Annotated in this window: 34 protein-coding genes (2 of these 34 running past the window's edge); 9 read left to right on the forward strand and 25 right to left on the reverse strand. The window is 45.4% G+C overall.

Annotated elements, in window-relative coordinates; genetic code table 11:
- The 4 genes from MHH86_RS22580 to MHH86_RS22595 form a co-directional block, all read right to left on the reverse strand.
- A protein-coding gene (locus MHH86_RS22580; RefSeq protein ID WP_339809577.1) for a family 43 glycosylhydrolase crosses the window boundary here: on the reverse strand, window positions 1-1,050 show its 5' portion. The gene continues 393 nt to the left of window position 1, outside the view; only the first 1,050 of its 1,443 coding nucleotides appear in the window; the start codon lies at window positions 1,048-1,050; its stop codon lies off the left edge, out of view.
- An 86-nt stretch (window positions 1,051-1,136) separates the two neighbouring features.
- Window positions 1,137-2,810: a hypothetical protein gene (locus MHH86_RS22585; RefSeq protein ID WP_076100980.1), complete on the reverse strand. Its 1,674-nt coding sequence runs from the start codon at window positions 2,808-2,810 to the stop codon at window positions 1,137-1,139.
- Between the two features lie 41 nt (window positions 2,811-2,851).
- A complete protein-coding gene (locus MHH86_RS22590; RefSeq protein WP_036683169.1) occupies window positions 2,852-3,727 on the reverse strand; it encodes a carbohydrate ABC transporter permease in 876 nt (291 codons plus the stop codon).
- 36 nt (window positions 3,728-3,763) lie between these two features.
- Complete coding sequence (locus MHH86_RS22595; protein ID WP_081382600.1) at window positions 3,764-4,720, reverse strand: ABC transporter permease subunit; 957 nt, start codon at window positions 4,718-4,720, stop codon at window positions 3,764-3,766.
- A gap of 228 nt (window positions 4,721-4,948) precedes the next feature.
- Here MHH86_RS22595 and MHH86_RS22600 point away from each other — a divergent pair, with 228 nt between their 5' ends.
- The 3 genes from MHH86_RS22600 to MHH86_RS22610 all read left to right on the forward strand — a co-directional run bounded on the left by MHH86_RS22600 (window position 4,949) and on the right by MHH86_RS22610 (window position 8,969).
- The gene (locus MHH86_RS22600; protein WP_076219545.1) at window positions 4,949-6,679 is read left to right on the forward strand and encodes a histidine kinase; all 1,731 of its coding nucleotides are present in this window, start codon (window positions 4,949-4,951) and stop codon (window positions 6,677-6,679) included.
- Window positions 6,660-8,015 (forward strand): response regulator, encoded by a 1,356-nt coding sequence (locus tag MHH86_RS22605; protein ID WP_076147909.1) that lies wholly within the window; start codon window positions 6,660-6,662, stop codon window positions 8,013-8,015. The genes MHH86_RS22600 and MHH86_RS22605 overlap by 20 nt, the downstream gene beginning before the upstream one ends.
- 75 nt (window positions 8,016-8,090) lie before the next feature.
- Complete coding sequence (locus MHH86_RS22610) at window positions 8,091-8,969, forward strand: AraC family transcriptional regulator (RefSeq protein WP_036683178.1); 879 nt, start codon at window positions 8,091-8,093, stop codon at window positions 8,967-8,969.
- Window positions 8,970-9,867: 898 nt separating this feature from the next.
- Here the strand turns inward: MHH86_RS22610 and MHH86_RS22615 are convergent.
- Together MHH86_RS22615 and MHH86_RS22620 are read right to left on the reverse strand one after the other, a co-directional pair.
- Window positions 9,868-12,057, reverse strand: coding sequence for an alpha-galactosidase (locus MHH86_RS22615; RefSeq protein ID WP_076148445.1), 2,190 nt, complete (start codon window positions 12,055-12,057; stop codon window positions 9,868-9,870).
- Window positions 12,058-12,292: 235 nt separating this feature from the next.
- A complete protein-coding gene (locus MHH86_RS22620; RefSeq protein ID WP_076148444.1) occupies window positions 12,293-14,758 on the reverse strand; it encodes a glycoside hydrolase family 2 protein in 2,466 nt (821 codons plus the stop codon).
- Between the two features lie 134 nt (window positions 14,759-14,892).
- Between MHH86_RS22620 and MHH86_RS22625 the strand changes: the two genes are divergently transcribed.
- Window positions 14,893-15,744: a helix-turn-helix domain-containing protein gene (locus tag MHH86_RS22625; RefSeq protein WP_076099824.1), complete on the forward strand. Its 852-nt coding sequence runs from the start codon at window positions 14,893-14,895 to the stop codon at window positions 15,742-15,744.
- A 69-nt stretch (window positions 15,745-15,813) separates the two neighbouring features.
- Here the strand turns inward: MHH86_RS22625 and MHH86_RS22630 are convergent, their stop codons facing one another.
- The 3 genes from MHH86_RS22630 to MHH86_RS22640 all read right to left on the reverse strand — a co-directional run bounded on the left by MHH86_RS22630 (window position 15,814) and on the right by MHH86_RS22640 (window position 19,408).
- Window positions 15,814-17,427: an extracellular solute-binding protein gene (locus MHH86_RS22630; protein ID WP_038574721.1), complete on the reverse strand. Its 1,614-nt coding sequence runs from the start codon at window positions 17,425-17,427 to the stop codon at window positions 15,814-15,816.
- Between the two features lie 107 nt (window positions 17,428-17,534).
- Entirely contained in the window at window positions 17,535-18,425 is an 891-nt protein-coding gene (locus MHH86_RS22635; protein WP_038572696.1) for a carbohydrate ABC transporter permease, read from the reverse strand.
- A 26-nt stretch (window positions 18,426-18,451) separates the two neighbouring features.
- Window positions 18,452-19,408 (reverse strand): ABC transporter permease subunit, encoded by a 957-nt coding sequence (locus MHH86_RS22640; protein WP_051491272.1) that lies wholly within the window; start codon window positions 19,406-19,408, stop codon window positions 18,452-18,454.
- 113 nt (window positions 19,409-19,521) lie between these two features.
- On the opposite strand from MHH86_RS22640, the gene MHH86_RS22645 reads away from it, so the two are divergent.
- Complete coding sequence (locus MHH86_RS22645; RefSeq protein ID WP_051491273.1) at window positions 19,522-21,390, forward strand: sensor histidine kinase; 1,869 nt, start codon at window positions 19,522-19,524, stop codon at window positions 21,388-21,390.
- A 1,296-nt stretch (window positions 21,391-22,686) separates the two neighbouring features.
- Here MHH86_RS22645 and MHH86_RS22650 read toward each other — a convergent pair.
- From MHH86_RS22650 to MHH86_RS22660, 3 genes are all read right to left on the reverse strand, one after another.
- Entirely contained in the window at window positions 22,687-27,681 is a 4,995-nt protein-coding gene (locus MHH86_RS22650; RefSeq protein ID WP_051491279.1) for an S-layer homology domain-containing protein, read from the reverse strand.
- 382 nt (window positions 27,682-28,063) lie between these two features.
- Complete coding sequence (locus MHH86_RS22655; RefSeq protein ID WP_036683251.1) at window positions 28,064-29,605, reverse strand: response regulator; 1,542 nt, start codon at window positions 29,603-29,605, stop codon at window positions 28,064-28,066.
- 242 nt (window positions 29,606-29,847) lie between these two features.
- A complete protein-coding gene (locus tag MHH86_RS22660) occupies window positions 29,848-32,169 on the reverse strand; it encodes a glycoside hydrolase family 95 protein (protein ID WP_036683253.1) in 2,322 nt (773 codons plus the stop codon).
- Between the two features lie 213 nt (window positions 32,170-32,382).
- Between MHH86_RS22660 and MHH86_RS22665 the strand changes: the two genes are divergently transcribed.
- Window positions 32,383-33,252: an AraC family transcriptional regulator gene (locus MHH86_RS22665; RefSeq protein ID WP_342479432.1), complete on the forward strand. Its 870-nt coding sequence runs from the start codon at window positions 32,383-32,385 to the stop codon at window positions 33,250-33,252.
- A 53-nt stretch (window positions 33,253-33,305) separates the two neighbouring features.
- On the opposite strand, the gene MHH86_RS22670 is transcribed toward MHH86_RS22665, so the two are convergent.
- From MHH86_RS22670 to MHH86_RS22715, 10 genes are all read right to left on the reverse strand, one after another.
- Window positions 33,306-35,360 (reverse strand): alpha-galactosidase, encoded by a 2,055-nt coding sequence (locus MHH86_RS22670; RefSeq protein ID WP_341430760.1) that lies wholly within the window; start codon window positions 35,358-35,360, stop codon window positions 33,306-33,308.
- Window positions 35,361-35,609: 249 nt separating this feature from the next.
- Window positions 35,610-37,994 carry a glycoside hydrolase family 95 protein gene (locus tag MHH86_RS22675; RefSeq protein ID WP_342479433.1) on the reverse strand — a complete coding sequence of 795 codons (2,385 nt, stop codon included), beginning with the start codon at window positions 37,992-37,994 and terminating at the stop codon, window positions 35,610-35,612.
- A gap of 11 nt (window positions 37,995-38,005) precedes the next feature.
- Window positions 38,006-38,158: a hypothetical protein gene (locus tag MHH86_RS22680; protein WP_176462660.1), complete on the reverse strand. Its 153-nt coding sequence runs from the start codon at window positions 38,156-38,158 to the stop codon at window positions 38,006-38,008.
- A gap of 8 nt (window positions 38,159-38,166) precedes the next feature.
- Window positions 38,167-38,433 (reverse strand): hypothetical protein, encoded by a 267-nt coding sequence (locus MHH86_RS22685; protein ID WP_036683261.1) that lies wholly within the window; start codon window positions 38,431-38,433, stop codon window positions 38,167-38,169.
- Between the two features lie 66 nt (window positions 38,434-38,499).
- Window positions 38,500-39,633 carry an SGNH/GDSL hydrolase family protein gene (locus MHH86_RS22690; RefSeq protein WP_342479434.1) on the reverse strand — a complete coding sequence of 378 codons (1,134 nt, stop codon included), beginning with the start codon at window positions 39,631-39,633 and terminating at the stop codon, window positions 38,500-38,502.
- A 97-nt stretch (window positions 39,634-39,730) separates the two neighbouring features.
- The gene (locus MHH86_RS22695) at window positions 39,731-41,356 is read right to left on the reverse strand and encodes an extracellular solute-binding protein (protein WP_342479790.1); all 1,626 of its coding nucleotides are present in this window, start codon (window positions 41,354-41,356) and stop codon (window positions 39,731-39,733) included.
- A gap of 137 nt (window positions 41,357-41,493) precedes the next feature.
- Window positions 41,494-42,396: a carbohydrate ABC transporter permease gene (locus MHH86_RS22700; protein ID WP_036683268.1), complete on the reverse strand. Its 903-nt coding sequence runs from the start codon at window positions 42,394-42,396 to the stop codon at window positions 41,494-41,496.
- Window positions 42,397-42,411: 15 nt separating this feature from the next.
- Window positions 42,412-43,344 carry an ABC transporter permease subunit gene (locus tag MHH86_RS22705; protein ID WP_235219490.1) on the reverse strand — a complete coding sequence of 311 codons (933 nt, stop codon included), beginning with the start codon at window positions 43,342-43,344 and terminating at the stop codon, window positions 42,412-42,414.
- A gap of 272 nt (window positions 43,345-43,616) precedes the next feature.
- The gene (locus tag MHH86_RS22710; RefSeq protein ID WP_081383685.1) at window positions 43,617-45,827 is read right to left on the reverse strand and encodes a helix-turn-helix domain-containing protein; all 2,211 of its coding nucleotides are present in this window, start codon (window positions 45,825-45,827) and stop codon (window positions 43,617-43,619) included.
- Between the two features lie 338 nt (window positions 45,828-46,165).
- Window positions 46,166-50,065, reverse strand: a complete 3,900-nt coding sequence (locus MHH86_RS22715; protein WP_342479435.1) for a X2-like carbohydrate binding domain-containing protein — start codon at window positions 50,063-50,065, stop codon at window positions 46,166-46,168.
- Between the two features lie 383 nt (window positions 50,066-50,448).
- Between MHH86_RS22715 and MHH86_RS22720 the strand changes: the two genes are divergently transcribed.
- Together MHH86_RS22720 and MHH86_RS22725 are read left to right on the forward strand one after the other, a co-directional pair.
- Entirely contained in the window at window positions 50,449-51,291 is an 843-nt protein-coding gene (locus MHH86_RS22720; protein WP_051491281.1) for a hypothetical protein, read from the forward strand.
- A 22-nt stretch (window positions 51,292-51,313) separates the two neighbouring features.
- A complete protein-coding gene (locus MHH86_RS22725) occupies window positions 51,314-52,189 on the forward strand; it encodes a hypothetical protein (protein ID WP_341144577.1) in 876 nt (291 codons plus the stop codon).
- 439 nt (window positions 52,190-52,628) lie between these two features.
- Here the strand turns inward: MHH86_RS22725 and MHH86_RS22730 are convergent, their stop codons facing one another.
- Together MHH86_RS22730 and uxuA are read right to left on the reverse strand one after the other, a co-directional pair.
- Window positions 52,629-54,239 (reverse strand): mannitol dehydrogenase family protein, encoded by a 1,611-nt coding sequence (locus MHH86_RS22730; RefSeq protein ID WP_036683277.1) that lies wholly within the window; start codon window positions 54,237-54,239, stop codon window positions 52,629-52,631.
- On the reverse strand, window positions 54,240-55,316 hold the full coding sequence (uxuA, locus tag MHH86_RS22735) for a mannonate dehydratase (protein WP_036683280.1): 1,077 nt from the start codon (window positions 55,314-55,316) through the stop codon (window positions 54,240-54,242).
- A gap of 219 nt (window positions 55,317-55,535) precedes the next feature.
- Between uxuA and MHH86_RS22740 the strand changes: the two genes are divergently transcribed.
- On the forward strand, window positions 55,536-56,189 hold the full coding sequence (locus MHH86_RS22740) for a GntR family transcriptional regulator (RefSeq protein WP_036683283.1): 654 nt from the start codon (window positions 55,536-55,538) through the stop codon (window positions 56,187-56,189).
- A gap of 158 nt (window positions 56,190-56,347) precedes the next feature.
- On the opposite strand, the gene ascB is transcribed toward MHH86_RS22740, so the two are convergent.
- Window positions 56,348-57,671, reverse strand: partial view of a 6-phospho-beta-glucosidase gene (gene ascB, locus MHH86_RS22745; RefSeq protein ID WP_076099841.1) — the 3' portion only. 137 nt of this gene lie beyond the right edge of the window; only the last 1,324 of its 1,461 coding nucleotides appear in the window; the start codon falls outside the window, past its right edge — the gene reads right to left on this strand; it ends in the stop codon at window positions 56,348-56,350.

Below are 57,671 nucleotides of genomic sequence, written 5' to 3' on the forward strand. Positions count from 1 at the left end.
AAGCCCCATTCCTAAGCTTTTCAATCTGAACAGACCACTACCAGAGCCGCATTCCACAGCTACGATTCCCTTCCTAAGGTCAATCACGGTTCGCTCTGCCCAGTCAAGCTTCATTTCCCGGTCAAGCTTCATTTCCCGGTCAGAAGGAAAGCTGAGCGGCAGAAATACATAGGAAGAGGCATAATAATCCGCAGGGTCCCAGCGATCCCCAACATACAGGTAGGAGCACTGGTCATTGTCTGTTCCTACAATAGGAACTATAAAAGCAGGCTGGCTGTCGTATGTAGTGATGTCGCCCAAAGGCAGCAAGGGTGACCAACGACCAAATAATTCCTCGGACCAGGCATAGGTTCCTTGGTTAGGCAACCAGCCCGTACAGGCGGACGAGATGAGGAAATATACACCCTGACGTTTCATTAATGCAGGTGCTTCACGCGCTTGTCCGGGCCACAAGGTCTTGACCTGTTCTTCTATGCTGAGGTAATCAGGTGACAGACGATACATAATAAGATCAGCATTTTCCCTTGCCGCGGAGATAAAATAAGCCGTCCCATCGTCATCCTGGAACAAGGTGCAGTCACGAGACATGTTACCTATCGGATTAAAGCTGCCCCGGTAAACATAATCCCCATCTACCGTCCCGCAATCAGCGATCGCGCAGCGCGCATCAGAGTAGTCGCGTCCATTTTCCCAATGCATCCACATAACAAATCTCCCTGTAAGTTTGTTGTAAAGTACTTTTGGGCGCTCAATTACCGCACCCGTTTGGCGACCCTCCCTGTCCAAGGGTTCAAGCTCTAATGTGGTGCGATGATAAATCGGCTGTACCGGTGAATCGAGTGTGAGCACATCATTGCGCCATTCCCAATTCACTAGATCCACAGATCGGTAGCAGCTTACTCTCCGCCGATCCATCCGGTTCTCACCAAACCAGTAATAATATCCATCCGTATAGAGCATATGTCCACCATGTGCATGTACAGGATTTCCGCTCATATCCAGAAGTGGAGCGCTATTTAGTAGGGTGACTGTATTCGCGTTTCCGTCCATGATTATCCTCCAGAGGATCAGATTTTTATACAAAAAAGCAGGTTCGGCCAAGGATGACCTTAACTGAACCTGCTGTTCTTGCGAACTTATTTCAATCCCATCTGAGACATCACATCCACCTTGCTAGCATTGTTATACCATTCGTTGATTTCTTCGGAAATTTTCGTACCGCCTTTGTCATGCCATTGCTTCACGAAGTCATCGTACGCAGTTAGCGGCTCTTTACTGTAAATAATTTTGGTGAAGGTTTCCTTTTCCATCGTATTCAGTTGTTCCCAGGTTGTCTGCATAGTCTTGGTAGGAGGACCGTTAAATGCATTTGGAAGCAGCGACTCTCTATTCTCATAGGAAATCACATATCCCTCTTTGGCTGTTTCATCATTTGAAGCCGATCTGATCAAGACCCCATTCTCGGCTTTTGCACCTTTGGAAAGATCATAAAAAGATTTACCTGGACCATCAACACTAGGTGTATTTTTGGTAAAAGCCATTTTCCCTACACCTTGAGCGGCATCCAAAGGAGTGTTGAATTTTTTTGAATCGAATACCACTTCATCGCCTACGATGTCATAATCATATCCCTGAGCATAACCATATTTGAAATCTCCGGTACCAAATGCTGCATCGTAAAGCTTGTCATAATACAAGAAGAAAGCTTCCATATTGTTGAAGTCTTTATTAAACATAAAGACACCATCGTTCTGTTGACCGGATTGGTAGGTTCGATCCCCACTTACACCGTTGATTGTTGGGTAAGCTTTGATTTTAGCCCCTTTTACGTTAGTTTCCACATCTTTAACACTGCCGTACAGCCAAGGACGGCCAATAATAATCCCTGCTTTACCTTCAGTGAAATCCGCCAGTGCATCCCATGCACCCTGTGTAGCCAACTCTTTATTTAAATACCCTTTCGAGTACCAATCGCGTAGTTTAGCTAACGCATCTTTTGTCCCATCAGCGACGGAACCGTAAGTGAGTTTACCATTGTCGTTATACCATTGGCCGGGGAGACTCTTCCCTGTATAAGCACTAAAAATCATTACAGAGTCGCTTACCCAGCCCGTGTTGTATGAATCTTTTCCCGAGAAATCAAATCCATAAGTATCATTTTTTCCGTTACCGTCCGGATCATCATTCGTAAAGGCAGCGATAACCTGTTCAAATTCATCTATATTTGTTGGCGCTTTTAAATTTAATTTATCTAACCAATCTTGACGGATAAGCATAACTTCACCTTCAGTAAGATTGGGCGAAATCGCCATCCCATAAACCTTGCCATTCTGGATAACCGGGTTGAACGTTGTTGGATATTGTTTATATATTTCTTTCAGACGCTCAGGCATGTATTTGTTTATGTCTTCCGCAATATCTTTTACAAGTCCTGATTGAATCAAATCATTTTCTAGTGAGGTGTCATACACTGGCAAAACATCTGGGAGCTTCTCGGAACCAGTGAGCGCTAAACGAAGTTTCGTATTATATTGGGAGGCATCACCGCCCAAAAGAGTAGTTTGGATGTTAATCCCTAGATTCTCGACACCCCAGCGGGTCAACACATTATCATTTAAGCTCTCCCCGTTGATATATTTACCGGCATTCTCATCTTGTTGCTTGGCGATGTTGATAGTAATAGGAGGATCGTATTTGCCGTCTTTGAGAACCGCTTCTGCCGCATTAGATTCTTTACCGTTTGAGCCGCAGCCCGCTAGCAATCCTGCCATCAATACTGTAGTCGTTATTAAGGCCCCTGTTTTTTTCATCAATAAGCTCCTTTGAATTTAAGTTTTATATGTTGGTCACGTTATTCTTTTACAGCACCCAGAACGATGCCTTTGACAAAGTACTTCTGTAGAAATGGGTACACAAGGATAATGGGCAGTGTGCTAATAAAAATTTGCGCAGCTTTGATACTCTGTTCTGACAACGCGGCTGCTTCTGATTGACTAAGTGCCATACTCTGCGCTGAACCTTGTACAACTACAGTCTGTAAGAATGAAGCTAACGGATAGTCCGTTGTATTCGACATATACAAAATCCCATCAAACCATGCGTTCCAGCTCCCTACCATGATAAACAATCCGACGGTTGCTAGACCGGGAAGGGAAAGTGGAAGATAGATTTTCCGGAAAATGACGAAGAACGAAGCCCCATCGATAAATGCCGCCTCTTCAAGCGCCTTAGGGATTGTTTTAAAGAAATTCATAATCAGAATCAAATTGTAAGCTCCGAAGGCACCGGGAAGAACGAGCGACCAGATCGTATCCTTGAGCCCAAGTTTCGTAACCAATATATAAGAAGGAATCAATCCACCGGAAAACAACATCGTGAATATAAAAATCCACATTAAAGCATTACGCCCACGGAAATCTTTGGACAAGGCATACCCTGCCGTTGTAATAATAAACATGCTAATTAACGTCCCCAGCACCGTCCGGACCACTGAGATTCTCATGGAGCCTGTAAAATTCGTGTTTTTAAAAGTTTTCACATAGGCTTCGATATTAAAGTCCACCGGCCAAAAGGATACCAAATTCCCATTTACCGCTGTCTTACTGCTAAATGATTGTGCTAGCAAATGAAGCATAGGCAATAAACACGATAAGGCTACTAGAATCAGGAGGATATGATTGAAAATCGAAAATATCCTATATCCCTTGGATTTATAATACACTCCCATTCCTCCTAACTGTTTTGAAAGCTTAACAACTTCGACTTAAAATATTTTGTAGTTAGCTACCTTGTAAGCAATTCGATAGGAAATTACGATTAAAATGAAACTGATGCCAGATTTAAACAACCCAACAGCGGTACCAAAACCGTATTGGCCATTCAATAAGGATGACCGGTAAACATAAGTATCGATGATATCTCCCGTACTATATACGAGTGGATTGTATAAGTTAAAGATTTGGTCAAATCCTGCATCCAAAATATTTCCAAGGCTTAACGTCGCAATTACGATGATCATCGGCATCATACTCGGTAAGGTAACATGTCGTATTTGTTGGCGGCGTGACGCGCCGTCTATCTCGGCGGCCTCATAATAAGAAGGGTCGATCCCTGTGATCACCGCTAAGTAAACAATCATGCCAAATCCGAAGTTTTTCCATAAATCACTGATGATGATCGTCGGTCTGAACAGCGTAGGATCGCCCAAAAAGAAAATGGGTTTTAGTCCGAGGAAATTCGTAAGAAAATGATTTATGCCCCCGTCAAGACCCAGGATATCAATCATGATTCCGGCAACGGTTACCCAAGAGAGGAAATGCGGTAAATAGACCAAGGTTTGAATACTCTTTTTAATCCCCATGTTTCTAATCTCGCTTAGCAGAATCGCCATAAAGATAGGAACGATAATTCCCACTATAATTTTGATTACAGCAATAATGAGGGTGTTGATAATAGATTGTGTCGCCTCTTTATATTGAAAGATTCTTGCGAAGTTATCCCAACCAATCCAAGTTGAACCTGTAATTCCAAGCCAGGGCTTGTAATCCTGAAAGGCCATCACTAATCCGACCATAGGACCGTAGGCAAAAATTAGAACGAATACCAAAGCTGGGATACATAAAACATACAATGGCCAATTTTTTTTGATTTCCTTTTTCCAAGGATTTTTTCTGCTTTTTTTAACGTTGGCTTTCTCACTCCATTTGAGCTGGGTATTCATTATCTGTGCTATTGTGCTTACCCCCTTTTACATTCTTGGCTGCTAATTTCTTTCTGGTTTAATGTTAACAAAAGCGCTTTCATTCGAAAATGTCTCAAATTAAATATCATAACCACTCGCTAAACATCTTTATAAACGCTTTCATTTTGCGAGAGCTCTTCCCTTTTTCTTTTGGAATATATGGCTTATGATGAATTCACACGAGTCCTAGCGACAGGAGTAATGCTTATGATTAAAAAAGTAAATATGAAACGATTCATATATTTTTTCGTTTTTTTCCTTTTACTGACCTTAAGTTTGTTTTTCGTAATGAACTCCCTAGGTTCCAAAACCATTCAAGAGAGCTTGGTTAACTCCTCCAAAAATCAGCTAGCTTATACGGAAAGCATACTGGATGGCATCATCTCTGAGGCAAGTTTGTATGGCATCCAATATACAGCCGACACCTCCGTACGTTTCTATCAAAGCAAAATACAAGAGATGAACAATTACGATGCCCAGATGAAAAAAAACGATATCTATGACCGCATATCAGCACCACTTCTCTCCAGTCAGGCGATTGAATCTATCGGTATCTACTGGAAATCGGACGGCACTTTTATTTTTACGGGTCATGATTCGCTTGCCAAACAGCCCTTTCAGAAGGTCACGCAGCGAGGCTGGCAGATTGTTAATAATAATTTGTATTATTTTTCAATCTACCCTTATATTCATGAGCCTAAGAATCCTGCCAATATTCAATACATTGTGGGCGTTAAGCTGAAAAAGGAGTATTTAACAAGTCTTTTAGAAAAAGCAGTGAGTGGCGGTGAGAGCTCCAATGCCTTTTTGCTTGTAAACAAGAGTTTGATGATTAGCAATAAAGCGGTGGATATTCGAATCGAGGAAAAAGCCAAGGAGACGATAACACCCAATGCACATGAAATTCTAAAGTTTGACTATCATATCAACGATGACGATTATTATGTTTTATCGAAGTATATTGAGCCGATTGATACGTATCTAGTTACCTATACGCGAATGAGTGATTTTTTGAATCCGCTTAACCGGAATAAACAGGTGTTTTTTGTCAGCATCTTAATGATCTTGATCATTGGCCTTATCGTGATTTTTATGTTCTATCGAAACTATTATCGCAATGTATATCTGCTCGACAAGAAATTCTACCAAGTGGAACAAGGGAATTACAGCACCAGAATTAGTGAGAACCCGGACAATCAATTTTATAGTCTATTTAAAAGCTTTAACCACATGGTCGCCAAAATACAGGCTTTATTCGCTTCATTAAAAATAGAAACCGAGCTGCGCAGAAACGCGGAAGTGAAACAGCTGCAGGCTCAGATCAATCCACATTTTCTTTACAATAATCTGTTTTTCATTATGGCTGTGGCAAAAACTTCACCGGAAGCCGTAATGCAAATGAGCAAACATTTAGCAGAGTACTATCGTTATTTAACAAAAATGAATTCAGATAATGTTACGTTGGCTTCTGAATTGCAGCTTGCCGATCATTTTTTATCCATCATGTCACTTTCCAAAAAAATAAATTATGAAATCAACCTGCCCCCTGAACTGGGAGAGCATCTGATTATGCCACTGATTATCCAGCCTATGGTCGAGAACGCGATTCAGCATGGGATTGAAGAACAGCAAGGGGCTTATCGCGTTACTATAGATGTAAAAGAACTTGATACTGGAGCGTTAATTATTGTTGCCGATGACGGTAAGGGGCTTACTGCTGAGGAAATACACCAGCTAATGGCCAGACTTGAGAATGAATCCCCCCCTGAAGGATCAAGAGGAATTGGTCTTTGGAACATTCATCATCGCCTCAAAAATGCTTATGGTGAATTAAGCGGGCTGCGGTTCTTCATCAATGACTGGGGCGGTTTATCCGTGCTGGCATTCATAGATTTCTCGCTGGATGAAGGAGGTCAATATGCGATTATTGATAGTTGATGACGGGCATTACATCGTTGAATATTTAAAACACCTGCTGGATTGGAACAAATTTGGGATTGAGCATATTGAGACGACAACAAATTCGATTGAAGCCAAGGAGCTATTGAATCAGAATCATATAGATATTCTTATTACAGATATTCGTATGCCCGAGGTATCCGGCATTGATTTACTGCATCATGTTCATGAAAAAAAGCTCAAAACCAAGGTGATTTTTCTTTCCGGTTATTCTCAATTTGATTATGCACAGCAAGCCATCCGTCTGGGCGCTTTGGATTATTTACTCAAGCCGGTAGATAAAGAGGATATGGAAAAAGCCATGAGTCAAGTTATTAAGAGTATCGCTGAGAAACCCTCAAAAACCCCAGTGGCAGAGAAAAAGATAGATGGGCTAGGTTACCTGCTTTCTGTTATTAGCGAATTTTCCCCAATACGTAATGATTACAGTACATTCGATTCTACCTTCCGGAATGAGCATTTTTGCTTTTTTCATGTCTCAGGGGCTAGTGGGAAAGATGAAATGATGTTAAAAGATCATAATGGTGAACGAGACTTTATTTGGATCACTCCATCAGCCATTACTGGAATTATTCCAGAATCCAATACCGAAACTGTGGCAAACAGTATCGATTCCATTTCTTTTTCCGAGCCGTTTGAATTTTCTCAGAAGCATGCTGTTCGGCATATTTTTTATCATTTCTTTTTTAATGAAAATGTTGGGACCAATGACTTTACTATGCTGAGTACCTCTAGTGCTCTCCCTAAATTAGAGCTTGGAGAATGGGAACAAACCAGAAAAAACATTTTAAAAAACTTTGCCAAGCTCACTGCAAAAAAACAAAAGCTCCTCTATCTGCTCGAATTCATTAATTTGCTATATTCCACAACCGATAAAATCCAATCAGCTGAGGCCGCAGACTGGATTTTCAATCAATTATCAGAGCCAAATACGGCTCTTCAATCCATCTTGCAAAGCCTCACCCAATTAGATAGAAGCGCTAAATTTTCCAATCAAAATATTGTTCATACCATTCAAGCCTATATCTCCAATCATATTAGTGAATGCTTGAGCCTGGAGGACTTAGGGAAAATTGTTCACCTCCATCCTGTTTACCTGTCCAAATTTTATAAGCAGGAGACGGGCGAAAATTTATCGAGCTACATTTCTTCTAAACGCTTAGAAAAGGCCTCCAAGTTATTGATCGATTCCAACTTACATGTGCTCGATATTTCACATCTAGTCGGCTACAAAAAGCCACAATATTTCATTAAGCTGTTCAAAGATCAGTATGGCATTACGCCTTATCAATATCGAAGACAGCAGATTAAATGAAACAAAAATTGAACAGATCAGCAAAAAAGTTTACACTTTGAATGAAGTAACGAACCATGGAAAGGAAACCTGCTAATGTTGCGCTCCTCCTACACCATTCGCTCGGAAGAACAAGCTTCTATGCTTCTGTTTGATTCAATTGGCTGGGAACAAGCCGAGACTCCGGCATATTCATTTAACGGCCAGAACCGGACGGAGAGAAGTTGTGTTATTTTTCAGTACACCTTATCTGGAGAGGGTAGAATTGAAATAGACGGGGTTGTTCACCCATTAACGAAGGGCAAAGCTTTCCTAGTGACTGTCCCCAGTATACACAGATATTATTATCCGGAGGAAGGTACAGAGCCCTGGGAATTCATTTGGCTGAATGTACGAGGACCTCTAGCTATTTCACTCTGGAACCAACTGATCGCACATGGCGGTCCCATTATAGAACTCCCTCAGGAATCGGTTCCGATGGATTTATTGTGGAGTATGTTCAAGGACATACAGGTTGATGAGGAAAGAGATTTGCATTTTCTAACGGGGAAAACCTTTCAGTGGATATTGTCCATGGAGAAATACCTCAAGAAACCGAATTTGTTAACCACCTATATAAAAAATGACAAACTTCATGCTGCTATACAATTTATGAAAAATGATCTGCACAATAATAACCTTAGCTTAGACGATGTCGCCGCACATGTTGGAATTTCCAAACATCATCTTTGCAGGCTATTTCAAAAAAACATCAATCTTTCGCCTTTTGAGTATTTAAGAAGGAGACGGATCGAGCTGGCAGCATCTATGCTGAAAACAACAGATCAGACGATCTACCAGATCGCCGTGGATACCGGATTTGACAATGCCAGCTATTTCGGCAAAGTCTTTCGTTCCTATTTTGGAGTCAGCCCCTCCACTTACCGCGAGCAGGATCTGGAGTTCCTGTCCAAGCATGTGTTTTTTGAAAATTGATGTTGCTCGGCATAACCGTTCGGCTTCGATAGAGCTGAGTGGCATGCGTGGCGTGCTAATTCGGGGCCGGGGGATGCAAGTAGTAACCATTCAGATTTGGTGGCGCCAACTCAAAACCATCCCCCGCCACTTTCGGACCCCAATGACGCTATTTGCCAAGTTCTCGCCTTTTGAGCACAGTTTCGGACTCCAGTGCAGCTATTCCTTCGAAAGATGTGCATATTTGGTACTTTTCGAGCCAATAGCGACTATGCGGTCCGATAAAACTCCAAATGTGTGAAAAGACTGCGATTAGCGGCATATGAGTCCGATAGCACTGTGTTGGTTGGGTAAGCAACTTGCAAGTCGCACCAGTTCGCGTACGCTAGCCCAGGGCTAGCAAAGCATCTTGCTAAACACCCTAATTCGCGTACAGCAGCACCGACTCACAACCAGCCCCCGCCACTTTCGGACCCCAATGACGCTATTTGCCAATTTCTCGCCTTTTGAGCACAGTTTCGGACTCCAGTGCAGCTATTCCTTCGAAAGATGTGCATATTTGGTACTTTTCGAGCCAATAGCGACTATGCGGTCCGATAAAACTCCAAATGTGTGAAAAACGAGCGGTTAGCGGCATCTGAGTCCGAAAGCACTGTGTTGGATGGGTAAGCAACTTACATGGTGCACCAATTTGAGCCCGCCGGCTTCAGTATAAACAATCAGCTCCAGTGGCGCCAAGCTACTTGCAAGTCGCACTAATTCGCGTCTGGTAGTCCCCGGCCAAGTAAGCATATCTCGCAAAGCGCCCCATCCAATAACAGCTTCGGGCGCGCAGCTAGTCACAAAAGAACTCAAAAAAGGAGAAAAAAAAGGAAGGTGCCCAGCAGCCAATGGCTTTCGGGGCACCCTCCTTTTTTGATTAAACTTCTCTAAGCACGAAAAGTAGGCTTCTGAAATCGCCCTCGAGCTGTGGAATCGTGAGTCCGAAGTGCATCAGCTCATCCCCTCTGTATACTCCGCCGTTAAGCTCAAGCTTATACGATTTTGCAGGGTCGAGTCCTTTCAGACGCAATCTGCGCAACGGTGGATTAGGCCCGGCCAGAACTTGGAAGTAGGTGGCGAAGGCTTCTTTTTTATCAGCGGAAACAAACATCCATGCCGTCTCGTTTCCTTCAAAAGGACTAAGCAGTCGATAGAAATCACCGTACTGAATCAGCATTCTCAGTTCCTTGTACTCCGAAACCTGCTTGCGGATATCCTCGCGTTCAGCTTCAGTAAGCTTGGTCAAATCCAGCTCGTAGCCGAAATTACCCGACATCGCGACATGACCACGTGTCTCCAAAGGAGTAATACGATGCACCTGATGGTTAGGAACAGCCGACACATGGGCACCCATTGAACTCGCTGGATACACAATACTTGTTCCGTATTGGATCTTTAATCTTTCCACTGCATCCGTATCATCGCTAGTCCAGGTCTGTGGCATATAATACAGCATCCCCGGATCAAATCGTCCGCCACCACCAGAGCAGCTTTCGAACAAAATATGAGGGAAACGGGAAACGATACGTTCCAGCACATCATAAAGTCCAAGGATATAACGGTGTGCCGTTTCGCGTTGACGTTCGGCTGGAAGAAGCGCTGATCCAATCTCTGTCATATTCCGGTTCATATCCCATTTCACATAAGTAATCGGAGCAGATGACAATACCGAGCTAACTGACTCGACGATATAATCGCATACATCCTTGCGGGATAAATCCAGCACTAGCTGCTGGCGGGCTAACGAACTTTTATGCCCAGGTACATGGAGACACCAGTCTGGATGTTCACGGTAAAGATCACTTTCTGGCGATACCATTTCTGGCTCGAACCATAATCCGAATTCCATGCCCATTGCCGTGATATCTTCGCCTAGCTTTCCAAGACCTTCAGGAAGCTTGCGACGATCCTCTACCCAGTCTCCCAGGGAGCTGTCGTCGTTATCACGTTTGCCGAACCAGCCGTCATCCAGCACGAACAGCTCCAGGCCTAGCTCTTTGCCTGCTTTAGCAATTTCTTTGATTTTATCCGCATTAAAATTAAAATAAGTCGCTTCCCAGTTGTTGATCAGAATAGGACGCTTGCTATCGCGGAATTCACCTCTGCATAATCGGGTCCGATACAGACGGTGATAGGTTCTCGATAATCCACCAAGCCCTTCACTGGATCTTACCAATACGGCTTCTGGAGCCTGAAAGGATTCGCCCGGTTCAAGCAACCACTGAAAGTTAAAAGGTTGAATACCGATCCCTACTCTGGAAATTCCGTATTGATCCACTTCTGCTTGGGCAAGGAAACTTCCGCTATACACAAGGCTGAACCCGTAAACTTCGCCATGATCCTCTGTTGCATCTTTTGCAAGCAAGGCCATAAAAGGATTCTGCTGATGGCTGCTGGAGCCGCGTTTGCTGTCAATCCGCTGGATGCCAGGAACGAGTGGTCTTTTGTGAATATGGCGTTCTCTAGTCCAAGTACCGGATAATTGCAGCATGTCATAGTCAGAATCATGGAAGTCAACATTCGCGCTTAATACTCTTTTCAGAACCAGATTGTCCTTACCCAGATTCTCAATCCGCACGGAACGTGTTATAACATCCTGATTGTTAAATACGGTATAGCTCAAGGCAGCGATCAATCCTGTTTTATCATCTTGCAGTATAATTTCCAGGGTCTCTGCTTCTTCTTCACTTTCAACATAAGTAGCAGGCAGACCCTTGAGTGCAGGTTTTCCTTTATTAATGGTGTGGCTCTTATAACGGAAATCCGTTACGGTCGTGCCATCTACTAGGTGAACCTCAAGTGCCGGCTCGCGGAAATCACCGTTTCCATAAGAAGGGAATTCGCTTGGCAAGGTGTCGAGGGAGATATTTTTATCCTCCTGCAAATAAGTTGGACTAAAAGAGCAACGTTCCACCAAATTCAACGGAAGTTGAAATTCTCTCCCTGCCAATTTTGGGCCCCAGTAGACATGCGCTGGAATAACACCTTTGATCAATTCAATAATATAGCTGGATTTCTCAGACTGTAAATGAAACACCTTGCGGTTGTCATCATAATAAATACCCATAATATGTTTGCACTCTCCTTAAGGTAGCTCAATAGAACGTTTATAGTTTGTAATTAATGCTTCTTCGAAGTCTATTTTAGAGTGAAATGGAAGGGTATACAATCTTAATATCTATACCTATTATAGTAAAATATTGATCTATCTATACGCAGAGTCTAAACCACTAGAATATATATCATCAAACTGTCATTTGGAGATTGACAGCCTAGGATATAGTAGGAAAATAACCTTTTGCTCAAATATCAAAGACGGAGCGCACAGTAAGCTGGGAACGCAATTCCTCAACCGTAGCTGGTTTGTCGAGATCTTTTTTGGCAATCGTAACGGTTCTTGAAACGCCAGCTGATAGGTCGAAATAGTTATCACTGAAGATCGCATCTCTTTCCTTGAAATCAAGTCCGACGAAACGGGCATATGCTTTTGACTTCACAGTAATAACGAATTGTTCTGCTTCCTCAGTGAGTACGGCTTCAAGCTCAGGATCAACAAAGCTGAAGTGTTTCGGCTTAACGAACAAGACGGTTCCCCCGCTTATCGTTTCCCCCTCTACCTCAAATACATATTCCAGATAGGCTTCACGTTTCTTCTCTTTTGTATCCAAGACATGACCAAAATCAAGCCGATCGAACTCGGCACTGCTTAAAGCCTCAATCTTCACCGACTTCGCACCTTCCATTAGAACCTCTGATGTCGGAGTAAGCAGTCTCCATCTTAATTCACCGCTCACCTTCTCTCTGCTCTCATTAGAGACATGCAGGGAAACTACGGTTCCTTCGTCATGTGCAGAAGCAAGAACTGGAGCAAAAAAACGTCTAGCTGTATAATGCATTGCTTTCCACCGGCCATAATAATCGATGCTAGACCAGGAAGCAACCGGCCAACAATCGTTCAACTGCCAATACAATGCGCCCATGCAGCGCCCTCTATGTCTACGCCAATGCTCTACGCCACAGCGCATGCCTTCGGCTTGGATAAGCTGGGACGCATAGAGAATAGATTCAAAATCCTTCGGATATTTGTAGGTCTCGCCGATATAATAGAGAATTTTCTCATTTCCGGTATTGTTCTTCTGGTGGGACTCCATGACATAGGAGAAAATATTGCGATCCTCCGGCAGCGTAAAGGATTCAATCGTCTTCAAGCTTGGGAAGGATTGCAGGCCAAACTCAGACATATAACGCGGATAGAGCTTCCGATAATCGGTAAAAGGCTCCTTGCCATGCCAAACGCCCCAGTAATGCATGTCTCCATAGTTCTCGTCATTCGGTTTATCAAAGCTTCCTTTAGAGGAAGGAGAGGCACGCCAGTAGAAGGTATTGGGATCAACTTCCTTAGCGATAGCCGGCAGAAGCACTTCATACTGCTTGATATAGTCGGCCTTTAGCTGGAGCGAATAATGATTCTCCCAATCCCAATCGACCCAAGCCATCTCCTGTTCGTTGTTACCGCACCACAAGCCTAACGATGCGTGATGGCGTAAGCGCTTCATGTTGTCCATCGTCTCATGTGTGATATTGTCCTCAAAAGATTCTGTCAGTGCATAGATCCCGCAGGCATACAGATGATCCTGCCAGACGATAAGCCCATATTCATCGCATAGATCATAAAAATAATCGTCAGGATAATAACCGCCACCCCATACACGAATGGTATTAAAGTTAGCAGCCACGCAGCTTTGGAGCAGGCGATCCGTGCGCTCCTTAGTCACGCGAGGTAGAAGATTATCTTCCAGAATATAATCGGCACCTGTAGAAAAGATAAGTACGCCGTTGATTTCAAAAGCGAATGATTGTCCCCACTGGTCTTCTTCCTGCTTCACAGAAATCGTTCTTAATCCAATCCGCAGTTCTCGACGATCCAGCTCCTGTCCCTTCTGCAACAGTACAACCTCGACGTTATACAGGGGTTGTGCACCCAGATTATTCGGCCACCAAAGCTCTGGCTCCATAATTTCCAGTGTAATATGATGATCTTCTCCCGCAGTTTCGGACACACGACGTTCAACGGCCACACCTGCTGGAGTGTGAACGCTGACTACGATTTCCCGTTCAACCTCCTGCCAGCTCTCTGTTCTTACCCGAACATCCAGAGTAACCTTATCCGGCTCGTGAAATTGTGTAATATAAACATCGTCAACACGGGCACTGTCATACCCCTGAATGGAGAGACTTCTCCAGATTCCAAGATCGGGCAGCTTCGGACCCCAGTCCCAGCCGAACATGGAATGTGCTTTGCGCAGATGGGATATTCCCTCCACTGCATCAGCACAACTGCTAAGCGGCAGCTCCGCTTGCTTCCGCAGAGCAAATTCCACTGGGGAACGAAAAATCGCGTGAATGGTGTTATCGCCTTGCTTCAACACTGACTTAATGTCCACTTCATACGTCCGGTGCATATTATCACTGTTCAGAATGTTAGTTCCATTCACAAAAAGCTCGCATAACGTATCCAGCCCCTCACACAGCAGAAATACGCGGTCATGCTGTAACACTTCAGCTTCCACTTGAAAGCAACGCTGATATTCGTAATCGTAATTGGATAATTCCAGAACCTCATATTCCTGCTCACGATAGAACGGATCCGGCATTTCTCCGGCATTCAATAAATCGTGATAGACAGAACCTGGCACACTAGCCTCCAGCCAGCTCGGCTCATGCAGACGTCTCATTTTCCATTTGCCATTTAGATCTACAAGATGCATTTTCTCCCGCCTCCAAAATGTGCTATTTTGCCTTCTTATAGATCAAGTCTATCAATAATATCTTTATATTTCTTGTGTTGTGTTCTCGAGAATCATGTGCTATTTTAACATCATTAATACACTGGAGGACGAACATGCTCAAATACACCGAGGCAAGCCATATGAATCCTGAACTACTAGCAGACCCTTTCTGGGTGGAGTCCTTAAGTCAGGTATCTCCAGAACATACGCATGATTTCTATGAATTTTTCATTCTCACAGAAGGCAGATGTCAGCATATTGTTAACGGGACAGCGCAGCTGCTTCAGACTGGCTGCCTTGTCTTTATTCGGCCCAGTGATACCCACAGATATGAAGCAGATGGTGATAGCGATTGCCGTTTCCTGAACATTCCCTGCCGCAAAAGCCTCATTGAAGCTGCTTTAACTTATCTGAATGAAGAGGAGTTTTTGCACGGATTGCTGAACACGCCTCTCCCCCGAATCGCCATGTTATCTCAGCTGGAAATGGCTAGTTTCGTCCGTTCTATGGAACGCATTCGCATCCTATCAACCCTAGACAAGGTTAAGTCCCGGATTTTTCTAAAAGGCCTGCTCGTCGATACACTCACCCAGCATTTTTTCTCCGCAGAGACAGTCGCTCAACCAGAATTCCCGCTCTGGCTAGAGCATGCCATAACCAAAATGCATTTAAAGGATAATTTGCACCGTGGACTTCATGCCTTGTACGAGCTGTCAGGGAGAAGCGCCGGCCATGTGAACCGCGCCTTCCGGCAATACTTGAACCAGACGCCTACGGAATATATCAACCAGCTAAAGCTCAATGTAGCCCGCAACCTACTGCTCACTACCGAGCTGCGTGTGGTCGATATCGCTTTGGAATCCGGCTTCGAGAATGTCAGTCATTTCTATCATCAATTCAAAAAATTCTATCATCAAGCCCCGCTTGATTTCCGCAGGAATGCACATGTTAATCGGCTGGTTTAGCTTTTTTATACAACAAAAAGCTTCCCTCTGCTGAAATGCAGAGAGGAAGCTTTTACATAGATAATTATATTATTTTGAGTTCCACAATTCCATACGTTCGCTATACTTCTGATTGAAGATTTCTTCTACTTTTTCATCCCCAGCTTTTTTCATATCCGCAAGCATCTTGTCGAATGTAGAATTGGCTTCGGCTTCAGAAGGAGCGATGATTACTCTCGTAATGCTTTGGTCCATAATATCTTTTACTTTTTGCGCTGTCAGCGCTTCAGGCGTTCCGCCGTCAGGGCCTAAGTTATCAAATTCTGCTGTATCCCATACGGAATCTCCAAGGCTCTTAATGGCCATTTCGTCAATTTCACTACGTTGGTATTTAACGGCCATATCGTATGGCTGTTCATTGGCATCCAGACCATTTTTAACAAACCACAACCATTTACGAACCCCGCTCTTCTTCACAGCATCGTCCCAGTTATCCTTGAAGCTTTGCAGGAATGCAGGGTCTGGTTGTCTCTTTCCATCCACCATGGTGTACTGCTCGCCTTCCTTACCCCATAGCAGCAAATGTTGTCCTTCGTCACTCGCTAGGTAGTTGAACAGCTTGATAGTTTCTTCAGGGTGTTTGTTATTTTTCGTAATGGCAATAGCATCCCATCCAAGTGAGCTTCTTGGTCCGAATGTTGTTTGGGAGGTCTCTGTGCCTGGTGCTACAACCTTGTACGGGAAGAACTGATTATCATCTCCGCCATCCTTCTTCAGAGTACCATTTGCATTACCTGGGTCCCAGTATGCGCCTGGTGTGGAGAACACTGCGCCGGTAGCCAGCTTTTGAATCCATGTTTGTGTTTTGCTGATGGCAAACTCTTTTTCGATTAGACCTTCTCTATACAGACTGTTCACATAAAGCAGCATCTCGCGATACTTTGGATCCTTAACATCATATTGTAATGTTCCATTATTATCATAGTAGGTTCTCAGACCCCACATCCCTTTAAATGTACCGAGATTGGCGCCCATATTCTCACCGTTCATCGTCATTGGAACAGTTTCTTTTCCATCAATTGTCTTGTTTTTCTCTTTAAAATTCTTTAAAAGTGCTTCAAACTCATCCGTTGTGAGTGGGGTAGAGCCATCTGCCTTATCTGGAGCTAGGTCCGCAACCAGATTTTTTCTCATCAGCATACCGAAAACAGGATCACTATCCAGGCCATACCAGTTAGCTAGGTAATAGTTTTTCCCATCCTTATAACGTGTTTTGATCAATGTGTCGCCGTACATTTCTTTAATGTCTGGTCCACTTTTCTCAATTAACTCATCGAGCGCTATAAATGCGCCACTTGTAATGTATTTATCGAGAGAAGCATCGCCCCGGCTCATTACAACTACATCTGGATAGTCACCACTGGCAAGCATCAAGCTCAGCTTTTCCGTAGGATTACCCGTTGGCTGCTGGATTGAGATCGAAATGCCTGTTTTTTTGGTGATTTCCTGCGCAATAGCATCAGTGAAAGGTTCTCCCTTGGTATTTGAATCAAACCAGGTCAATGTAATCGGCTCTTGTTTTTTATCGTCTCCGGCCGTTTGGTTTGTATTGTTTTTTCCATCATTTGAAGCACAACCCGCTAATACACCAACGGCTAATGCGGCAGTAATACTCACGTTCAACCATTTGTTTTTCTTTATCATAGACACCCTAATTCCTCCCATTAAGTAAGTTACTTCATAAGTCTATCAAGCAACCAAGCAAGTCTGCCCGTTCACCCCCCTTCAGGGCCGCTATTTATTTAATCATATTAACTCTTAACCGCTCCCAAAGTCATACCCTTAACAAAGTACTTTTGCAGGAATGGGTATACCAGTACGATAGGCAATGTTGCCACCATCGTCGCTGCCATCCGGATAGTATCACTTGAAACCGCATTCCGCTTAGCCGAGTTAGCTAGCATTTGCGATTGCGATACCATGCCTCCGGTCTGGAATTGGCTTAATATTTTCACGAGTACGGCTTGCAAGGTCTTTAAGTCAGAACTATAGGTAAACGCATAGGAGTCAAACCACGAATTCCAATGTGAGATTGCCTGAAAAAGTCCTACAGTCGCAAGCACGGGTGTGGTCAACGGTAGAACAATCCGGAAGAAAATCGTCAGGTCATTCGCCCCGTCTACCTTCGCCGACTCCTCGATCTCACCAGGCAGCCCCTCCATAAAGGTACGGACAATAATCATATAGAAGACATTCATCAGCCCTGGCAAAATAAATACGGAAAACGTGTCAATCATATTCAGCGCTTTAAGCACCATGTAATAAGGAATCAGTCCGCCTCCAAAATACATTGTGAAGACAAAATATAGATTCCATCCTTTACGTCCCATCAAATTCCGGCGGCTTAGCGGATAAGCAAGCATCGTAATGACAAGGACAGATAGCGGCGCGCCAATTACGGTACGTTTGACAGTAACCCATAAGCCATTCAAAATCTCGCTATCTTTTAAGATTTGACTGTAGCTATCAAAGGTGAGGACTCTGGGCCATAAATAGACGCCACCACGTACGGTATCCTCAGCAGCATTTAATGAAAGAACGAGAATATTCCAAAAAGGGAGAAAGGTAACTAGCAACACAAGTATAAGAATGAGATAAACTATAAATTTAAAAATATGATCCCCGTATCTATTCGAAATCATCACAAGCGCTCCTCTCTTTTTCGGGTTTAGAACAACGCTTGGTCGTTCACTTTTCTAGAAATTCGATTCACAATTACAACAAGTATGAAGGCAATCACGGATTTAAATACCCCAACGGCCGCCCCGTAGGAGAACATGCTGTTTTGTAGCCCGTATTTATATGCATAAATATCGATAACCTCTGAATACTCAAGCACGGTATTATTTTGCAGCAGGTATTGTTGTTCAAAGCCCGCATTCAAAATGCCTCCGACGGCAAGAATCCCTAAAATAACAATGGTTGGACGCAAGGCTGGCAACGTAATATGCCACATTTGCCGGAAGCGACTGGCTCCATCCACTCTAGCTGCTTCGTAGAGCTCTGGATTAATAGCGGAAATTGCAGCAAGATACATAATGGCGCTGAAGCCCATTTCCTTCCACATATTGGACAAAGCGATAATCCACCAGAATAGCGGTCCATTTTGTAGAAAAGCAACCGGTTCCTGAACAATGCCCAACGTCACCAATAAATTGTTAAACATCCCATCGGAAGCCAGCAGTGTAATCACGATGTTTGCAGCGATAACCCATGAGATAAAATGCGGCAGATAAGAAACCGTCTGTACAAATCTTTTGAAAAATCCCTGTCTAGCTTCATTCAGTACAAGTGCGAGGATGATCGGTGCTGGAAACCCGAATAACAAGGTCAGCAAGCTTGTAGCGAGCGTATTGCGCATTACACGGTAGAAGTCTCCGGTAGTAAAGAAATACTCAAACCACTTGAATCCTACAAACTCTGCATGGAAAAATTGTTGAAAAAATGTTCCTCCGCCCGGCTGATAATTCGTAAACGCCATATACATCCCAAACATAGGACCATAAGAAAATAGCAATGTCGCAATTAAGGCAGGTAGCATCAGCAAAAATAACCATTTCTGCTCTTTTAATCTGTACCACAGATTATTGCCTCTGACTGTTTTGATAGCGCTTGCTTTATGCATCAAATACCCTCCCTTTTTATTTAGTGCAGCATGTCGAGCCACATCTCGATTCAACTTCTCTCCTATTCATCTTAAGTCCGCAACAGGTGGCTTTCTATACTTCAATCCTCCGAATGATAGCGCTTTTTAAAGGAGTTTCGGCAGATTCGAGCATTGGATTTCGATATTCAGTCTGCTATGATGAACATGGCAAACAGCGAATTTACAGTAAAGAAGGGACTTCTTCTATGCGCCATATATATAGGAAATATATTTATATGCCTTTTATCGATTTGAGCTTTCGCTCCAAGCTGTTCAGCGTATTTGTGCTAGTGACCATTGTTCCGATGATGCTTTTCGCCTACCTTTCCTACGAATTAACAAAATCAAAATTAACGGATCAGATTTACAGCAATATGATGAATTCAACAGCTCAGATTAATAAAAATTTGGAAAACAAGCTGGACAGCTATGAACATATTTCAGCTTCCATCTACCTGGATAACAGACTTGCCAGCTACCTCACGAGTGAATACCAGGATGATCCTTCTTATCTGGATGTCTATCAATACATAGGCAACCGCATGGACACGATAATGACTGCCTATCCTGATTTTGATAGCGTTTTCATTTATTCGGACAATGAATCACTTCCCAAAGATGATTACTATATCAAGCCGGTAACAGCTGAGGTTAAAGAGACCGAGCTGTTCAAGCAGCTTCAGCAGTCACATGGGAATATCATTCATCTATCCTCACCGCAGACCGAAGATAGTCCGGCCATGTTTACCTTAGCAAGATTTTTGAACAATAACCGCAATCAATATCCCTACGGTATTCTGGTCTTCAGAATCTCCGAATCGGTCATCTATTCTTTAATGGAGGAAGAAGCGGGCGGGAAAGATATTTTTATTATTAATGACAAAGGGCTTATTCTCTCAGCAGCTGACAAGCACTTATTAAATACGAGCCTGCCGGAATTGCTTGATCAGAAATTCGATGAGTCACCATCGGGCAGATTTGATACAACTTACAAAGGGGTAAAGGCATTCGCGGTCTACAACACGCTCAAAAATGGATGGAAAACTGTATCTATCTTCCCCTATGACAGCATCATTCAGGACGCTAAATCACTCTCAGATCTGATTATCAAAATCTCACTCGGCTTTATTGGCGTGGCCCTCCTGCTGATTTACATTACGGCGTCGCTGTTCAGCAAGCGTATCCGTACTTTAATCCGGATGATCCGCCGCCTGGAACGGGGGGATTTCAATCATAGTACAGAAGAACATTTGGGGAATGATGAGATTGGCCAGCTGCATTTTGCCTTCAAGCAAATGACCACCCGGCTCAAAAGTCTCATTACTGAGGTGTATCAGAAGGAGCTGCAGAGTAAGGAGGCCGAGCTTGACCTGCTGCAAGCGCAGATCAACCCTCATTTTCTGTACAACACACTGGGCTCCATCTCGTCGCTTGCCCTAAAACATCAAGATACGCGTATACAAGATTTGGTGCTTCATCTAGCCAAGTTTTATCGAATCTCCTTAAATAAAGGGAAAAGTATATTGACCATCCACGAGGAATTAAAGCTGACCCAGAGCTACAACGCCATTCAGCTAATCCGCTTTAAAGGCCAACTGAACATTACCTACACAGTAGATGAAGCGATCCTGCCCTACTCTACTGTCAAGCTTGCCTTACAGCCTTTTGTGGAGAATGCAGTGCTGCATGCCGTGTGGAGCCAAGAAAGTCCGCTGAACATTCATATCAAAGGTGTCATGGAAGCAAACGATATTATCTTGTCGGTAATCGATGATGGCATGGGGATGAGCCGCGAGACGCTCAGTTCTTTGCTTGAGGATAAGCCTGGACGAGGGTATGGAATCACTAACGTTGATCGTCGCATCAAACTGAAATTTGGTGAGCACTACGGCGTTAAAGTGTTTAGCAGACTAGGAATAGGCACCACCGTGCAGATTCGTTTACCGCAAAAAGAGGTGTAGGAGCGGTGACGAGGGGATTCTCCATTGCGAGAATCCTTTGGCTTGCTTCTCCTTGGATTTGATGGGATCGATGGGATCGTTTAGATCGAAGGGATCGTTTGGATCGTTCGGCACTATTTGCTCCCTCCTCATTCGTATCGGACCGAGGAGACCTTATTTCGATGATTCGGGGCATTTTGCTCGACTATCGGACTCAGATGCAGCAATTGACTCGTTTGTACACTAATTCTGGACAATTTTATAGCAATAAGAGCTATACAGTCCGAAATCTTTGTAAAAAGACTCAAATATCCGAAATAGCTGCAATACGGTCCGATGTGTTCTACTTTGCGCGAGAGATTCTACTTTACTGAGATATGTTCTACTTTTGCGCGGGATTCTACTTTGCTGAGGAGTGTTCTACTTTTGCGCGAGATTCTACTTTTCTGAGGTGTGTTCGACTTATATTCCCTCCTCATTCCTATCGGACCGAGGGGACCCTATTTCGATGATTCGGGGCATTTTGCTCGACTATCGGACTCAGATGCAGCTATTGACTCATTTACGTAGTAATTCTGGACAATTTAATAACAATAAGAGCTATACAGTCCGAAATCTTTGTAAAATGACTCAAATTTCCGAAATAGCTGCGATACGGTCCGATGTGTTCTACTTTTGCGCGGGATTCTACATTGCTGGGGTGTGCTAGACTTTTGTGCGGGATTCTACTTTGCCAGAGTGTCTTAGTGTGTTCCAACTTATACTCCTTCCTCCTACGCATCGGACCGAGGGGACCTTATTTCGATGATTCGGGGCATTTTGCTCGACTATCGGACTCAGATGCAGCTAATGACTCGTTTACGCAGTAATTCTGGACAATTTAATAACAATAAGATCTATACAGTCCGAAATCTTTGTAAAATGACTCAAATTTCCGAAATAGCTGCGACACGGTCCGATGTGTTCTAACTATGATCTACTTTGCCGATGTGTGCTCGACTTTTGCGGGGGATTCTACATTGCCGATTTGTGCTCGACTTTTGCGGGGGATTCTACATTGCCGGAGTGTGTTCGACTTTTGCACGGGATTCTACTTTGCTGGGGTGTGCTCGACTTTTGCACGGGATTCTACTTCGCTGGAGTAAGTTCCGATAGATAGTAAAGTGCGGTTTTAGTAACTGCCGAACAGCAATGTACCTAATAGTAATGTAGTACCTATTAGTAAAGTTCGATAAAGTAGCTAATTTCATCAACTGATCTATCAAAAAAGCCGACTCTCCGGTTAATGGAGAGTCGCTCTTTTGTAGTGATTTCAGCTTACTTCAAAATCAAATTATAGATCACTTGAGCCGCTTCTGCGCGCGAAGCGATTCCTTTTGGTGCAAACCGTTCATGACTTTGACCTTGAATCAGTCCTAGACTGGCCGCTTCATTAACAGAAGCAGTGGCCCAAGCAGACACCTGATTTATGTCGGTGAACGCTGCGGCAGTTGCGCCGTTAGTTGTTGCACCGTTGGTTGTTTCACCATTGGTTGTTGCGCCGTTGGTTGTTGCACCATTGGCTGTTACGCCGTTGTTCAGCTCGTAAGCCTTCATTAGCATCACCGTGATTTCTTCACGGGTGATTTGTGCTCCCGGCTCAAACTTGGACGCACTTCTACCACTCACGATTCCCGCCTTGTAAGCGATTGAGATAGGCTCCGCATACCAGGCAGATGGAGCAACATCAGCAAAGCTTTCTTTTCCTGTCGCGGTCAGTCCAAGGGCATGAACAAGCATCGAAGTGAACTCGGCACGTGTAACTGCCCGGCTTGGTTCAAACTTTTCTTTGCTTGTGCCCTGCACATATAGCTTGGACGACAGCTCTTGGATTACTGGGTTAGCCCAGTGATTGGCCGGCACATCGACAAAGATGCGGTTCAACTCCAGCACAGCATATTTGCTGAAGTGGCTGACCTCAGCTTTTAATACACCGTTAGCATAATCAGCTTGAATATATTCCAGCCTGCCATTGTCCGCGATATAATAAACACCGCCTCGTTTAGCATTGAAGCCTTCTGCCACTGGCATGATGAGTGTTATTGGCTTATCAAATGTAGCGAGTGTGTCTGTAATGCCTGACTTGGTGGTAATAGAAAGACTAAATTCATAGATGTCTCCCTTGAGTACAACAGCCGCATTAGTAGAACTAGCCACTGTAGCAACTAACTCATCGGCCTTGCTGCTGAGGTTCACCATCTTCAGGGCAATCGTGCTATCTTCCCGCTGTCCCTCTGGCAGCTTGTTTTGTAGCTGGTGAATTAGCTCCGCTGGTACCTGCAAGGAGAGCTTACCCGCATTCAAAACTAGGGTGTGGTTCGCCAACTGTCGGACTACAGCAGAGGATAACTGAAATTGTTGGATGTCCCCTTTAATCTCAACCACTACCTGGCCAGTAGAACTGTCCAATTCCAGCATATCTGGCATGAGAATCAAAGTGCCCGCAACATTCTCTTGACCCGAAGTACTGCCAGAGGTACTACCAGAGGTACTACCAGAGGTACCGCCATTGTTTCCTGGATTCCCAGGATTACTAGGCTCTCCAGGATTACTCGGTTCTCCCGGACTGCTCGGTTCTCCTGGATTACTAGGCTCTCCCGGATTACTAGGCTCTCCTGGATTTCCTGGCTCTCCCGGATTTCCTGGATTGCTCGGTTCTCCTGTAGAGGCCTCTTTGACCGTGATTTTTGCCGATGCTTTGAACCCACCGTCTACCGTTTCCACAGTAATGGTGGCCTTTCCAGCTTCTACAGCGGTTAATGTTCCGTAGACTACGGTAGCTACAGAGGTATCGCTCGAAGTCCAGAGGACTGCTTTATCCGTCGCATCTTCCGGCGATACCGTAGCCGTCAATTTGCCGGTTTCACCTGCGGTCAACGAAAGCTCTTTCTTATCCAGTGTTATACCGGTTACTTGCTTAGGTGCAGCCGTCAATTTTACCAATTTCGACTCTGTCGGCTGCAAGGACAATTTCATAGTTCCTGTGACAGAGGAAACTTCTCCTGTCCAGAGATCTTGCGTAGTATAAGTCTCTGCAGCATCCAGTCCAGCGCGGCCAAGATCAACTTGCTTATCTGCCGAAGCAGATGCACTGTAATTGAATACGGCCAGATAATAATCATTGCCATCCTTCATAACAAAAGTATCAGCGGCATTGGCGTTTGTATTTCCTTCAAGTGGCTTGAACACTTTTCCTTTTAAAGCTAAATCGAGAACATCCTTGTTGTTGAACAAAGCGGTCATGTACTCCTGTGCTTTTGAGTCGTTAACATTGTCAGAGCCAAGCAGTACTGTTCCAGCGATAACGCCAGAGTTCATACGGCTACGCGCTTCAGTCAAGCTGGTAGCACGGGCCAATGCCAAATGATCAGGATCGGTGTAGGTGTAGATCGTGCCATTTTGCCAAAAGCCATAGGTTAATGAATTCAGCATATATTCGGTTTCATTGATCTTGCCGTATGTGTCGCAGGAAATTCGTCGGCTATGCGCATATTGGCTCGGGAAAATAGGCGCAATTGATGCGCTAATGAACATTTTTCCATCCAGACGTTCTTTCACATAACGCATTCCTTCATTATAAGCTTGGATTCCTGTCGTTATAGTTGGATCGAAATGTTGCCCCTCAAGCGAACCATGCGTTAAAAAATCTAATTTGATGAAGGTGAAGCCCAGACCTTTAAATTTGTCCAAAAAATAGTTCATGCGCAATTGGGCACCAGGATGTGTTACATCCAAAGGAAAAGCCCCGTCCAGAGTTGGCAGCGGTTGACCCGCGGCATCCTTAAGGACAATATCGCCGTAAGTATATTTATTGTCAGTTCCCTCTACAATCTGGTTCATATTGTTGCCCCAGTATACAAACGGTGCCCAATAAATACCCGCATGCTGGCCATTGCCTTTAATTACCGATACGGCGTCAGCCAGCTGCTTATCATTCAGATTATCCCAATAAGAATCCATATTAATAAAAACATTGCCGTTATTATTGAAATTTTGCAGATTCTCTTTATAGTAATTGGAGACATCCACTACATCCTGATAGGAAAGCGTACCCTCGTAAGCTCCCCAGCTATTAAAACCAACCGGTACGCCTTGTGGCAGCTCGGGGTTTAGCTCAAGTGCAGGTGTAATGATCGCATTAGCTTTACCATACTCCTCAAGCCCTGTACGGTAATCACTGAAAGCCCCTACCATGATCATAGGTGAGGATAAGTTTGTTCCACTTAAGCTGCCATGAGGCTGGGTATCGCGTGTGACATCACTAGCTGCACCGCCATATACGACCAGTTCATTCAGCCGATTGGCGGAACCTTTCCAGTCGATGCCTGTCTTCCAGGTATCATGAGTTACAGAGCCAAGCACAAGGCCGCTGCGTGTCGAGTTGTTAAACACAGTAGTCACCTCATAGCTGGTATCTGCACGGTTCATAGATTGAGATTTATAACGAATCCAAGCATCGTTGTCAAAAGGAACTGTAAGCACACGATTATCCGCACTAGCTCCGATATCCACACCACCTGTACGTTTTACGGTAATAGGTGACATATAGTTGGTCTTGACCGCTGTATCGCTGGCGACATCCAGACGGGTCAGAAAATACTTTTGATCGTCATAAAACTTGTAGACCTGCTTTAGCGTCGGTTTTCCTGTGGAAGTGTGGACAAAAGTTAGCTCCACGCCTTTGCCGAAACCATCCTGAATTTCTACCGGAGCACCAACAATTGTATGACTCTCATAGCTTGTAGTCTCAACGAGCGTATCGCCGATTTTGATACTGCTATAGATCCCATGCAGCTTCTGTCCGTCAGCCCAGTTATAGCTTGCATATCCAGACTTGGTATTATAGGACACTTCATATTGGCCATTTGATACAAGCAGTCCGTAAGTATATTCGGTAACTGTGATAGCTCCGTAGTTCTTCGAAGCGCCCGGTGTTCCTAAATCACCGTCTTCCTCCACTGGGGGATTAGGATCCACACCCATGGCTGGCTCAACTATAATTCGGTCCAGATCTGGCGCATACCAGTTGCCATCTGTAAATTTGATTGTATTCTCGCCTTCGTTCAGTGGCAGTGTAAGTTCATACATTCCAACCGTATCCCAGTCCGGTGTCTTGGGCAGCTCATAATACTGTTCTGCACCACCATTCGCACTAACGTAGAAGCTGCGTGGGTCACCTGAAATGTAGGCGACTGTGATTCGGTAATCACCAGTCATAGGGGCTGTAATCTTGTTGAAGGTTATGGAGCTGCCGCTATTCAAGTACCCTACCTTCTGGCCACCCGAAGCATTCGGGCTTTCGGAAACTTGGGCCTCACCTGTCAAAACATTGAGCGGAGATTCTGCTTCATAGCTGAGGGTATAAGGAATAATTTCTATCCGGTCGAAATCTGGAGAATACCAATCATGATCTGAGAAGGTGATAGTATTCAAACCCTCTACCAAAGAGGCCTCCACATCATAGGTTCCCACGGTGCTCCAGCTTGCCGTCTTTGGCAGGTCGATCATTTCATCCATTCCATCGTTAACCTGCATATAGACAGGACGTTGATCGCCGGAAATATAGGAGATGCGGATTAAATACGTTCCCGCTACTGGTACTGCAACATTTGTGAACTGTAAGGAACTGTTTTTGTTCAGATCCGTTACGATTTTACCGCCAGAGCCCACACTGCTGTCCGCCACTTTGGCGTTGCCTGTAAGCATATTCTCAGTAGCCTCGGCTTCCATGATCACACCATGCAGCTTCTCCTTCCAGTCACCTCCGGGTCCTTCACCTGGATCGCTGTCGTCTAGTCCACGGATTACGATCTTATCGATGTCTGGAGAATACCAGTTGTTGTCATCGATCAAGATGTTATTAGCACCCGCGTTCAGCGGAAGCGTCACATCATAAGTGCCTACCGTATCCCAGTCCACAGTCTTGGACGGTTCTTCAAATTGCTTGTCACCGCCATTGGCACTGATATTAAACGGGCGCGAATCGCCAGAAATATAATACACTGTAATTTTATAATTCCCTGGCTCGTTTACGGTCACATTATTGAACAACAAGGAGCTGCCTTGATACATGCCGCCCACTTTTTTCCCTCCGGAAGCCGCTGGGTGGTCAGAAATTGACGCATTACCCGTCAGAATATTCCCATCCGCTTCAGCTTCATAGCTATTTGTATCCTCGGCGTAAACCTTGCCGGCAAACTGACCACCGCTGCCTAACACTAAGCTGATCATAAGAAAGAACAAGAACCCTCTTTTCATTACACGTCCAAACATTTAATCCCTCCATTTAACTTTCTGATATAAGAAAAGCCTTCCGGTTGCAATTCATCAGTTGTTCCTTTTTCCAAATAACGTCTTCAGAACTCCTCTCCTTGTTGTAAGTAACGTCATGTAAGGAATGAACGGCCCGTACCGATTACTCTCTCAAGAATGCTGTATCCAACTATTGCCGTCTGGATTTCTTGAAAGCGCTATCGCAATTAGATTTGTAAAAAAGCTTCCTTTAATCGCAATAATGAATCAAGCCCCTCACATGTGCTGAGTTGTAATACATGCTTATTGTAAAAAGCAAAGGGGCATCTTTCCATATCGCAAGTTTACAATTCATAAAGGAAAGCGACTTTTCTTTCTATTCAGTAAGCAGAAGTGCGGAAGGTTAAATATTTTTCCTATACTCGTTAGGTGTGACCCCAAGGTTCTTCAGAAATAGAGAAATAAAATAAGACGTGCTTTCGTAACCCACTCTCTGGGCAATATCTTGAATCTTCAGTGACCCGTCTGCGAGCAGCTCCTTAGCCTTATCAAGCCGAATACGGGTTAAATAATCGTGGATCGTGATGCCTGTTTTATCCTTAAAAATAGATCTTAAGTAGTTCGGTGACAGATAAACCTGATCAGACAGACTATTAATCGTAATCGGCTGATCGTAATTTTGTTCGATCACGGTGCGAACCTTGTGGACGAGCTTTGTATTTTTATCCATAAGTCGCTCACCTAGCATGCTCACGGCATCACCCGCAGTGCCCAGGATTAAATCCTCGATCTCATGTAAAGTCAGCGCATTATAGATGGAATGATAGAGCTCCGCCCGCTTAAAGCCCTCGGGAACCGACTGATGCAGCTGCTCTAGCAGTTCATCAACAAGATCAATCGCCCAATTACAGATGATTTTTTTCTTGATTCTCAGCGTGGCCAATCCCACGAAATATTGATGCAGCTTTTGTGCGGCCTGCTCGAAGTCCAGCTGATTGATAGCTTCAAACCACTCTTTTCTCTCAAAAGGTGGCATATGTTCACTGTCGAACTGATTCGAAATAGCCGCGGCATGAATAATTAAGCCCGTGCCTTTATAAAAACGTTCATTTAAAATCACACGCGTCTGCTTATACAGATTATGGACCAGCGCTAATTCTGCTGCCAGCGCCCCGACTGCTGCCGTCACCGTAAAATCCAGCGCACTACGAATAGCCACAGCTAAATCCTCCCAAGCATAATAGCCAGGTTGTTGAGTTGCTTCCATAAACACACCTGTCTCGCCATCCTTGTAAGGAACAAAAACAACCTCTATATTTTTCGCCTTAAAAAAGTGATCCAGATAAGAGATCAGCCGGCTCATACACTCTTCCAGACTCTGCTGCTCACCCTCCGCCTCTTTGGGATCGATGCTGAACAGTGCCATGGTATAACGATTACTCTCTGGGAGACGTGTCAGCCTGTTGAAGTTATTTGCCAGCTCTGCGGCTTGCTCCGCATTTTTTTCAAAAGAAAGTTCCTTAAGAATTTTAGTTTTAGCAGCCTCCATAGAACGTTGTTTCATCTGAACCTCTTCGCAGCGTGCTTTAACCTTTTCGATAACGCTTTCAATTTCAGTCAAATCTAGCGGCTTCAGTAAATATCCGACAGCTCCTACATTAAGGGCCGATTTAACATAGTGGAATTCATCATGTCCGGTGAGGAACATAATTTGCATATGGTCATAACATTCATGTATTTTTTTAGCCAACTCAATTCCATTCATTATCGGCATCTGAACATCTGTAAGAATAATATCCGGTTGAAAAGCCTCTATTTTCTCCAAAGCTTCTCTACCATTGCTCGCTGTTCCAACGACATAGATGCCCATCTCTTCCCAGCGGATATAATCTCTCATCATCTCAAGACCCATTTCTTCATCATCTACCAGAAAAATACTATACACCTGAGGTTTCCTCCTACTTGTTGTCTGTATTTGCTCCTATTATATTCTTTTCCCCTTAGGCGATCATCGACCAAATTAATGTAAGTCATTTTCAGGCATGAATCGTTACTTTGTAAGATCTAATCCCAACGTGCTTGTAAAAAGGCTATCGGGTCCTAAGCAGACCAGATAGCTCTTCGATACCTACTCATCATTATTCGGACGCATAATGAAAACGGAGGCTCATCGCCCCCGCCGAATCATTATAACAGCTCCAATTGGCTGTTGAAATAGTAGCTTCCTCCTGTTTCTGCTTGGAAGGTATTTCTCTGATCTCCCCATCGAAGGGTCACCGTTCCCGGTGAGTAGGTGCGAAGCGTAGCTTCCGTCAACTGCCCCTTCTCCCAAACTATGTCTACCTCTACCTTTCCTTTGGCTCGTAATCCAGACACCGATCCTGTATTCCAGGCTTGCGGGAGCGCTGGCAACAGATGAATTTCATCCGCGTGGCTTTGCAGCAGCATCTCTGCAATGGTAGCCGTCCCGCCAAAGTTGCCATCCACGACAAAGATATTGCACTCTGCTCCACCAATCCCTGATTTAGAGAAACTGAACAGATTATCGAAGCACAATCCGCTAATCAAATGAGAGATATGCTTATACGCCTTCTCCCCGTCATATAGTCTGGCAAAACTAAGGCCAAATAAGGCGGCGGTGAACTCTACATCCTCCAGTTCTTCCTGAGCCATCCGGTTCTCCAGCGTTACCCTTGCTGCCGCACTTAACTCCGGTGTTCTGTCCGGTGTAATCTGGTTGCTTGGATACAAAGCGAACAAATGAGCCAAGTGTCGATGCTCAGGTTGTGCTTCCTCATAATCTTCAAGCCACTCCTGCAGCTGACCTCTTTTGCCAATCTGTAGCGGGGGTAACTTAGCAATAGCTTCCTCTAGCTTCAGCTGAAGCTCAACATCTGTATCAAGTAACACCGCAGACTTCAGGCAGAACTCGAAAAGATCCTGCACGAGCACTTGATCCATGGTCGAGCCCATAGACAGCTGCTGTGCACCCTCGCTGCTATCTGCGGGATAGAAGCTGTTCTCTGGCGAGTTCGAAGGCCCCGTCACCAGCCAGCCATATTTCGGATGAATCGTCATATAGTCGAGGAAGAATTCTGCGGCTTCTTTTAGAACAGGATATGCCTGGCGCTCTAGAAATACACGATCCTGACTATATTCATAATGCTCCATCAGATGGGTTGCAATCCATAATCCGCCTGTGACATTGAGCCCCCATGAGGTTTCCCAGCCCGGAGCTGTAAACCCCCAGACGTTAGAGAATACATGCGCCACCCATCCTTTGCTGCCATAAAAATCGCGTGCAGTTGATCTTCCCGCCTGAGATAAATCTTCAATATATCGCATCAATGGAAGATGGCTGTCCCCAAGGTTCACGACTTCTGTCGGATAATAATTCATCTGTGTATTAATATCGAGATGATAGTCGCAGCTCCAGCCCATACGGCAAGCCTCACCGTCATTCCAGATTCCCTGCAAGTGCAGTGGAAGAGGTGAATCTTCCCGTGATCCGGCAATGGTCAGGTAGCGGCCATACTGGAGGAACAATGCGAACAAATGAGGGTCCTCCACCTGATCCTGTGCCAGCAACCTAATCCGCTGATCGGTAGGCAGACTTTCTTTCCCGGAGCTTCCCAATTGAATATCCACCTTTTCATATTCCTGACGGTAATCTTGAATATGATCTTCTTTTAACTGTGCATAACCTTTGGTTAAAGCCTGCCGTAGGTTGCTGTAGCTCTCCGTCTCCCAATCCTGGTTGCTCCGGCGATAATCGGTACTGACCCCAAAATAAATCCGGGCCTCATTAGCTCCGGAAACTCTTAATCGGCCATCCCCCCTGTAGATCGTACCGCCGGATAGACTTACTTTGAGCTGCCCTTTTGCCCATACCCCGCATTTACCATTACTGTGCACCTTTTCTGTAGCTTGCCCCTTGAATTCAATGGTGTCGCCATCCACAACCTCAGTCGTAAACGATTCTGTGCCACCTTCGATGGCAAGCGTAAAGGATACACCTCCAGGCTTATCGCTCCAAATTCTTGAAACTACCAGATCATCGGCATGTGAAGCGAAGACCTCTCGATGGATGGTTGTTTCGCCGCTCTCATAGACCGCCCCAGCCACTGCACTTGTCAATTCCAGCTCCCGCCGAAACATACCGCCTGGTTCAACATCCACATCCTGGGCAAAATCAATAACAACCTCGCATAATCCCAGGTTCGTACCGAAATTTTGTTTTTTAGGCTGTAGGTACTGTTTGGCTAAACGATCACCGCTGTCATAATCGCCGGCAAAAAAGTGACTTTGCGCCTCTTCAAGCGCAGTTCTACCTCCGGCAGGAGCAGGGTCGGGATCCTTTTGCCCAGACCAATAGGTCACCTCGCTCATGCTCCAAACCTCACGATGCGGCGCCGCCATTATAACAGCACCTATTCTTCCGTTGCCCAATGGCAAACCTTGCGACCAGCTTGTTGCAGGGGTTGAATACCACAATTTAAAATCGCTCATTAGATCGTCTCCTGTCTGTAATAGACCTTCGAAATTTGTTGTTAATTAATCCGCTTTTTTTGTTATTAACATTGTGTATTTATCGCATTTATCGTAACATCATCAGTACTAATAGTCTTTGTTGACTCGTTCATTCATTTGACAATTTATCCGTTATCCCAACATTTAACTACAATCCAGAATTAAGAAATACTTCTAGACAAGGGGTATAGTATGAACAAACTATCTGAAATCACACCGTATGTTGGAGCAATCATGCCTTATCTGTACGACGGCAGCAGCAATGAGCATCTGCGCGTCGGCAATGCCTACGCTTTTCATCTGTTTACCGATGGCCCCGGTGAGATGGAAATCGACGGAATACGTTATCCGATTGAGCGTAGAACACTGGTGTTTCTCCGTCCCGGCCAGCCACATGCCTTTCATATTTCCCCTTCTCATCCACTCTCGTCCTACAATGTCTATTTTGATCTGTGGGACAAGCAGTCACCTATGTCTACTAATCTTTCTTTTATCCATGCGCCTGAACCCTTTAGGCTTGAGAAAAAGGCCACCGAAGCCCCCTGTGCCGAGCTGAACGAATTGCCTTGCGTCTTCCCGCTAGCTAAATATCCACAGCTATACGATAGTCTTGTGATGATTGCCAAAATATACAATGAAGCGATATTCTACCGGAATGAAGCGGTCCATAGCTTGTTATACGGTTGGATATTAAGCTGGTATAATGCCCTCCATCAGCATCAGCCAAGCGATTATCGGATTGTCCGCCTGTTGGAGTATTTGAACACTCATCCCGAACGTGGTAAATCTATCGAAGACTGGGCACAGCTCTGCGGACTCAAGCGAACCTATTTTCATGAGCTGTTTCTGCGAGAAACCGGGATGACGCCGCGCGCTTATCATCATAATCTCGTTATGCGACGGGCGGCAGGTCTGCTTCTGGAGAGCGAGCTAAGTGTTACTGCCATTGCTGAGAAATTAGGCTATCCTTCGATCCATCCCTTTTCCAGACATTTCAGTGCCTGTTACGGCATAAATCCCACACAATACCGCCTTAATCCGCTAAGCCGAATACAAATATAGGTTATAAAAAAAATACGCGCTATCCGCAAGAAGCAGAGGGCGCGTATTCTTTTTTATTTTGCTGTCAATTTGAAGATTTTAGATTCTGCGGGTTCAAGCGTAACTTCCAGCTCTCCTGAGGTTTCCCCTTCTACACCTTCCCATAGGTCCAGCAGCTGGTAAGCACCTTGAGCATTCAGCCCTGCACGTTCTAATGAGATAGATCTAGGAGCGGATTTCACGGCATCGTAATTGAAGACGGCTATATAAAAAGCATTTTCTTCTGCAGATTCGAGCACAAAAGTATCACAGGATTGCTTGCCGAGGTCCCCTTCTATCGGTCTGAAGGTTTTGCCAAGACGAGCAACATCCATAATGTCCTTATTGCTCAGCCAAGCTTTGGCCCGGGCGGCGGCTTCCTCTTTTCGGAAGTCATCCCCTAGCAGCAGCACCGTTCCCGCGATCACCGAAGCGGTTAGTCGGCTCCGACCTTCATGCCAGACCGTGGCTTCCTGGTTATGGCTCTTGTACAGTACGGAATGGTCAGGATCATTGTAACGGTACAATGAATCGCTCATCCACCAGCCATGGGTTAAAGAGTTGAGCATGTATTCTGTATCCTGCAGCGTGCCAAAAACATCACAAGAGACACGCCGGCTATGTGCAAATGCATAAGGGAACAACGGTGCGATGGACAGATTAATAAAGAACGGTCGACCAATTACCTCTAGAGACAGCTTGTTCTGCAAGTAGGACATACCGTAGTGATACGCCGCAATGCCCGTCGTAATCTCCGGATTGTGATGCTGCCCTTCCAGTGCGCCATGTGCTAAGAAATCCAGCTTGATATACTCGAATCCTTCCGAGATGAATTTATTTGTATACCAATCCATTCTTTGCAGGTTCCCCGGATGTGTGGGGTCAATGGCTAGCCCTCCATCAACATCCGGCAGAATCTCTCCTTCGCTGTCCCGAAGCAGGATATCGCCATAGGTGTATTTACCGTTCGTACCCTCCACGACATCTCCGAACTGAGAAGGACTTCCCCAGAAAGCGAAAGGGGTCCAGTAGGTTCCCGGTCTATGACCATTCTTCCGCACTAGCTCAAGTGCATTTTTCATCTCTTCTGCTGTGAAATTATCCCAAAAAGCGTCAAAGTTGATGTACAGCGTATCCTCATTCTGGAATCCTAACGGCTGCACTTCTTTTTTCAAAAACTCACTGGTCGACGTATACAAATCATAATCGAGTTCAGCCATTGCGGCAGACCAGCTATTCCAGCCAACAGGAACGCCACCCTCCCAAGCCAGCGGAGCTTCAATCCATGTATTGGCCCGGCCGTAAGCTTCAAGACCTTCTCTGTAATCGTCATAAAAACCTACGAATACAAGCGGTGACTCCACTCTTTTGCCTTTTACATAACCGTGCGGCTGAAAGTCGCGGGTTAATTCACTCACAGCCCCACCGTAAAGATCCAGCTCCTCGATCTGGCCGCTTCGCTCGCTTTTGATACGGATACCCGTTTTCCACACCTTATGAGTTATGGAACCCATGATAATCCCTCGCCGGCTATCCGGCGCGAACACTGCTGTTACCTCGTAGCTCTCTGTATCCATAGGTGGCTTCACCACTGTATATCTGACCCATTTATCGTTGTCGTAAGGCACACGCAGGATGCTTGGTTCATCCGGCTGACCTGACTCGCCGCCGAGTGATACCGATTTGCTCTGAATGACCGCCATGCGGTTCGCTTTGATATCCTCATTGCTTGCGATCGCACTTTGCATCAGCACATATGAGGATGACTCATAAATATAAAAATGCTGCTCCAGCTGTGGCAGCAGGGATGTTTCATGCACAATCACTAGATGAACACCTTTGCCAAAACCTTCACGAACAACCTCTTCCTGCAACTTCAGCACGTGGCTCTGATAGTGTTCAGTATTATATTCCCGGCCCTGCCAGCGAAAGGCGCTGCGAATCCCCTTTACATGTGCAAAAGTCCCGCCGACAACGGATGACTCACCTGTTCCGAGATCAATCTCCAGATTCACTAGGCCATTGGTTACACGGATAAGAGACGTTGTGTCTGTATTCACGTTTACGGTTGTATTACTGTCAGTTAGCATAATTTGCCTCCTTGTTGCTGCATTTTGGACCTTGAAGGCGGTAGTCTCAGTAGCTGTATCCCCCAAGTATGACCTCATTATAAAGAGCGGATAAAGCGTTTTCTATACAACGATCTTCCGATCCATACCGCGATCTAACACATCTTACCTAAACACTGCTGGATCCTGAAGATTCATGCAGCAATACAAAAAACAGCAGCAGGACCAGACGTTCAGGTCCTACTGCTGTTCATACGCTTATTAAACGGATTATTGCTGGTCATCAATGATAAGCTTGTAGGATTGCCCCGCGGTTGTAGCGAAGCTTACCCTTCCTTCGGCGGAACGTTCACATTGTATATCGTGGCTGCCACAGGTTACCTTAAGTGAAGTATCCATGCGGATCACACATTCTGTGCCCAGCAGGGAAGTGATCTGCGCTTCCACTAGCTTGCCGTTGTCCCACTGAATGCTGACTTCAAAGCCACCGCGGGCACGTAAGCCTGCAACGCTTCCCTCCTGCCATTCATTCGGCAATGCAGGCAGTAGTTCGAGATAGCCGCGGTGAGATTGCAGCAGCATTTCGGCAATCCCGGCGGAGGCTGCAAAGTTGCCATCAATCTGGAACGGCGGATGTGCGCCGAGCAGATTGGCATAAACTCCGCCGTGATTATACTGCTCCGACTCCCCGTCCTTCACCAGCCGCAGCATGTTGGAGAGCAGACGCAGGGAACGGTTTCCATCCCGGAAGCGGCTCCATAAAGCTACTCTCCAGCCCAGACTCCAGCCTGTGCTTTCATCCCCGCGCCGCTCCAGCGAGGTTCTTGCCGCAGCAAATAGCTCAGGGGTCTCTTCTTCTGACAACTGGCGGCCCGGATAAATACCAACCAGATGCGAGGTATGTCTGTGATACATGTCCTCATCCTCAAAATCAGAGGACCATTCCTGCAGTTGCCCGTACTTGCCAACCTGCATTGGCAATAGACGCTCACGGGTACTTTTCAGCTCTTCACGCAAAGCTTCATCCGTTCCAAGAATCACAGATGCCTCGATACAGTTCGTGAACAACTCCCAGATCAGCGATATATCCATTGTGGCACCCGGGCTGACCGCAGCCACACCTTCCGCTGTCCGGAATTTATGCTCTGGTGAAGTGGACGGGGAGGTCACAAGATTGCCTTTGCCATCGTCAATTAGCCAATCCAATGCGAACAGAGCCGCCTCTTTCATGACAGGATAAGCCGAAGCCCGCAAGTATTCAGTGTCTCCGCCAAAAGCATAATGTTCCCAAAGATGCTGAGTCAGCCAGATACCCCCCATTGGCCAATAAGCCCAGCTTGGATCTCCATCGCCATAATCACCTACCGGTGCAGTGTGTGCCCAAAGATCCGAGTTATGATGAGCTACCCAGCCCCGGGTGCCATAGTTGGTCCGAGCGGTATCCGCCCCTCTCTTCGCCAGATTGCCGACGAAATCCAAAAGTGGCTCATGACATTCTGCCAGATTGCAAATCTCAGCGGGCCAATAGTTCATTTCTGTATTGATATTCAGTGTATAGTTACTGCTCCAAGGCGGACGAGTAGAGGCATTCCATATTCCCTGAAGATTGGCAGCCTGCGTTCCGGGGCGCGAGCTTGCGATCAGCAAATAACGTCCGAAATGGAACAGCAGCTCAACTAGACCCGGATCTTGCGCGGAGTAAGTCGTAATCCGCTGCTCGGTTGACATTCCTTCCGGCGCCAGCGGCTTGCCCAGCCGAAGCTTCACCCGATCGAAAAGTACCCGGTAATCGGTGATATGCGCTTGAAGCAGGCTGGTATAAGACTTGCCTTGAGCATCTGCCAAGAAAGAGGCTGCAATGGTGGAGGCATCTTTTCCTTGAACTCCCGGGATTAGGTCATACCCGTTAAAGCCTGTAGCCGCACTGAAATAAAAGGTTGCCGCTGTCGCACCCAGCAAATGAATCCCACTGCCATCAACCGTTACTTGGCCGTCATCCGCCGTCACGGAGAGTTGTCCTTCGAAAGCCATTCCCTTGCTGCTGCCTGATTCACCGTATCGGATGGGATTGTCGCTCCCGAAATAGCTTGGATCTACATGCTCCGGTGCCGTTCCCGATAGTACAAAGCTGTCGCCTTGCGAATAAAGGTTGTGCCGGAGCGGACTTTCCAGCGTAGCATGCACATTCAATGCGCCTGGCACACTTGCGGTCAAACGAAGTACAAGCAACTGATCAGGATGAGAAGCGAACATCTCACGGGTATAAGTAACATTGCCAATCTGATATTCAATGCGATGCAGCGCATTTTCCACATCCAGTGTACGCTGATAAGAATGATAGACGTTGCCATGCTCAAAACGAAGCAATAGATCACCAAAAGGTAAATAAGATTGAGTATACGGCCCCATCATTTCTCTGGTCAGCGTGTCCGCCTCAACATAGCGGCCTTCTTGAATCAGCTGTCGCACCTTTGGCAGAACGTTTTTAGCACCGGGATTGTTACCCTCTTTTGGGTATCCTGACCAAAGCGTATCCTCGTTCAGACTAATTTTCTCCTGTTCCACACCACCGAAGATCATACCGCCCAGACGTCCATTCCCAATTGGAAGTCCTTCCGTCCATACATATGCTGGCTTGTCATATTGAAGTTTCATACGCGCTCTCCTCACCATCTGTCATTTAGTAAATTATCAGCAATTTCAACCTCACTGCAGGCATTTAATTCAATCGCATCATCAAGCCTCACCACTGCCTGCCGGAATTCCATTGCACTTAAAGACCAGTCCGCAGGTGCTCTTGGTACTAAGGGCCAACGCATCAATACTCTCAAACTTGGATTAGTGACATCCCGGTTCTCTTCCTCGCTGGCAGTATTCGAGATAAAATAAGGTTTCCGGATGGCCTCGTCCGGATAGAAATGATAGCAGCCCTTCGGCAATCCAGTAGTCCCGGGCCGGGAATTTCAGCGACAGCCTGAATTGCCCGAACCATGGCTGGCTGCGCGTCTAAACCAGAATCCGGCAGTACTCCATAATCCGTCAGGCGGATTACAGTAGGAGTAGTTAAGGCATTGTTCTCGGCAGAAGTGATCATCGGCACCGCCTTTCTTTTTTTGTAAACGCTTAATATTTGGCAGTATAATATCTCCACTTAAAATAATCAATTGTGCAGCAGTTTCAGAATACGCAGGCTGGTACCTTTACTCTGTTCGTCCTTCAGCCCCGTAATGCGTACTGTAACCCGCAGTTCTTGACGTTGTTCCCGGATCGGAAACATGGCGATAATAGGCCGAAAGGCAAGCGGACACCATTCATCGAATAAGTTCACAGCTTTATAAGAACTGTCATTAAGCGAATATTCAAAAATCCCGCTGTCCGGTCCGTAGAACAGCATCAAGCCTGCGCTTTGCCCGGTTACGGTAAAAGAAAACATAGCCTCCTTGCTATGGGTATACAGATGCTCTGTTCCAAAACGCCAGTTCATCAGCGGATCTCCTGCAGACAGTTCGCGAAGTTCGTAACCGTTCACATGATCAGCCGCGCGGAAATCAAGCAGACTGCCATATTCATAATTTTGCTCCGCTAAGGGTGGAATATCTAAAGAGCTTTCGCTGCTCAAATTCGTCTTGCCAGGAACAAGCGCTGTCTCCAGATACTCTCGCAAAAAGGAAGCATACAGCGCATGACCGTCATCATTGGGATGATATCCATCCGGTGCCAGCTTAGTCCACTCCATTTGTCCCGCCTTTAGCTGCGCATAGACTCTAGCTGCAAAATTAACAGAGGGAAGCTTATAATGCTCAGCTACTTCTTCATGGACAGCGATATTAAAGGGATTGCTCCCGGAGAGATTCTTCTCTGCTGCCGTATACAAAAAGCAAATATCAGTGCCCGGTGACAACCGTCTGCATTGGCGGACAATGCCCTCCATCCCTCTAATGGATTCTTCCCGGTCACTGCCGTCATTGACGCTAAATTCAACGAATAACAAATCAATTGTGCCCTGCTGCAGGACATGCTCCTGTAATCGATGAGCACCTAAAGTTGAGTTCGTTCCTCCCACTCCTGCGTTGATGAAGCGGAACTCCTGATCCGCAAACCGTTCCTGAAGATACTTACCGGTGAGCGCTCTCCAGCTATATGTGTCTGCTTCGGAAGCACCTGCCCCCTCCGTAATTGAGCCGCCTAAAAAGGCAACGGTCACAGTCCCTTTTTCCGTAAGCCTGCCGTTAATTTGAGGTAGTCCACGGCGCGGAACTACAAATGAATGATTGCAATGTTTCTCGTCTGTCATAACTCAACCTCCATCCATAAAAAACCATATTTTCTCCTTGAAATCAAGAAATCAGGTGCGGGGTCTATCATACAGCACCTGATTCTGATTTCAATATTTATTTTTTTGAAGTATCATAAGCCTTTTGTAAAATTTCGAGATAACGGTCAAGCTTCAAGTTCTGCAATCCCTTTACATAAGCGTCCCAGTCCTTGTTCAGATCCTTGTTGCCTGTGATGAATTGCAGCTCATTTTGTTCGATGTAATTTTTCAAATTTGTCTTCAGCAAGCTGGCTTCATCAATCTCACTTGGATCAATCCAGATCGACCAGATAGGGAACAACTCTTTAGGTTCATGACCTTCGTATAGCAGAGTCGCATCATACAATCTACGTTCGTAACCATCAGAAGCAAAGATGTCGGTACCTTGAACGTAAGTATCACGGTATTCTTTAGGCTCATAGAAGTGAGCCATACCACTCCAGCCCGCATTACGTGGTGCTGCGCCTTCTTCACCTGGAATTAATTTGATCATCGGTTTAACATCTTTACCCAACGCCACATCGCCTTCAACCGGATCGGTCCAATCGGTTCCCTTCAGGCCAGCTGCGCCATTCGTTTGGCCTTCTGGTGTGAACATATAATCCACCATCTTGATCAGTGTAATTTGCGCTTCTTCACTTGCTTTGTTTGTGATCACGAATTTTGCACCCGGGACTACGCCGCCTCCATCATGAGTCGCATAAGAAATTCCTGAAGGTCCCGAAATCGGAGGAAGCGGGTTGTAATGTGCTGAGCGGGTATTCCCCGGGTCGATGTTTACGAAGATCGCTGGGTGCATACCCGCACCGACACCTAGAATTTCTGCATCAGCATTTTCACCGATTTTCTTAAAAGCTTCCGCGTTTTGTGTAAAGGCACCCGGATCAATCAAACCTTCGTCAAACAGAGATTTAATATAGGTCAATCCTTCTTTCCACTCCGGGGTAATGGCAACAGATTGGACCTTTCCATCCTTCATGTTCAGGTAATTGCGATCATCATCATAAACAAATGCGTTCATCAAGAAAGGAACGATCCGTACGCCGAACTCCTCGATGGAACCGCTTAGCGGCACTTCATCCGCTTTGCCGTTGCCGTTCGGGTCTTGCGTTTTAAAGGCTTTCAATACATTTTTGAATTCCTCAGTGGTCTTCGGCATCTCCAAGTTAAGCTTTTTCATCCACTCAGTATTCAGCCACATTTTGCTAGGATAGGAACAGTGGAAGCATTCTGTATAAGCTACAAGTCCGTAAATGTTGCCATCAGGTGCAGTATTAAACGTTCTTAGGTCAGAGTTCTTTTCCATGGCTGCTTTAATATTAGGAGCATATTTATCAATCAGATCATTTAGCGGAATGAGTACACCTTGCTTGCCGTATTTCAGTAGATCGGCCTGTGAGAATTGATCAATATAGTGAGTAAGCAGGTAGGCATCTGGATAGTCGCCACTCGCCAGTGAGATCTGGCGTTTTTCCTGAGCACCATCCGATGGATTGATCTGCCAGTTGAATTTGAAATTAAATTTCTCTTCTACATGTTTTGTGAATTTATTGGTCGAAAGGTCGATGCCGGATTCCTGAACTGAGAACACGCTGATCTCAACCGGCTTGCCAGACGAACCCGAACCAGAGCCCTGCTGCGTGCTGGATGCGTTACCTGTATTTTTATTTGCACATCCGCTAATTACAACCGTAAATGCCATGACCAGAATTAGTAAAGTTATCAAGCTTTGCTTCTTCAAATATTATCACTCCCTTTTGTAATTTAGCAGGTGATACGATGATACCTTAAGTGTGTACTCCGGGCATACCTCCTTTCCAAAAAAAGAGATTCCTAAGATCAACCCTTGACGGAACCAACAAGCATCCCCTGTACAAAATAACGCTGTACGAAAGGATAGATAACAAGTACCGGCAAGGTGGCAATCACAATTAAGGAATACTTCAGCAGCTCGGAAAGCTGTTGTTTCTCGACCAGTTTCCCCACGTCCATAGCCCCACCAGCGCTGTTGTTCTGAATGATGATGCTTCGCAGGACAAGCTGTAAGGGGAACAAATCTGCTGATTTCAGATAAATCAACGCATCGAAATAGGCATTCCATTGACCTACCGCGTACATAAGCACCAACACTGCGAGAATCGGTTTGGATAACGGGAGTACCACGCTCCAGATGAATCTCATATCACTACAGCCGTCGATTTCACTAGCTTCCAAAAGCTCCTCCGGAATCGAGGATTGAAAGAAGGAGCGGGCAATAATGACCTGCCAGACCCAAATGGCGTTCGGAATCAACAGCGCCCAGCGAGTGTCGATCAGATGCATCTCCTTCACAACCAAATAGGTGGGAATTAGCCCCCCACTGAAGATCATGGTGAAGGTAATGATCATCATCAGTGTATTTCGTCCGAAAAAACCTTTTCGAGACAGTGGATAAGCAATCATAACCGTTAAAGTTATACTAATCAGCGTTCCCGCTGCGGTGTAGAAAATTGAGTTTCCATAACCAGTGATAATCTCAGGCGTATTCAGCAATACTTTAAAACCTTTGAAAGATATATCCACAGGCCAGAGCCAGACACGACCAGAGGTCACGGCTGCCGGACTACTGATTGAGCTGCTGATGATAAAAATAAGCGGATAAAGTACAGCGATTACCACAAGAGTGAGCACAATATAGATTGTGATCAGGAACGCTTTGTCGCCGACGGATTCTTTAATCTTTTTTTGAACTGCTGCTGCCATAGATGAGCTCCTTTCCTACCAGATGCTGTTCTTCGTGATTCTTTTCGCCAGACCGTTTACTGTAAATAAGAGAACCAGGTTGATGATGGAGTTGAACAGGCCCACCGCAGTTGCAAAGCTGTAATTGGCATTCAACAGACCGACCCGGTAGACATAAGTGGCAATGATCTCAGAATTAACGAGGTTAAGCGGGTTCTGTAGCAGGTAGACTTTTTCAAAGCCGATCGCCATTACATTCCCCACATTCAGAATCAAAATGATAACAATGGTTGGCACAATCCCTGGCAAATCGACGTGACGGATTTTTTGAAACCGCGAGGCTCCATCAACTTTGGCAGCTTCATAAAGTGTTGGATCTATCCCTGCAAGCGCTGCCAAATATACGACTGCACTGTAGCCCGCTGTCTGCCAAATATCAGTCCACACATAAATCGAACGGAACATGCCGGGTTCACCTAGGAAGTTAATAGAATCCAGTCCGAAGAAGTTGAGTGCAATGTTGGCAAAACCGAGCCGTGGGGCCAGAAATAGCATAACGATTGACACCATGACAACCGTCGAGATGAAATAAGGAGCAAACGATACAAGCTGAACGAATTTCTTAAACCTTCCTCCCCGTACCTCATTAATCATGAGCGCAAGAATAATCGGGATTGGAAAACCCGCCAGCAACTGATAGCCACTAAGCATAATAGTATTCTTGAGCAGCGTCCAAAACTGCGGATTCTCAAAGAAGAGCTGGAAGTTTTTAAATCCGACCCATGGACTTCCCCATATCCCTTTTATGACGTTATAGTCCTTAAAGGCTAGGACAGTGTTCAGCATCGGATAATACTTGAAGATGATAAAAAACAGCAAAGGCGGAATCACAAGCAGATGTAACTGCCAGTGCTTTTTTATGCTTTTGCGAGCATTTTGTAAGAATGCGGGGCCTTTGCTTTTCGGCAACGACTTGCGATGTAATACTATTTCTTTCTCCAGAACAATTCCCCCTAAGCAGATGTCTGTGATTTTTGATAGCGCTTTCTACGGATTGATCATAGATGACTTTTATCTCCAAAAGAAAGGTACACTTGGGGACTTCAGCGTACAAATCGCCTTATCTGAGGAGCACAAAATAGCAGTAGAACGGCCATTTTTCCAAATTGCAGGGTTGAAATCAGAAAAAAGACTGCATCGTCCAAAGTGGACAGTGCAGCCGTATGTTATGGCATATTTTTTTATTCATCCACAGATTGTCTATAGGTACTCGGGGAGACACCCATCAACCTTTTAAATGCGCGTCTGAAGGAATGTGAACTGTTGTAGCCCACCCGCACGGCAATCTCATCCACCGTTAATCCATTCTCTTTGAGCAGGATAATGGCTTGATCCATTCTGACTTTTATCAAATGGTCGGAGAAGTTGACACCCGTTACCTCTTTAAACAGCTGGGAAATGTATTTTTCCGGCCGCTCCACCTGTTCCGCCACCCGGTAGAGGGTCAGTTCCGTATCCGAATAGTTTTTTGCTGTGTAGTCCTTAATCTGCTTGATGATCTGAATATGAATATCTTTCTTTTTATTCGCAATGAGTCCGCACAGCTCTTCCATAATGTCAAAAAATTCGTTCTGGATCGTCTCAAGCGACTCTGATGAGCCAATGTCTATGACCCGACGTTTGACACTCTCGATCTCTGAATATTCGGTAAATGCCTTTTGATCCAATAGCTTGAGAAAAGTCCCCTTCATTTCCCCGACAAGCTGGTGCTTCATTTCGATGGATAATTCTCGCTGCTCCATATTCTGGGCGATAATCGCACGCACAATCCGTTCGGCTTCTTCTAGCTCTCCGGCTCGAATCGTGCTGATTAACCGTTGCTCCGAATCCAGCGGATAATAATAAGTTGTATTCTCGATCTGAGCTTCACTACTCCAGATAATTCCTTTCTTATTCATGTAAACTGCATATTCCAGCGCCTGCTTCGCTTGATCATACGAAAGGCTAACCTCCGTTACCTCTGTGAATAGATCCCCGAAGCCCGCCAGAATGGTAATGCGGTACTCATTAAAAACATTTTGAGCGAGCTCCTCCATCGTCTGGGTGATATTCGCTGCTTCCTGTTCCTTGTCAGCTCCTTCTTCCCTAGAAAAGAACAGCGTTACAACTTTATCAGAGCCCATATCCGTCATCAAGACATCCACGCCAAGATCAGCCAAGGTCTGTTTCAGCAGCAGCCGGGAAGCGCTCAGCTCGTTCAGAATTTCAACACTGTCCATACCCGCATAACCGTTAATTTGAACAATTCCTACGTAGCCAGTATCCTGATTCATGCTGATATCCGCCTGCTTGGCTGCAGAGATAATTTCATCCCGCGTCTTGAATTCACCGGCAATCAGCCGTTTCAGGAAGGCATCTCGGACCAGAGGAAGCTGGCGGTTAAGCTCGGACTCGAGCAGCTTATTTTTGGTAATCATATCGGCAATATTTCCGCTCAAAAAGTCAAATTCATTCCTCTCCGAGGCTTCTTCTTTACCGAATTGCTCCTTCATGACGCTGAGCATACGATTGATTGGCGCGCTGTTACGGTAAGCTAATACCAGTCCGGCAATCAAACCGATAATTAGAGTGCCTCCCGTAATTTGTATGGAGATTCTTTTGATCTTGTTAGCATTCTCCATCAAAATATCTTGAGGAATCCCGGTCTGATAAACCCAGCCATTGGAATCGGAACGGGTAGTAACCACCAGATCATCCTTGTAGAACTGACTGACCTTATTCTTATCAAAAGCTGGATCGTCGAGCATTTTGACCATTTTCTGCTCATCGCTTCCTTGCAGAACAATCGTATTCCCTTTAGCGTCACTAATATGCACCCAGCCCCCGTATCGCTCGGTCAGGCCTGAGAGCAAGCTGGAAATATTTTTTTCATCAATAATCACGACTGCGACGGCCGGCGAGGAATCATTAAAGCTATCCAAGGGGAGTGACTGCATATAGGTAATGACCGAGGTTTGCATCCCCCTGCTGACAAAATCACTAAGTGGCTTGATCTCGCTGCGGTGGGTTGTCTCAAGCACTTCTTTTCTCCAATCCTGTAACGAAAGATCCTTATAGTTGAAATTAGAATAGTAATGCTCCGGACGATAGGTCGAACCTGGGGTTAGGATAAGATTATAGTTGGCGAGGTAAATATAATAGTTTTGCAAAAAATCATTAGTCTGGCCGAAGGTCAAAACATTCCGCATCGTTTTCCAAATCCCATACACATTCGTCTCATTTTCACTTTCATTCATAAGAACATTTAGCTCCTGGTTGACCGCCAATTGCCTGGTAAAGCCTTCAACCTCCGCCATACGGCGCTCCAATATCTCCTGACTTTTCTGAAGCTGAGTGACTCCATTCTCAATCGAGATGGACTGTGTCACGGAGATCGAGGTTAGATAGGACATGTACCCGCCAATGCTGGGTATGACCAAAATGACCACATAAGAGATTAGAAATTTACGAAAGATATTGGAATATTTCAGCGTAGTTAGCCTCCCTCAATATGACATTTCGATAGCGCTATCATTACCATAGATTAAAACATTTTGCTTCATAGTCAAGGGTTTGAACTCACTTCACCCTCCTGCACCTCTTCAGAAATGGAAAAAAAACAGCGATCTACGCCGTTATCACTGCCTTTTATCGGCAATTCCGATATTTTATCTATAGTGCGTGGCCCTCCTGTCATTTAGAAAAAAGGGGCCAGTAACGGCCCCCCTTCTTCAATGCTTTGGCTAGACAATCAGTTCTTCTTCTGATCTCTGGCCTCTGATCCAGATGTAAAGACATGATCCGTCGAAGCTTCTTCAATGTCGCCGAAGGCCCAATGCGTTGCCGGAACATCTGCCCACTGTGGATTTGTTACATTGGTTAGAGGACCTCTGCCCAAAGCCCTATTCATAGCCACAACAGCTTCGGCACGAGTAAGCTTGGCATTAGGACGGAAAGTCCCGTCATTATAACCAGTGAAAATGCCAGTACCTTGGGCTTGCAAAATCGCCACCTGTGCCCAATGTCCAATGATGTCAGAGAAACCGGAGCCCTTCTGCGTCGAATCCGTTCTAAGCAGGGTCACCAGACTGGCCATTTCTGCACGCGTCAATGGTTGATTAGGTTTAAAGGTGCCATCGCTGTAACCCTTCATTAGTCCCATCTTCGCTGCTTTAGTTATGGCATCAGCACCCCAGTAACCAGAAGGCACATCACTGAACACAACCCCTGCTCCAGTAGCTCCCTTCTCAGCAACATTGGCAAGAATCGTTGCCATCTCAGCACGCGTAATTTCGTGCTCCGGCTGGAAGAACCCACCCGGATAACCTTTGATATATGCGGTATGACGGATCGGATTAGACTCGCCATTCCCTGCAGATCCATCCTCGTTTCCAGTTGCCGGAGTTGGCGTCGGTGTCAGGGCAGGTGGTGTAGAAGATGGCTGAGCTGGAATGTACGAGCCACCTGAGTCCGTTGATGTTGGTGTTGGTGTCGGTGTCGGACTTGGCGTTGGTGTTGGACTTGGCGTTGGTGTCGGAGATACAGCAGGACTCGTTGAAACTGTGAATTTCATTTGATCCGTCAGCATGAAATCACCAGATTTCTTCACAGCTTTAAGCGTGTGTATCCCGCCTTCCAATCCCGAAATACTATAAATTCCCTGACGGGTCAGGCGGCTCTGACTATACGCATTTACGGTTTGGACCCGTTGTCCATCCACATAAATATCCATATCACCTTGCTCTGGACCCATAGGTGTGATCAGGCTGATTCCGGTACCCTTGAAGGTATATTCAAAGAAATCACCGTCCACTGATGTGGAGTGAACATCGTTAAGATAATCTCCCTCCACAGTAAACTTAAGGTTCAGCGTCCCCACTGGCTGTGCAGCAAGATAAGATTTATTCAGTGTAACACGGTTACCTGCTACTGAATAATCAGTCCCGAGAACCAGATCATATAATCCGTTAGTAATACCGGCAAAGCTTTCCGCTTGCTGCAGCAATGTCACCTCAATATCTTCCTGAGCGGAAGCAGCTTTATCAAAGCTGGCAGCGATCGGATTAATCATATTCGGAATTTCTACCTTAAGCATATCAAGGAGCATAAATCTGCCTGATTTCTTCACAACCTTGAGCGTGTGCATTCCATCCGGTAAGCCAGAAATGCTGTAAAGGTTCTGAAGTGACATTTGTCCATGATGATAGGCACTGACGGTTTCCTTAAATTGATCGTCAACATATATATCCATATCACCCTGTGACTCATCTACCTCTGTGAACAGCTGAATCCCCGTTCCTCTGAAGGTATATTCAAAAGAATCACCATTCTGCTCCGTATATTGCACATCGTCTTTATAGTCACCCAATCCTCTGCCACTGCTGCGGTTCCAAGTGCCATTGTACTTAACTGTTGAATCATCGTTATTAATCATCACATAACGAATGCCTGTAGAATCACTAATTTGTATCGACAGGGTCTGTGGATCACCAGTGTTAAAAATGAAAATCAAGTCGGTTGTGCCTGCCGGCTGCTGCGCAAGGTATTGCTTATGAATGGTCAATTTATCATTCGTCACCGTAAAATCGTCTTCCGATAGTGCCTCGCCATTATTTTCAATACCGCTCAGTGTATTACCATTCAAATTCAGAGTGACAGTAACATCCTCTTGTTGTTCTATTGCTTGGTCGAATCGAGCAGATGTCGGAGTAATGGTACTATTCTGTTCTCCTGCTGGAGTTTCTGTAGTCACCTTAAATGCGTCAAGCAGCATAAAATCACCTGAGCTTTTGACCACTTTAAGCCTGTGAGAGCCGTTAGCCAGTCCTGAGACACTGTACAGATTTTGCTGTACCTCTCTTGATCCTGTTTTATAAGCACTAACGGTCTGTGCAGCCTCATTGTCCAGTGTAATAATCACATCTCCCTGAGATTCATGCTTTTCGGTCAGCAGGTCAATGCCAGTGCCCGTAAAGGTGTACTCAAAGGAATCCCCGTTCTTCTCGGAATAATGCACATCGTCTTTATAATCACCCAATCCTCGAGATGAGCTTACCTGCCATGCGCCATTATATTTAATGCCGCTGTCATTATCATTAATGTAAACTACATTAGTGACCGTTGCCTTGTTCGCAGCAGACGAATTCTCAGACGGGTCAGTCCCATAGTTCGTAATATCCGATTGTGAAGCCATCAACGGAGCAAACGAGGAATCCTTGATCGTAATGCTCAAATCCTGCTTTCCTTCTAGCAGCTCTTTGCCGCCATTACGCTTCCAATCCCCGCTGTAGCGCATACCTGTATCATCATCATTGACTGTAGAGGTGCCACCTAATGCTGTAACTTTAAGCATCCGTGACGCATGAGGTTCAAGTATGCCTCCGCTAAATTCCTTCTCAAAGTCTCCCAGCTCAGTGTGACTCCATAAATCGCGAACAGATGCCGGGCCTTCAAGGCCGAGATCACTCCATTTGACTTTCACCTCCGCACTCCGACTGCCCAGATTGAACAGAGCTACGCTGTAAGTGCCATCTCCATTATTGGCATACCAAACCTGCTGCTGGGTATCCATAGATACCGGATGGCCTGGACGTCCTGCCTGATTTACGGCAATTACCTCATCATTGGTAAGCAGTTCTAAACCATAGCTGTCTAGCCTAGTCATGTCATTCCCTGTATACAGTGGCACGGAAGAGATTGACCAGAATGTCATCGCGGATTTCCGCTCGTCTTTGGTTAGACCATCCATAGATCCGTTACCAACGTTCAGCGAATCAAAATCATTCCAACCCCCAGGACCTGCATCCCTCCACCAAAGTGCTGCTTTGGGGAACAAGCGGGAAATACTCGGCCAGGCTGTCAGCCCACTGCCATCGTAAGCTTCCACATCCCAGTCAATTCGCCAACCGTTGGCATACTTTTTCCAGAAATCCACGTAATTGTGATCGAGCGCCCAGGACAGCTCAAACCAGATGTTATTTCTGTCAAAAGCCTTAGACCATGCCTCAACATCGCCGCGCGCATCACGGCTCAAGTTATCAATCCCCGAGCCAGGAGTCACGCTGTCAAATTTGACGAAATCAATGCCCCACTCGCCAATCATATCCGCAATAGAATCCACATACTTCTGGGCACATGGATTCGTGAAATCAATTTTATAAGTGTAGGAATTCCAATAATCCATAATGGTAAGCGGTTTGGCTGTAATGTCCTGTATACGGCATTGGCCACCCGTTCCGTAAATCTCTAGATTCTGATTATAGGCATCGATGGATACCCCCGGAATCATATAGATTCCAATTTTCTGTCCATTATTATGAACATAGTCGATGACCTCTTGAAATCCGTTAGGATATAAGGTCTCACTTGGAATCGGTCTGCCGTATTCATCCATGCTGCCATTCCAGCCCGCATCAATATTGATGTATTCATAGCCATGGGCTTGCAACTTCTCATGCATAACATCCGATTGTTTTTTGATGCTTTCGGCCGAGGTCCAGTTACCTGCACCGTCGTACACCTGCATGCTGTAACTGCTCCAGCCCATATAGGGCTTTTGCGCCATACTCTTCTCAGCTGCTAGTGCCACATTGCCCTGTGTTCCTGTGAAACCGAACTGCGCTGCTGCAATTATAAATACCAACAGACTCATTCCCAGTTTTTTTCCCATTCGCTTCAAATCATCCTTACCCCCTCATAAAATGTGGTTAAAATTTCTTTGATAGCGCTTTCTTTACGGGATGATCATAAAGGAAGAACGAGTTCCACGATAGGTACATTTCCGCATTTTACGTACAAATAACCCAAAAACAAGGGGACAAATGAACAACAGAACAAACATTATTCCTCCAACAATAGAAACTTAAGGAAGATAATATGGACTGGATCTATTTTGAAAATTATTAATAAAGACCCTTTTGACCTTATGTAACGTGATGGAAATCACATGATTTAATGTAAAATAAATGAATAATTTAGAAATGAAATACAATTATCTTAATCGATGCATGATATGCTCTAGAAAGGGAGATAGGATTGAAGTTGGATTTGGAAGGGTTGAATGTGGATTCCTTGATTCAGATGCTTAAGGCATCATTTTCATTTGAGAATTGGGATGCCATGATTGAAATTGCAGACAAGCTACACGAACAAATTTCCGTCATATATGAAAACAATAGTAACCTCATAAGAGGTCCTAAACTGAAACGGAGTATCCCCTATTATTTTGGATATAGCTCATGCGCAAAAGGTATAGCACTACAAAAATCCGGTAAGTTTGACGAGGCAAAAATATGTATTCAGAAGTATGCTGACCTGGGCTGGATAGTAGGTTTAGATGAAGAGGGTATTAATGAAGTCGAATATTACCGCAATATAGCAAAAGCCAATTCATACGTTATCGATCTGTTGGAAGGCAAAATGGGAGTCCTACATAAATACGTTGAGTTTATTAGAAAAAGTGATGATGAAGAGTTATTGCCGGGACTCATTACAATCTTAGAATCTTCGATAATACATGATTATTCCGTTGATTGGATTCTGAAGGAATTCAAAATCAATGTTGATGACATAGGAGAACATGAGACTATTGTGAATATCAGATACCATGAGGATTACATTTATCTGCTGGCGATGTATTACTATAAACAAGAGAATATGTACGATACAATCAACACTATTCTCGAAATCTTATTATTAAGCATCAAGCTAGACGATGATACCGGCTTCAAAAAATCAGCAGCGCTCTTTGAACTCCTTAGAGACCACGCCGATCAATCACAACTCAAAGTGCATCACAACATCATGAAAACAATAATCGAAAAAGAGTTTACTAGGTTCTTCAGCTCGCGAATCGAGTTCAGCAATTTACACAGTTAACGATCACGGAGGTCGTCGTTGATTGGATTATAAAGTTGGCTATAAAAAAGGAGTGGTTCTCCGGTTAATGGGCGGAATCACTCCTTTAAGGTGTATTGATCCGGACCGGTCCGCTCGATCCTTTGCTTTCTGCGGGATTTATGCCGTTTATTTCGCCACATTCGCTCGATCCGGTACATTCTGCGGGATTTATACCGCTCATTTCACCGTATTCGCCCGATCAGCTGCTTTCTGCGGGATTTATCCCGTTCATTTCACCATATTCGCTCGATCCGTTGCATTCTACGGGATTTATACCACTCATTTCTCCGCATCCGCTCCATACGCTGCTTTCTGCGGGATTTATACCGTTCATTTCGCTACATTCGCTCGATCCGGTACATTCTGCGGGATTTATACCGTAGATTTCTCCGTATTCGCTCGATCCGGTACATTCTGCGTTATTTATCCCGTTCATTTCGCCACATTCGCTCGATCCGGTACATTCTGCGGGATTTATACCGCTCATTTCCCCGTATTCGCCCGATCCGTTGCATTCTACGGGATTTATACCGCTCATTTCGCCACATTCGCTCGATCAGCCGCATTCTGCGGGATTTATCCCGTTCATTTCCCCGTATTCGCTCGATCCGGTACATTCTGCGGGATTTATACCGTAGATTTCACCGTATTCGCTCGATCCGATATATTCTGCGGGATTTATCCCGTTCATTTCCCCGTATTCGCCCGATCCGGTACATTCTGCGGGATTTATCCCGTAGAATTCTCCGTATATGCTCGATCCGGTACATTCTGCGGGATTTATACCGCTCATTTCACCGTATTCGCCCGATCCGGTACATTCTGCGGGATTTATCCCGTAGAATTCTCCGTATATGCTCGATCCGCTGCATTCTAAAGCAATTATCCCGTAGATTTCTCCGTATTCGCCCGATCAGCTGCATTCTACGGGATTTATCCCGTTCCTTTCGCCACATCCGCTCGATCCGCAACATTTTAGGGCATTAATGCCTCTATTGTCTCCGCAACCACTCCATCCGCCTCATTCTACGGTATAAATCCCGCTTCCTTTTCGCCGCTTCTACTCCAGCCGGCCTTTCTGCCCGCTCCACAACATGGTGTTGAACCCCCTCAAAATTCGTCGCTCAGTTGACGAACACCGGTTATTCGCCATGTTTTTAGTTTAACTTTCGTTCTTCTCATTTTACATAAGATTCTTTTCACCCTTTGTTTGGATTTTTTAAAATCATACAAAAAAAGCCCCGATTGATTGCCTCGGGACTTTTTTTGCTTTATTTTCTCCTATATTAAATCAAATCTACTTAACTGCCTAGCTTTCACTTCAAATAGTTCTCTAATGTTCTCCGTACCGCTCCTGGGCCTGCCATCATTTCCTGGAACATAACCTCAATCTTATCGCCTAGACCAATTGCGTACAACGGAACCCCAAAAAGTCGCTCATCATCAAGAATGGGGCGCACACTTGCGGTTTGGTCTCCAAGCGAAACTCCTTGCAGGTAACCTTGCAGTGTTTCTAGTAACGGATCTGAACTCAATGTGAAGACCTCTCCAGCATCATTCACTCCAAGTAAGTAACGACACCACACCGCGATAGCCAGTGGAATCGCTGTTAGCTGCGCTGGATCGAGCTCCTCCCGTCGAATATAGGATTTAATAGTTTCACCGAACCGTATACCCACCTTCTGCGAAGTGTCTGTAGCAATCCGCTGTGGAGTATCGGGGATAAATGGATTGGCAAAACGCTCCGTAAGGACTTCGTCCAGGAACTGCTTTGGACTGAGAATCCCCGGGTCCACTACGACGGGCAGACCTTCTTTGTAACCGATTATCTCCACAAACCTCCGCAAAGTATCATCCTTCATCTCATCCGCGATCAAGGTGTAGCCAAGCAGACAACCGGAAACAGCAAGCGCCGTATGCAGCGGATTAAGGCAGGTCGTTACTTTCATCGTCTCCACCTGGTTGACTGTCTCCCGGTCCGTAAAAATAATTCCGGCTTCCTCTAGTGGTGGACGTCCGTTCGTAAAGTTGTCCTCCACTACAAGGTATTCGCTAATCTCGGCATTTACGAAAGGAGCGGTATATGTGTTTTTGGAGGTAATGATTACATCCATATCACCAATTCCCTGTTCCAGAAGCGCGGCCTGTACACTCTCCGAAGGACGTGGTGTGATTTTATCGATCATGGACAATGGAAAGGTTATTAATCGTTCATCTTCCAGATAGCGCACAAAGTCTTCCACAACAAGTCCTCTTTGGGCCCATTCCTTAGCGATGGACACGACACCGTTTTTCAGCTTGTCGCCATTGTGTGAGCAGTTATCCATGCTGACAAAGGTCATCGGATATTGGCCTTTCAGATATCTTCGATAAGCAAGCGAAGCTACAATGCTCATGACATGAACAGGATGCTCCGGTCCGCTCTCGATATCCTTTTTCACAATGCCAAGATATTTATCGTGCGGATCCGTCAACGAGTATCCCTTCTCCGTGATGGTGAAGCTGGCCATTTGCAGGCTCGGATTCTCGAACACCTCGATCAATCGGCGGTACTCCGCTTCACGGTTTTTGTCCGCTGCGATTCCCTCCACAATACTGCTGACTACTCTTTTCTGAAAATCACCGTGAGCATTCATCAGCACTAAAAGGGTCAGATTGTCGTAGGGCTTGTAGACTTTATCAATCATTTCGAAATCAAAGGTCTCCACCGCAATAATACCTGTATCCGACTTCCTGCTATCCAGCAGCTTCTGATGAGCATTTGCCACGAATCCCCTGAAAATATTACCTGCACCGAAATGAATCCATTCCGGTTTAAGCTGTGTATTGTTTGCTACCTGCTCATAGTCGAACTGTGGAAGCTCCACTCCAGCAGCTTTCCAAGCTGCTTTTTCCCCTTGGATACTGCTTCTGGTCAGATGCAGCATTTATTTTGCCTCCTTGACGTTGTCCAAGCTATCCCAGACACCAAGCAAATACATGATGCCCATAGCTCTATCATACAAGCCATAACCCGGTCGGCAGTTCTTCTCTTCCCCCCACAGATGACGCCCGTGATCCGGACGTACATAACCAATGTATCCGTTCTCATGATAGGCGTTGACCACCTCGGCCACATCAACGCTTCCGTCACGCCCACGGTGCGACACCTCAATGAAATCACCGTTCTCAAATACCTTCACATTGCGGATATGTGCAAAATGAATACGGTCATGGAACTCGCGGATCATCGCTGGCAGATCGTTATCCGGATTCGTGCCGAGTGACCCTGTGCAGAACGTCAAACCGTTGTACGGGCTGTCCACCAAATCCAGAAAGCGGCGGATCATATCCCGATTGCGGATAATACGCGGCAGTCCAAAGATCGGCCAAGCCGGATCATCCGGATGAATAGCCATCTTGATGTCCACTTCCTCGCATACTGGAATAATGCGTTCCAGGAAATACTGGAGGTTGTCGAACAGTTTATCTTCTGTCACATCCGCATAAGCCGCAAACAGCTCATCTAGCTTCGCCAGCCGCTCCGGCTCCCAGCCCGGCATCGTGAACTGTCCAGCTCCCTTCAGAATCCGGTCCACCATCTCACGCGGATTATCGGTAATGGCAGCCTTTTCATAAAAGAGGGCATTCGAGCCATCAGGCAACTCTTTATACAGCTCTGTGCGGGTCCAATCGAAAACAGGCATAAAATTATAGCAGATCACCTTAACGCCAACCTTGGCGAGTTTACGAATGGTGTCGATATAAATATCGATATATTTATCACGGGTCGGCAAGCCGATTTTGATATCATCATGAACGTTGACGCTTTCTACTACAGCCGTGCTGAAACCCTTACTGGTGATTTGATCCGCCACTTCTTGGATCCGTTCCATTTCCCACACTTCTCCAGCTACTTTCTCGTGCAAAGACCAGACAATCCCCATTACACCCGGAATCTGCCGAATATGATCCAGCGTGATATTGTCATTGCCCTCGCCGTACCATCTCCACGTCATGTTCATTGATAAACCCTCCTGTGAATTCGTTTTCATCTATCTTGTATACAAGATTTACTTGATCATAGAATAAGAACAATTCTTTGTCAATCACAAATTCATCAGGAATTTTATCATAAAAACAAGGAATTTCCACCCTATTTTCATCTCGATAATTTTAATGAACGAACTTATCATGTATACTAGTACTGTATCTGTCATCAACAATTGAAAGCAGGAACAGAAATGTCAATCAAAGCTGAAATTCTAAACACATTGAAGCAAGAAATCCTCACGCTGGCGTTAAAGCCAGGTACCATTCTAAGTGAAACAGCCTTGTCTGAGCGGTTTCAGATTTCACGTACGCCGTTGCGTGATGTTCTCAAGCAGCTTGCACTGGAATCTTATACCGATATCTACCCGAAAAAAGGTAATATTGTGTCCTTTATTGATCTAGAATCTGTTGAACAAATCACATACTTGCGTTGCACACTGGAAAAGGAGATCCTCAAGGATCTTTCTGCACAGCTTTTACTACCCGGGGTGCACGAACTGAAGGAGATTCTTAAGAAACAAAAAGAGGTCATCGGGCAGGAGAATGCTGTAGATTCTTTCCTTAATTTAGACGACGAGTTTCACCGGGCCTTGTACAGGCTTGCTGGACGTGAGTATCTGTGGACTCTGATCCAGCAGTCGAATGTACATTATCTCAGGTACCGCAGACTGCACATGCTCAAGACCGACAAGCTGGAAGAAATCTGGAGCGAACACCAATCCATTCTTGAGCTTATGGTGCAAAAGGAAACCACCAATATCGGTCCGCTAATCCACCACCATCTTCGGGAAGATATTCATTCACTGGACTTTCAGGAGAACTTCTCGGAATACCTAAAAAAATAGTCGGCCAAAAAGCGGCTTGCCCATAAGTTAAGTGCCTTCCCGGATAAAACTTCGTTATAAGAAGAAACTCACAAGATTCCTATTCCTTATTAAAAAAACAAAAAAACCTTGATTTCTCAAGGTTTTCATAAAAAATGAACAAGGACTATAACACCACACTAATATCTTAAATCTGCACCGTTAGAGGTTATGACCTTTTTGTACCAGTAAAAGCTGTCCTTACGCAGACGCAGCAGCGTTCCATTGCCTGCATCATCCTGATCAACATAAATGAAGCCGTACCGCTTGCGCATCTCCGAGGTGGAAGCCGAGATCAGATCAATACAGCCCCAGCTGGTGTAGCCCATTAGCTCCACGCCATCGGCAATGGCTTCCGCCATCTGCTCAATATGCTGTGCCAGATACTCTATCCGGTATGGATCACGGATAGTGCCATCCAGTTCGAGTACATCTGCAGCACCCAGACCATTCTCTACTACGAACAAAGGAAGCTGGTAGCGGTCATGCATCTCCTTGAGCACAAACCGCAGCCCCTTTGGATCGATCTGCCAGCCCCAATCGGAAGTTTTCAGGAAGGGATTCTTCAGCCCTGAGGACAGGTTACCTTCCGTGGTGGCCGTGATGCTCTCATCCACACTGACTACTGAGGACATGTAGTAACTAAAGGAAAGAAAATCTACAAGATTGTCCCGCAGCAAAGCTTCGTCCCCCGGCAACATGGTTATTGTCACTCCATGCTGCTCCAAATGCCGGCGGATATAAGAAGGATAATAACCTCTAACCTGAACATCGGAGCAGAACATTGCCATTTGGTTCTCCGCTTGCGCTTTCAGTACATCACCGGGATGACAGGAATATGGGTAGAGCAGCTTGCGGGCCAGCATGCAGCCGATCTGGAACTGCGGATTGATCTCCCGGCCCCGCTTAATCGCAAGCGCACTGGCTACGAACTGGTGATGCAAAGCCTGAAAAGCAACCTGCTTCTCATTTGACTTGCCATCCAGAATAATCCCTGCGCCCAGAAACGGCGCTTTGAGCGTACAGTTGATTTCGTTGAAAGTCAGCCAATACTTCACCTTATCCCGGTAACGGGTGAACACAGTTTCCGCATAACGGACGAACAGTTCAACCAGTTCTCTGGATTCCCAGCCGTTGTATTTGGTGACCAAATGCACAGGCATTTCATAATGGGAAATGGTAACCAGCGGCTCGATATTATATTTGCGCAACTCATCAAAAACATCGTCGTAGAAACGCAATCCTGCCTCGTTAGGTACCTGCTCATCGCCATTCGGATAAATACGTGGCCAGGAGATGGACATACGGAATACCTTAAAACCCATCTCAGCGAACAAGGCGATATCTTCTTTGTAGCGGTGGTAGAAATCAATCCCTCTGCGTTTGGGGTAATTCCCCTGATTATCATCCTGTATGGCCTCTTCTAGCTGTGGGCCGGACATGGACAATAACAGTTCCAGGCTC

Source organism: Paenibacillus sp. FSL F4-0097 (genome assembly GCF_038593125.1).
In the GTDB taxonomy this organism is placed as follows: Bacteria; Bacillota; Bacilli; order Paenibacillales; family Paenibacillaceae; genus Paenibacillus_AQ; species Paenibacillus_AQ odorifer.

Excerpts from the sequence above, each read along its gene's own strand:
- MHH86_RS22585 (WP_076100980.1), bottom strand. The coding sequence starts at position 2,810 with ATGAAAAAAACAGGGGCCTTAATAACGACTACAGTATTGATGGCAGGA.
- MHH86_RS22620 (WP_076148444.1), bottom strand. The coding sequence starts at position 14,758 with ATGCATCTTGTAGATCTAAATGGCAAATGGAAAATGAGACGTCTGCAT.
- MHH86_RS22650 (WP_051491279.1), bottom strand. The coding sequence starts at position 27,681 with ATGTTTGGACGTGTAATGAAAAGAGGGTTCTTGTTCTTTCTTATGATC.
- MHH86_RS22670 (WP_341430760.1), bottom strand. The coding sequence starts at position 35,360 with ATGCTAACTGACAGTAATACAACCGTAAACGTGAATACAGACACAACG.
- MHH86_RS22710 (WP_081383685.1), bottom strand. The coding sequence starts at position 45,827 with ATGTCCTATCTAACCTCGATCTCCGTGACACAGTCCATCTCGATTGAG.
- uxuA (WP_036683280.1), bottom strand. The coding sequence starts at position 55,316 with ATGAACATGACGTGGAGATGGTACGGCGAGGGCAATGACAATATCACG.
- MHH86_RS22600 (WP_076219545.1), top strand. The coding sequence starts at position 4,949 with ATGATTAAAAAAGTAAATATGAAACGATTCATATATTTTTTCGTTTTT.
- MHH86_RS22595 (WP_081382600.1), bottom strand. The coding sequence starts at position 4,720 with ATGAATACCCAGCTCAAATGGAGTGAGAAAGCCAACGTTAAAAAAAGC.
- MHH86_RS22665 (WP_342479432.1), top strand. The coding sequence starts at position 32,383 with ATGAACAAACTATCTGAAATCACACCGTATGTTGGAGCAATCATGCCT.
- MHH86_RS22640 (WP_051491272.1), bottom strand. The coding sequence starts at position 19,408 with ATGCATAAAGCAAGCGCTATCAAAACAGTCAGAGGCAATAATCTGTGG.
- MHH86_RS22590 (WP_036683169.1), bottom strand. The coding sequence starts at position 3,727 with ATGGGAGTGTATTATAAATCCAAGGGATATAGGATATTTTCGATTTTC.
- MHH86_RS22690 (WP_342479434.1), bottom strand. The coding sequence starts at position 39,633 with ATGACAGACGAGAAACATTGCAATCATTCATTTGTAGTTCCGCGCCGT.
- MHH86_RS22685 (WP_036683261.1), bottom strand. The coding sequence starts at position 38,433 with ATGATCACTTCTGCCGAGAACAATGCCTTAACTACTCCTACTGTAATC.
- MHH86_RS22660 (WP_036683253.1), bottom strand. The coding sequence starts at position 32,169 with ATGAGCGATTTTAAATTGTGGTATTCAACCCCTGCAACAAGCTGGTCG.
- MHH86_RS22700 (WP_036683268.1), bottom strand. The coding sequence starts at position 42,396 with ATGGCAGCAGCAGTTCAAAAAAAGATTAAAGAATCCGTCGGCGACAAA.
- MHH86_RS22645 (WP_051491273.1), top strand. The coding sequence starts at position 19,522 with ATGATAGCGCTTTTTAAAGGAGTTTCGGCAGATTCGAGCATTGGATTT.
- MHH86_RS22695 (WP_342479790.1), bottom strand. The coding sequence starts at position 41,356 with ATGGCATTTACGGTTGTAATTAGCGGATGTGCAAATAAAAATACAGGT.
- MHH86_RS22715 (WP_342479435.1), bottom strand. The coding sequence starts at position 50,065 with ATGAGTCTGTTGGTATTTATAATTGCAGCAGCGCAGTTCGGTTTCACA.
- MHH86_RS22675 (WP_342479433.1), bottom strand. The coding sequence starts at position 37,994 with ATGAAACTTCAATATGACAAGCCAGCATATGTATGGACGGAAGGACTT.
- MHH86_RS22730 (WP_036683277.1), bottom strand. The coding sequence starts at position 54,239 with ATGCTGCATCTGACCAGAAGCAGTATCCAAGGGGAAAAAGCAGCTTGG.
- MHH86_RS22630 (WP_038574721.1), bottom strand. The coding sequence starts at position 17,427 with ATGATAAAGAAAAACAAATGGTTGAACGTGAGTATTACTGCCGCATTA.
- MHH86_RS22610 (WP_036683178.1), top strand. The coding sequence starts at position 8,091 with ATGTTGCGCTCCTCCTACACCATTCGCTCGGAAGAACAAGCTTCTATG.
- MHH86_RS22625 (WP_076099824.1), top strand. The coding sequence starts at position 14,893 with ATGCTCAAATACACCGAGGCAAGCCATATGAATCCTGAACTACTAGCA.
- MHH86_RS22605 (WP_076147909.1), top strand. The coding sequence starts at position 6,660 with ATGCGATTATTGATAGTTGATGACGGGCATTACATCGTTGAATATTTA.
- MHH86_RS22615 (WP_076148445.1), bottom strand. The coding sequence starts at position 12,057 with ATGGGTATTTATTATGATGACAACCGCAAGGTGTTTCATTTACAGTCT.
- MHH86_RS22635 (WP_038572696.1), bottom strand. The coding sequence starts at position 18,425 with ATGATTTCGAATAGATACGGGGATCATATTTTTAAATTTATAGTTTAT.
- MHH86_RS22740 (WP_036683283.1), top strand. The coding sequence starts at position 55,536 with ATGTCAATCAAAGCTGAAATTCTAAACACATTGAAGCAAGAAATCCTC.
- MHH86_RS22680 (WP_176462660.1), bottom strand. The coding sequence starts at position 38,158 with ATGCGTTGGCCCTTAGTACCAAGAGCACCTGCGGACTGGTCTTTAAGT.